This window comes from Nocardia spongicola (assembly GCF_047200775.1).
Taxonomy (GTDB): domain Bacteria; phylum Actinomycetota; class Actinomycetes; order Mycobacteriales; family Mycobacteriaceae; genus Nocardia.
Map to the genome: position 1 here is coordinate 56,817 of NZ_JBJZOO010000010.1, position 57,332 is coordinate 114,148.

Genomic DNA, 57,332 nt, shown 5'->3' on the forward strand with positions numbered 1-57,332 from the left:
ATCCCCACCGTCGCCGAACGGCTCGGCGAGACAGGGGATGTGATGGCCAATGTCGCCCGCCGACTACCCGGGCGGTCGCACGCCTTCTTGGAATGTCTTCGAAAACTGGAAGATTACCGATATTTGGCGTATGTATCTGATACCTCAGAGCTGCATCGACTGGTACAAGGAGCAGATCCCCGGAGTCGTAGTAACCGAAATCGAACCTATAGATGAATACCCGGAAGGCGCGACAAGATTCGATTTTCCGGAAAACATAGACGAACTCCGCCACCCCCCAGCGCCGCAATACCCCGAATGGATCCCACCAAGGTAGCTGGAGCACGGTCATTTGCCGCCCGGTCCTGCATGACGGTAGATCAATGATGTTGCCGCCATGGGGTTCCGGAGGACGACGGTTCACGCGGTGTCGGTATTCGATCCGAGCCGGGGGAAGGGCTCGGTGGCGAACACCACTTCCACTGCGACCTCGAAGTAGGCGGCGATGCGCAGCGCCAGGTGCAGACTGGGGCTGTATTCGCCGCGTTCGAGGTAGCCGACCGTCTGATAGTGGACACCGAGTGCTTCGGCCAGTTCACGCCGCGAGATGCCGCGCTCTGCGCGCAGCATCGCGATGCGGTTGTAGATGACTTCAGAAGGCACGTTGCATCGCCTTCTCCCTTCGTGTTTGCATGCTCGATCCTGATTCGTTGCGTGCCATGCGCCGCAACACCATAGGCGCGATCAGCAAGCCTGCCACGGCCCAGGTGCCGAGTACCGCGGCGGTTTCGAGGTGCCGCCAGGACTGGCCTATTTCGATGGCGACCGCCTCGTCGGGCAGCAAGGCCGAGCGCATGCCGATCCCGGCCCAGTAGGTCGGGAACGCTTGAGCCAGGCCTTGGAGCCAGCCGGGCATGGCGGTGATCGGGTAGAAGATGCCGGAGATGGCGACCAGTCCCATCAGCGGTATGGTCAGCAGGAAGGTATCGCGCGGCTCGTCGAGAACGCTGCCGAGGATCGCGCCGATCGGCAGAGTGGCGAGCAGGCCGAGCAGCACGATCCAGGCGAAGGTCGCCCACGCGCCCGCCCCGTCGAGGGAGAACCCGCCGATGATCATCATGCCTACTGCCAGCACCACGACCACCTGCACGCACACCGATCCAGCTACGGTGATGATCTTGCCGATGAAGTAACTGATCATGCCGTTGGGTGCGGCCTTGGCTCGCAGCAGGGTGCCGTCCTCGCGGTCGAGCACCAGCGCGTTGGCGGTCCCGTACAACCCGTTGAACGCGATGATGCTGCCGATCAGGCCGGGTAGCGCGAGTTCGGCGACAGATAGGTCGCTGCCCGCGTAGTCGCGGTCGCGCAGCAGATAGAGCACTCCGAGTGCGATGGCGGGGGTGAGGAACTGACCGATCAGGTCGAGACCCGTGGTGAACAGCTGGCGAAGCTCGATCCATCCGCGGGCCACGCCGACCCGGATAGCGGTGCGGGTGGGATTCATCGGGCGACCTCCGTGAGAGTGCGGACCGGGGTCTCGCTCTCGCCTGATTCGTAGCGTTGGACCAGTTTCATATAGACCTCTTCCAGCGAGGCGCGACGCACTTCCAACTCGTCGATGTCCGCACCGTGCTGTTCGAACAGGTCGTGGACGAACTTCGGTGACTCGGCGGTGGTGTGCACGAAACGCTGATCATCGAGAGTCCAGTGCACTTCGGCCTCTCCGGTGATGGTGCGGGACAACTCCGTTGCCGAACCGTCGGCGATGATGCGCCCGCCCGCCAGGATCAGGATCCGATCGGCGATCTTCTCCGCTTCGTCCAAATCGTGGGTTGTCAGCAACACAGTCGTGTCCTCCAGATCGGTCAGACGGTGGACGAGGTCGTGGAAATCGCGGCGTGCGGCGGGATCGAAACCCGCGGTGGGTTCGTCCATGAACAGCAATTCCGGGCGGCCGATGATGCCGATGGCCACGTCCAGCCTGCGGCGCTGGCCTCCGGACAGGGTGGTGATCTTGGCGTTCGCGTGGTCGGTCAACCCCACCAGCTCCATGAGTTCATCGCTTTCCCATGGCTTCCTGGCCCCGTCGGTGCAATAGGGGCGGTACAGCGCGCCTATATGCTCGAGCAGTTCCCGCACCCGCCATTTGGCGTGATCACGCCAGGACTGCAGAACGACCCCGATCCGTGCGCGCCAGCGTTCATCACCGTGTTCGGGATCGGCCCCGAGGACGGTGACTCGACCCGCTGAACGCTTGCGGAACCCCTCCAGTATCTCCAGCGTCGTGGTCTTACCTGCTCCGTTGGGGCCGAGCATAGCCAGTACCTCCCCGCGCAACGCCTGGAATGTCACGTCGTGCAGGACATCGGTGGTGCCATACCGCATCCGTACGGCATCGACGTCGAGAACCACCCTGCTATTCGAGTCCATCAGCCCTCCTGTACTCAATCTCTGATCATTTGTAGCACATCTACTACATTTTTCAGCAGAAATACTCTGAGATGATCGACGTATTGTCTGTATCTCGTGGCGGACGAGGTGGTCGCCGCCGTACAGGAACCCACTGGAACCACGGCTGCCGTGGCGTTGTTCCGGATCGCCCGAATATCGCATGAGCGCCGAACGAGGGTACGTCTGGCCGAGGCGGATGCGGTTATCGCAGGTGGAGACCGTCGAGCAGCGCCAATCCCGCTTGCCGGTCCCCGCTGATGCTCATCCCGCGCTGCTCGGCCTCGTCGAGTGTGAGTCCGCCGTTGACCAGCAGTGCCATCGTCGCCGACGATGTCGTGATTGTTGCCACGGGGTCGGCGGATAGTTCCTCGGTCGCGACAACCGAGTTCACACTTACGCGCAGTCCGAACCGCTCGCCGTCGAACACCAGCCCGAACTCTCCTTCGATCTCCAGATGCTTGGCCTCGAGTAGGCGTGCGGTACACCGCAGTTGCCGCATCATCAACTCCGGTGCTGACTCGCGGTCGATGGTTTCCAGCATGCCTGCCCCGAACCGGCCGAGGGCGTTGAGCACGTCGAGGACACCGTCGCGGGCCGCCGTGGCGAGTGCGTACACATTCGCTGAGGACGGTGCGGGCAACTGATATCGAGTTACCAACCCGCGTGACTCCAGTTGTCGCAGTCGCATGGTGAGCAAATTCGACGACAGTCCTGGGTTGATCGCTTGCAGGTCGAGGAACCGCAGCGGCGCATGCGCGAGATCACGGAGAATCAGCAGCGTCCACCGGTCCCCGAGCGCATCGAGTGCGACCGCGATCGGGCAACCCTGGCCGTATGACTTCGTACTGTTGATCGACACGAACTCCATCGTCACCCCTGCCGTGCATCATTCCGAAACATACCGCTTGCGCTGCGCACTTCAAATAATATAGTGTCGACTTCATATTTTGAAGTTGCTTACTTCCAGTCTCTATCCGACACAGCACGCACCGATCACAATCGTCACGACCGAAACGGAGATTCGATATGTCCGGGCAATTCCTCTGGTTCGACCTGCTCACCGACGACGCGGGAGCCGCGTCCGGCTTCTATGCCGACCTGCTCGGCTGGCCGATCAGCCCAGATGACGGCGCCACCAAGTACGACAGCTGGATCGGCGGCGATGGCGGTCCGTGGGCCGCAATCGCCGGTAACCCCACCCAGAACGCCGCATGGGTGCCTTATGTCGCGGTCGACGATATAACCAACGCGCGAGATCGCGCGGAATCGCTGGGCGCCAAGATTATTCAAGAACCGACAGAGGGTCCGGGAGGAACCTCGGTTCTGCTCACCGATCCCAATGGCGCACTGTTCGCACTGTTCGTGCCAAGGGCTGCCTGACCACACGGATCTGTTACGGACGCCGTGCGATCAGGCAAGGTAATAGATTGCCACCGGCTGTGGACACCGAAGACAAGGGAATCCAACCGATGCACGATGAGCTCATCGGCTTCTTCTCCGATGTCAGTGCGGCAGTACTCGGCGCTCCTGGTGTCGAGCCAGGAACTATGATGGGCTTCCCTTGTCTACGCGTCGACGGCGCGTTCTTCGCCTCATGCGATAGGCACTCCGGTGATTTGATCGTCGAACTGCCCCGCGAACGCGTCCAGCAGTTGATCGACACCGGAATAGGTAAACCCTTCACCCCGGCCGGACGCACGTTCAGTGAATGGGTGGTGATCGACGACCGGGACGAAGCATGTTGGACCGCACTGCTTATCGAAGCACACAGATTCGTCGGCGGTCGGCGATAACCCTCGTCTTCGATTGCCGGTGCGCGTGAGAGGCGGATCAGTACCCAGCCGCCTCCCACGCGCACCGGGTCGTGCACCGGCGCGGTCGGCAGACGAGCGGAAACCTGAACTGTGTGGCTTCGGGGGTTAGGGTGACGGGTACCGGATATCTCCACCAACCGATCGGGAGGACGGCATGGGGCAGAAGGAGCTGTTGGGGCGCGCGGCAAGAGGATTCAATGCCGGAGTGGCCACGATCCTCGGGATGCCCGTGATCGGGTCTCTGATGGGCAAGAGTTTCGTGGTGATCACCTATGTGGGGCGGCGGTCGGGGCGAACCTTCAGCACGCCCGTGAATTACCGGCGTGCGGGAGACGAACTCGTCATACGGGTCGCCATGCCGGACAAGAAGAACTGGTGGCGGAACTTTCTCGGCGCGGGCGGTCCGATCACGCTGCATCTGAACGGGGCCGACAGCACCGGGCATGCGGTGGCTCGGCGTGATGCGCGTGGCCGGGTCACGGTAAGGGTACGGCTGGAGCAGGAGAGCTGACCTGAATCGTCGCCGGCACGGCGGCAGGCAGCAACGGCAATCGGACGTTCGCAGTCGATATCCGGCCCTGAGCGTGGAGAACAGCTTTGATCACCGTGGGGTTGGGTTCGGACATGAGCGCGCCTGCCGGCTCGACGAGCCGGTGCCCCAGTGTCCGTGCCTGCACGGCTTTTCCGCTGTGCCACAACTGGAAAAGTTCGGCGAACTCGCGCGTGTAGATGTTCGCGGTCGCCAGGATCGCTCCTGCCGCACCCATCGCCAGCAATGGTGAGACCAGTGTGTCCTCCCCCGCGAGAACCGAGAACGAATCCACGGACTCGGCGAGCAGCCGCGCGGTGTCGGTGTCCACCGCACCGACCGCCTGCTTGATACCGACGATCCGTGGATGCTCCGCCAGGCGCGCGATGGACTCCCAGCCCATCTGTTGGCCGGTGCGATAGGGAACATTGTACAGAACCAGCGGGAGCGGACTGCGTGCCGCGATGTACTCGAAGTGCGCCACGACCCCTGCCTCTGAAGGCCGTATGTAGTACGGGACCACCACCAATACACCCGCGACACCGGCCTGCTCGCCCAGCTCCTCGACAGCGCGCACCGTGCTCGCTGTGTCGTTGGTGCCTGCCCCGACCAGCAAAGGAGCACCGTGCTCCCGGCATACCGTGCTGCAGATCCGCAGGACTTCTCGACGTTCCCGCCGACTCAGCGCGGCGGATTCCGCAGTGGTTCCCAACGCGACAATCCCGGCCGCCCCCTCCTCTAACACGGTGTGGGCGAGCCGTTCCAGATCGGTGGCCGCCAGGTCGCCGTTGTCGGCGAAGGGTGTGACGAGCGGGACGAATATTCCCGACGGGTGGAAGGTCATGCGTCCAGTCTCATCGGCAACATAAACAAGTTCCAGTTACTATTTTTACTGTTTTTCATAAGCTGAACTGATGCTCGATATTCGCAAGCTCAGACTTCTTCGCGAACTGGCGCATCGCGGCACTATCGCGGCGGTAGCGGAAGCGGTGTCGTACACGCCCTCAGCGGTATCGCAACAAATCGCGGCACTGGAACGTGAGGTCGGCCGCCCCCTGCTGACGCGAACGGGACGTCGGGTGCGTCTCACACCGGCCGGGGTTGTGCTCGTCGAACACGCCGAGGTGGTTCTTGCCGACCTGGAACGAGCCGAAGCCGCACTCGCCGCGAGCGCGACAAGCCTGTCGGGATCGGTGCGCTTGGGGGCATTTCCCACCGCGCTCCGGACGATTGTGCTGCCCGCACTACTGGAAATCGGCGCTACCGAAAAGGACTTGGAGTTGATGGTGACCGAGGTCGACCCCGCGGAGGCGCCGGATCTCCTGCGTGGCGGCCGGCTCGACATCGCACTGGTGCACGAATACGACAACGTCCCCTCCATCATGGGCTCGGGCATCGAGCTCGAACCACTTCTCGACGAGGTCGTGTACCTGGCCGCTGCCATGGCTTCGGAAGTGCCCGACGACGCGGTGATCCGCCACCACCGCGAGAGTCCCTGGATAGTCGGCAACCCTGGCACCCTCTGCCACGCCATGACCGTGCGTACTTGCCGGTCCCAGGGGTTCGAACCACGGATAGCCCACCGGATCGATGATTTCGCGACGGTTCTGCGGCTCGTCGCCGCTGGCGTTGGCGTGGCGTTGGTTCCGCAGCTCGGGGCGATCGATGTCCCGGAAGGAGTGGTGCTCACGCCGCTCTCGATCGGTAGATGTACCCGGATCGCCTATCGCCGTGGCAGTCGCGCTCAGCCGTCGTTCGTTCGTGTCAGCGACGAATTGCAGCGCGCGGTTCGATGTTTCCTCGATGTCCGTCAGAGGCGGAACAATTGCCCACGGGGTGGATGACCGGCCAATTCAGACGATCCTTCAGCCTGGAACCGGCATGCCTGAAAGCAGCCGAAATGATCATCGACAACTCGACATCATCGCTACAGCGCAGGGCTCAGGCACGTCTCTCCGATGCAGGAAGATCGACACCGACAAGAAGATTATCGGAAATAATAACGAGCAATTCTCCGATGATGTTCTGGTAAAGATATGGTGTTATTGCAATAATTGCGTTGTTCGACAGGCAATCATTCCGCTTACGTTTCGGTAAAAGAATGGCTTTGTTGTAATAATTGCGCTCGATGACGGGGTTGCTCGGAGGTGTCGCGCCGCGACCGATATCTCCGCCCTGAGCTGTATTTATGTGCGATATCGCGATACTCCGGGGGCGGGGTCGGATACATTACTTGATGGTTTCTTGTGTGCGTATGAAGTGGTCAGTGGGATATTCGGGTATTACTCTCTTGGGGGGAAGAAAAATTCTGTAAATATGCTGACAGAATCCGCTTCGAGGGTTGGCTCGGGAGGGGGCTTCGGAGATGGTGGTGCGGTGTGTTCATCGATCCGGGAGTCGTAGTGTCTGATATTGCTATCGTTGGTATCGGTTGCCGTTATGCCGGTGGTATCGAATCCCCCGAGACGTTCTGGGATCTCGTGGTCAACAAGCGTGACGGAGTGTGTGAGATCCCGGCGGAACGCTGGGATTGGCGGCGCTTCTACGATCCGGACAAGCGGGCTCCGGCGTATATGTATGTGAAGCGGGCGGCGTTTATGACCAGTGATCCGTGGGCGTTCGATCCGGACTTCTTCGGGATCTCGCCTCGGGAGGCGGCGGGGATGGATCCGCAGCAGCGGCTGGTCCTCGAAGTCGCGTGGGAGGCGTTCGACGACGCCGGGATCGCCGGCCGGGCCTCGGGCTCCTCGCTGGGGGTGTACATGGGCGCGTTCACCTTGGATCAGATGGGGACCATGTCTACTCCGCAGACGTTGCCGTTCGCTGATATGCATACGGCGGCGAGTGCGTCGTACACGATGATCTCCAACCGGCTGGCGTATGCGTTGAATCTGGTGGGTCCGGCGATCACAGTGGATACCGCGTGTTCGTCGTCGTTGGTGGCGTTCCATCTGGCCTGCCAGGGCATCGAGAACGGTGATTGCGAGATGGCCGTAGCCGGCGGGGTGACCGTGCTGGGCCGGCCGGAGCTATTCGTGTCGATGTGTAAGGGCGGGTTCTTGGCCACGGATGGGCGCAGTAAGGCGTTCGATGCTTCCGCGGACGGGTATGGCCGGGGTGAGGGGGTGGGGATGGTGGTGTTGAAGAAGCTCGATGCCGCGCAGCGGGACGGGGACCGGATTTATGCGGTGGTGAAGGCGACCGGGTCGAATCAGGACGGGCGTACCACCGCGATCACGGTGCCGAACGCCGATTTGCAGGAGCAACTCGCCAAGGAAGTCACCCGGCGGGCCGGGGTCTCCCCACACGAAATCACCTACGTCGAAGCGCACGGTACCGGTACCCCGGTGGGAGATCCGTTGGAGCTCAAGGCGATCGGACACGCCTACGGGGCGGTGGAAGGACGCACCACCCCATTGGGGGTCGGGTCGGTGAAAACCCAGCTCGGACACACCGAAGCCGCCTCGGGGATCGCGAGTTTGATCAAGTCGGCGCTGGCGATCTCGCATCGCACCCTGCCTCCGCAGTATTGGTTCGATACCCCGAATCCGGATATCGCGTTCGATGAGTGGAATATCCGGTTGCAGTTGGAGGCCGAGCCGGTGGCCCCTGAGGTGGATCAGGTCACGATCGCGGTCAACGGGTTCGGCTACGGCGGCACCAACGCCCATGCCATCCTGCAGGAATACCGGGCCCCCGAACATTCCGGCGGGAACGGCCACGTACGCACCCCCCGGCATTACGGGGTGTTGCCGTTGTCGGCACGCAGTGAACAAGCCGTGCGGGAGCTGGCGCGTGGGTTCGCCGAGCGGCTCGCCGAGGGCGCGGATCCGGGGTGGTTGGCCGAGGCGGCGTGGACCCGGCGTAACCATCACCCGTTCCGGGCCGGGATCACCTTCGCCGACGATATCGAGTTGGTGCAGGGGTTGGTTGAGTTCACCGAAGGGATCGGGCGGGTGAGCCGGACGATCACAAGTAAGGTGGCCGAGCCGGTGTTCGTGTTCACCGGGATGGGTCCGCAGTGGTGGGCAATGGGCCGAGGGTTGTTGCAGGCTGGAGGGGTGTTCGCCGCCGAGGCGGCTCGGGTGGATGAAGAGTTCCGGCAGATCTCCGGTTGGTCGATTCTCGAGGAGTTGTTGCGGCCGGAGAGTGAGTCGCGGGCGACGTCCACGGTGGTCGCGCAGGCGGGTAACTTCCTGGTGCAGGTGGCGTTGGTGGCCGAGCTGGAAGCGTTGGGTATCCGCCCCGCGGCGGTGGTCGGCCACAGTGTCGGTGAGGTCGCCGCCGCATATGTGGCCGGGGTGTTGTCACTACATGACGCACTGCTGGTGAGTTATCACCGGGCCCGGCTGCAAGCCACTACCGCCGGATCGGGCGGGATGCTCGCGGTCGGGCTCCCGCTGGAAGAGGCCCAAGAGCTCATCGCAGGGGACGCCCGGGTGGATATCGCGGCGGTCAACAGCCCCGCGGCGGTGACTTTGGCCGGAGACAGCACCCGCCTCGACGAGATCGCCGACACCCTCATCGGAGAAGGGGTGTTCGCCAAACGCCTACAGGTGGAGGTGCCCTACCACAGCCATCTGATGGACCCAATCCTCGACGAACTACGTACCGTGCTGGCCGAACTACAGCCTGCTCCGCCGCGGATCCCGCTGTATTCCACGGTCACCGGCACTCAGGTCACCGCGGAGGAGTGGGGTGCCGACTACTGGTGTGACAATGTGCGCCGACCGGTGCGTTTCGCCGACGCCACCCGCGAACTGGTCCGGGCGGGCAGCCGGGTGTTCCTCGAGGTCGGTCCGCACCCGGTACTGGGTGCCAATATCCGCGAGGTCCTACGCGAGGCAAGCGAGAACGGCACCAGTATCGCGACCCTCAATCGCAAACAGGGCGACCCGGACAGCATCCGGAAAACCATCGCCGGGCTGTACGCCGCTGGGGTGCTGGATATCGCGGCACGGTTCGCCGACCTGCCGTCGGCGACCCCGCATATCGACCTACCGGTCTACCCCTGGCAACACACCCACCTACGCAAAGAGATGCCGCTCGATCAGATCCTGCGGTTCGGTACCCCGGATGGATACACCCTGCTGGGCGATCAGGATCCGGATGTCACCACGGGCTGGTATAAGAAGCTGAACACCGTGGCGCTGCCGTGGCTGGCCGATCATGTGGTCGGCGGTACCAGGATCCTGCCCGGCGCGGGCTATCTGGATGCGGCGTTGAGCGCCGTGCTGGTACGCACCGGAGCTACGCAGGCGGGGGTGGAGGATGTGCGTTTCGTCGCTCCGCTGGTCGTCGAGGACGGTCAACCGCCGCTCATGCGTTTCGATCTGGAGGAATCGACCCGCCGCTTCACCATCCGCTCCCGCGGCCTGACCAGCACGGTGTGGACGGTGAACGCTACCGGGCGTCTGGTCGAAGGTGCTTTCGACCAGATCAAGGGCGAGGTTCCGGCTCTCGATGAGACGAACGAGATCGATCCGGCGGATTTCTATACCGAGTTGAACACGCTCGAGCTCGGCTACGGACCGGAATTCCAGCGAGTCACCTCGCTGCGCGCCGAGGACAAGACGGTGGTGGCCACCGTGAACGGCACTATCGCGCGGGAGGGCCGGTACGCCGCGCATCCGGCGGTCGTCGACTCTGCTTTGCAGAGCGTGGCCGCTTTGTTCGTCGGCATGGCCAATCCGAAGGATGGGGCTCCGGTCCCGGTGTCGGTCGACAAGGTCCGGTTGCTGGCGCCACTGCCGGAAGAGATCACCGTGGTGGGTCGGCTGCGGACCGCGCCGACCGACTCGTCCACCAGTCATATCGCGGATATCGAGCTGTTGGATGCCGATCACACCGTCTGTATGCAGGTCATCGGGTTGAGGACCGCGTCGATCACGCCGCGGCAGGCTCCGATGCAGCGGATGGTCGATTTCTTCTATGAAGAGGTCTGGCAGAAGCGTGATCCCATCGATCCCGAGACCCTGCCTTCGACGGAGGATCTGTCCACCCTGATCGTGGTGATGGACACCGCGACCACTCCTACCGCCGAACAGATCTTGCGTGTCACCACCTCCGGGTCGGCAGGTGCCGAATTGTTCGTGGTGGGTGATCCCGAGCGGGAGGATCTGGAAACCGCACTGTTCGAACGGTTACGTGCGGCCCACACCCGCGACGGTGCCGAACGCCTGCACATAGTGGTGGTCGCGAGCAACAGCTACAACGAGATGGACCAGCTGTGGGTCCTGCGCCGCATCGCGATTACCGCCGAGGGGTTTTTCGATGCCAGGAAGGAGGAACTCGGCATCGAGCAGGAGACTTTCGGCGGCATCGACATCTCTACCCTCGGTTACGGCGAGGATGACTATTACCTCTCGCTGATCACGGAGAACGCGTTCATGCCTCCAGGAGTGGATATCGCGCCGGACCCGAGCCAGACCGCGTTGGCGGGTGGCAGACGCGTGTTGCTCAATGAGCAGTCGCGGCTCAGGTGGCGGGTGATCGACCTCGACGGCCGGGTCGCTGATGCCGATCTCGCCGCGGAGTTGACGATTCCGGGTGCGTTCACCTTCGATCACGCCGATGAGGTCTGTCTGCGTGGTGGAACACGGTGGGGCACGGTGGTGCAACGCACGCTGCAGGATCGCCTCGATGTCCTCGACAAACCCGTCCCCCTGACCGATCCGGAGGTCAACTTCCAGTTGGAGTTGCCCCAGACCAGGGTCAGGTCCTTCGCTCAGCTGGGTTGGCGGCAGTGCGACCGCCGTGAGCCCGGCCCCGGCGAGGTCGAGGTGAAGATAGAGGCCATCGGTCTCGCGTACAAGGATTCGATGAAGGTCATAGGCGTGCTCGGCGAACGCGAACTCGCCGACACTTATTTCGGCCTCGGTCTGGGGATGGAGGGGGCAGGCACGGTCGCTCGCTGTGGCCCCGGCGTCACCGAATTCGAGGTCGGCGACAAGGCCCTCGTATTCCGCGAGGACATGATCCGCCGCTACAACACTCTCTCTGTGCGCAAAGTTTTTCATTTCCCAGCCGATACCGATCCAGCATGGATCAGTAGTTCCACCGCATTCCTGTCCGCAATCTACGCGTTGCGGGAGGTAGCCCGGGTGCAGCCGGGGGAGACGGTGTTGGTGCACGGCGCGGCCGGTGGGGTGGGCTCGTCCGCGATACAGCTCGCGAAACTCTACGGCGCCAGGGTGATCGGTGCCGCGAGTACCGAGGAGCGCCGCGCCTATGTGCTCGAGCAGGGGGCCGATTACACGGTGAACTCCCGATCACTGAACTTCGTCGACGAGGTGCTGGCACTTACCGACGGCCGAGGTGTGGATGTGGTGGTCAGTACCGCCCCCGGCGAGATTCTGATGCAGAACTTCGACGCGGTCGCGGAATTCGGGCGCATCCTCGAGCTCGGTAAAGCCGATATCTACTTCGGTGGTGCGCTCGAACTGAGACGCTTCACCAAGAACGTGACGTACTCCTCGATCGACCTCGACCGGACACTGAAGCATCGGTTCGAACAGATGACTGAAATGGCACTCGAGGTTATACGTGGGTTCAGCGAGGGCTCGTATCGGCCGTTGCCCTACGAAAAATACGGCACCGCGGAGGTCGGGCAGGCTTTCGAGGAGGTCGCGCGCTCGTCCCGGATCGGGCGGGTGGTGCTGGATATGACAGAGACGGCGCCACTGGTACGGCCTCGGATCCCGGAAGTGGTCATCGATGCCGACGCGCAATACCTGATCACCGGTGGGTTCGGTGGGTTCGGCCTGGCTGTCGGTCGCTGGCTGGTCGCCAAAGGCGCCCGCAGGCTGACCCTGCTCGGCCGTAGCGGCGCTACCACAGCCGCCGCCCGCGACCAGCTCACCATATGGGAGAAACGAGATATCGAGGTGGTCACCGAAACGGTCGATGTATCCGATGCCGACGCGGTCGCCGCGGTGATCGCCAGGGCGCACACTCCAGAGCACCCCTTGAAGGGCATCTTCCACACCGCAGGGGTACTGGACGACAGACGTCTCGCCGATATGGACCGGGCAGGTTTGGCCAAAGTGTTCCGGCCCAAGCTCGATGGGGCGCGTGCGTTATGGGATGGCGTCGTGGCGGCCGGGGCGCGGCTGGACCATTTCGTCTTGTTCTCTTCCGGCGCTGTTCTCTTCGGCGCTGTCGGCCAGTACTCCTATATCGCGGCCAATCTCGCGGTGGAAGCCTATGCGGAGGCGCTGGCCCGGCAGGGTGTACCGGCGCAGGCGGTCGGCTGGGGGCATATGGTCGGTGCGGGCATGCTGGCAGATAACACCGAGCTCAATCGCCATCTGGCCAACCTGGGATTCGATCCGATGGAGATGGAGGAGGGACCGCAGTATCTGGAACAAGGGTTGCGGTTGGATTCCACCCGCTTCGTCTTATTTCCGATCAGTTGGAACCGGCTCGCGCTCAACAAAGGAATACGGGCGGATGCGACCGGTCGGCTCGAGGGTATGGTCGCGGCCGAGGCGCAGCGCGATTCGGCGGCTGCCCGGTTGCGGGCCGAGCTGGTCGCTCTCGACGAGGCAAAGCGTAAGGATGTGGTCGCGCATATGCTCGCCGGTCAGCTGGCGATAGTGATGGGGGTGTCGGCCGAGTCGATCGATCTGACGGTACCGGTGCCGGAATTGGGTCTGGACTCGATCATGGCCGTCGAATTCGGCGCGGCGGTCCAGCAGAACCTGGATATCGATATGTCGAGGGTGAAGCTCGGGCGCTCGTTCAGCCTGGAACAGGCCGGTGCCACAGTGGCCGAGATTATCGTCGAAGGTCCCGGTTCAGCAGCTCCGTCGACGGTACCGGCAGCCACCGCGGAGGAGGTAGCCGACAGCCCGGAGAAGGCGGAGATTCCGGTGTGATCGATATCGCGCGTCGTTTCCGGAATCCGATGGGCCCGGATTCATACGTAGCGGTGTAATTCGGCATCCGGGTTGTGTGCGGGGAAGTCGGACACAACCCGGATGCCGAATTCGGGCAGTCGTCTTCGGCTAAGCTCGTGCGCGCTCGATGAGCATCTGGCTGAAGAATTCGTAGATCAGCGCGGCATGGAAGGCCGATTGTTTGTTGTCGGCGGCGCCGCCGTGGCCGCCTTCGATGTTCTCGTGGTACCAGCACTGGTGGCCGTTGGCCTCCAGTAGCGCGGTCATTTTGCGGGCATGGCCGGGGTGTACCCGGTCGTCTCTGGTCGAGGTAGTGAGCAGGATCGGCGGGTAGGCGCGGTCGGCGCGCACATTCTGGTAGGGCGAGTACTTGCTGATGTACTCCCATTCCTCCGGTTTGTCCGGGTCGCCGTATTCGGCGACCCAGGAGGCGCCCGCGAGCAGCAGATGGTAGCGCCGCATGTCCAGCAGCGGCACCTGGCAGACGATCGCGCCGAACAGGTGGGGATAACGGGTGAGCATGACACCCATGAGCAGTCCGCCGTTGCTGCCGCCGACCGCGCCGAGTTGATCGGGGGTGGTGATGCCGCGTGCGACGAGGTCGGTGGCGATCGCGGCGAAGTCCTCGTACACCTTGTGCCGGTTGGCTTTTTGCACCGCGGTGTGCCACTGCGGTCCGTATTCACCGCCGCCGCGGATATTGGTTGCCACCCAGGTGCCGCCGCGCTCCAGCCAGCCCATGCCGACTCCGCCGCTGTAGGCCGGGGTACGGGAGACTTCGAAGCCGCCGTAACCGGACATCACCGTCGGGCCGGGGGAATCCTTGTGATCGCGGTGCCGGAGTACGAAGTACGGCACCAGAGTGCCGTCATCGGACTCGGCGAAGAACTGTTCGGTTTCGATTCCGTCGGTGTCGAAGAAACCGGGTTCCTGCGCCAGCGGTTCGATGGGGCCGCCGATGCTCCCGGACAGCAGTGTTGCCGGGGTGGTGAAACCACTGGTGGCCAGCATGAACTCGTCACCGCCCTCCAGTGGGTCGAGGTTCAGCAGGCTGGTGGTCGCCATGGGCGGGGTGTCGGCCAGCGGCTCGCGCCGCCAGCCCGTCGCGCTCGGGGTGAGCACGAAGAGCTTGGTCTGCACATCTTCGAGGGTGACCAGGAGCAGATGGTTCTCTGTCCAGCTGTATCCGTGCAGTGCGGTATGCGCGTCGGGGGTGAAGATCACCTCGAATTCCCTGGCACCGGAAAGGAATTTCTCGAAGTTCGTGGCCAGCAGCGCACCGGCCGGATAGCAGGCGCCGCCGACTTCCCACGGCGACTTCAACCGGATCAGCAGCCAGTCCTTGTACCAGGATTCAGCGGCGTCGCTGGGGATATCGAGATGCCGCCTGGTGCCGTCGGCTTCGAGTAGGTAGACCTCTTCGTTGAAGAAATCGGTGGCGCGGCCGACGAAGTGCCGTTCGTAGCCGGGCGTCCGGTCATACCCTGCCGAGACCGCGACATCATCGGTCTCACCTTCGAAAACCGTTGTCGCCTCGGCCAGTGTGGTGCCACGACGCCACAGCTTCGCGATCCGTGGATATCCAGAATCGGTCAGCGATCCGGGGCAGAAATCGGTTCCGACATATACCGAATCGCGGTCGATCCAGCGCATTTCCGATTTCGCCTCCGGCAGGAAATAGCCGCCATCGGCCGGAGCGAGGAATACGCGCCGTTCGATATCGAATTCGCGGATCACCTTCGCATCGGCTCCACCGCGCGACAGGCTGATCAGGGCGCGGGATTGCTCCGGGCGCAGCACTGCGGCCCCGCCCCATACCCAGTTCTCCTCCTCGGCGGTGGCCAGCGCGTCCAGATCGATCAGCACATCCCACTCCGGCGCGTCCTTGGCGTACTCGGTGAAGGTGGTGCGCCGCCAGAGACCGCGTGGGTGCTCGTCGTCGCGCCAGAAGTTGTAGAGCCAGTGGCCGCGACGGCTGGGATAGGCGATCCTGGTATCCGTATCGAGCATATCGAGGATGCGGCGCTCCAGCTCCAGGAAACGAGCCGAGCCCGCGAACCGTTCGACGACGACAGCATTGTGCGCGCGAGCCCACTCCAGGGCCCCTTCGCTGGTCACTTCTTCGAGCCAGAGATAAGGGTCGGTCACATTCCGCTCAACGCCGCTCATGCTGTCATTGTCGCCGAACGGTGCGCGAGGAGTTCACCAGGAGTGCGCCACATCGACGACAACGCGTGATCCGGCGCCGGGACCAGGGAGTGTGAAGACCTGGAACGGCAACCGGGCGCGCACGCCGAGCCCGATCGTGGTTTGCCCCTCGAAGGTGCCCGCCCAGGCCACCTGACGGAAGGTGCGGTAGTTGCCTACGTTGGTGAGTTCGGTCCGGTCGGCGGGTGTATAGGTGGGGTCGCCGGCGCCGTCGAGGGCGGGCGCGTTGACGATGATGTTCAGCGACGCCCCGCCGCGCAGCGGGACGAGTGCGCCGGATCCGTCCCAGACGACGCGCTCGACATAACCGACGTGATATCCGGTGATCGGGCCCGCGAGGTCGAACACCACGCGGTCGAAGCATGCGTGCCGACCGGTCCGCACTCCGGTCAGTGCCGCGATCGACCACGTCGAGTTCGTTTTGTACAGCGAACCCCAGACCGAGTCGCAATTCGGGCTCGCTGCTGCCTGGCTCGGTGTGAACCAGAGACCGGCGAGGGTGAGGGAGAAGAACAGGAGAAGTAAGCGACGCATGGCCGCACCGCCTTCGAAAGCACAGGGATGACTTACTGGACGAATCGGACGTCTCGTGCTCTATGTTACGCGCTCGAAAATATCGGGCAGAATGGAAGATTCGGCTGACAGGCTTCGCCACCAGTACAGTTACTATGTATTCGCTATTCGCTGAGAATTCTCGCTCGGCTATCGCGGTTCATCGAGTTCCGGTGCGGTAGCCGATTCCGCAGGGAGGTTTGTGATTGTCGCCGTTTCTCTGGGAACAGCACTGTGCCCTGCCACTGTCGCCCGCAGCACGGATCGGTGACCTCGCGCGTTATCCGGCCGGATCGTTCGTATCGGTGAACGTCGGTTACTCTCCGCAATCGACAGCGGACTCCTTCGCCTTACTACGTCGATTCCGCGGGGACGCGCTGGCGGACAGTCGATTCGAGCTCGTCAGCACAGTCGATGACATCGACAGCGGCGAGACCATCGCGTTGGCATTCGATCTCGAAGATGCCGGGCCACTCGGTGGTGATCTGGACAATGTCGCGCGATTCCATGATCTCGGCGTGCGGTCGCTGCAGCTCGTCTACAACCATGCCAACGCAGCGGGCGGCGGTTGCCTCGACCGCGAGGACACCGGGCTCACCGGATACGGGCGCGATGTGGTCGCCAGGCTCAATGAAGCGGGGATGTTCGCCGACGGGTCGCACTGTTCTCGGCGGACCGGGCTGGAGCTGGCGGAACGGAGTACCGCGCCGATGATCTACAGCCACTCCAATTTCGCCGCGCTCTGGGACCATCCGCGCAATATCACCGACGAGCAGGCGCGGGCCTGTGCCGCGACGGGTGGCGTGATCGGGATCAACGGTGTGGGGATATTCCTCGGGCACAACGCGATCGATGCGCGGGCCGAACGGATCGAGGCGATGGCAAGGCATATCGAATACGGTGCCGAGCTGGTGGGGATCGAGCACATCGGGATCGGGTCGGATTACTCTTTCGACGCGGCGGACTTCAACACCGAGCTGCGGCAGAATCCTGATGCCTTTTCCGAGGCGTACACCAAGTGGGGGCCGGTGTGCTGGGTTGAGCCGGAAGACTTACTCGGAGCCGCCGATGTGCCTGGTTTGGACGAGGTGCTGGCTGGACGCGGGTTCAGTGCGGCGGATAGGGCGGCGGTGTTCGGCGAGAACTTCCGACGGGTCGCTGGGCAGGTGTGGCGAGGATGATCACTCGCGCGGCATTCTAGTCCTGGATCCAGTCGCATATCTGTTTCGTCCTTCCCGTTCACGGGAATTTTTCCGGGGGTTGTGGCCAGTGCGTCGATGACGCGGGGGAGGGTGGGGGAACTCCCGTCGACGGAGTTAGGCTCGGACTCGTGACTTCCCATTACGATGTTGTCGTTCTCGGTGCCGGTCCAGGCGGTTATGTCGCCGCCATCCGGGCGGCACAATTAGGTCTCCGTACCGCGATCGTCGAGCAGAAGTATTGGGGTGGGGTGTGCCTCAATGTCGGCTGCATCCCGTCCAAGGCATTGCTGCGGAATGCGGAGCTGGCCCACCTCTTCACCAAGGAAGCGAAGACCTTCGGTATCTCCGGAGATGTGAGCTTCGACTTCGGCGTCGCTTTCGACCGCAGCCGTAAAGTCGCCGACGGCCGGGTCAAGGGCGTGCACTTCCTGATGAAGAAGAACAAGATCGACGAATTCGACGGCAAGGGCACCTTCACCGGCCCGAACTCGATGTCGGTCGAACTCGGCAAGGGCGGCACCGAGACGATCACGTTCGACAACGCGATCGTCGCGGCGGGTACCGTGACCAAGCTGCTGCCCGGCACCCAGCTGAGCGCGAACGTGGTCACCTACGAGGAGCAGATCCTCACCAGGGAGCTGCCCGATTCGATTCTTATCGTCGGCGCGGGCGCGATCGGTATGGAGTTCGGCTACGTCCTGAAGAACTACGGCGTCGATGTGCGCATCGTCGAGTTCCTCGACCGAGCCCTGCCGAACGAGGACGCGGATATCTCCAAGGAGATCACCAAGCAGTACAAGAAGCTCGGCATCACCATCACCACCGGTGCCGCAGTGCAGTCCATCGACGACGACGGCACCAAGGTCACCGTCTCGATCAAGGACAACAAGACCGGCGAACTGGAGACCGTCACCGTCGGCAAGGTGCTGCAGGCGGTCGGCTTCGCGCCGCGGGTCGAGGGCTACGGTCTGGAGAGCACCGGCGTGCGGCTCGAACGCGGCGCCATCGCGATCGACGACTACATGCGCACCAGCGTGCCGCATATCTACGCCATCGGCGACGTCACCGGGAAGCTGCAACTCGCGCATGTCGCCGAGGCCCAGGGTGTGGTCGCGGCCGAGACCATCGCGGGCGCGGAGACCGTCCCGCTCGGCGACTACCGGATGATGCCGCGCGCCACCTTCTGCCAGCCGCAGGTCGCCAGCTTCGGCCTGACCGAGCAGCAGGCCCGTGACGAGGGCTACGACGTGCAGGTCGCCTCCTTCCCGTTCATGGCCAACGGCAAAGCGCACGGCCTCGGCGATCCGACCGGTTTCGTCAAGCTGATCTCCGATGCCGAGTACGGTGAGCTGCTCGGTGGCCATCTCATCGGCCCTGATGTCTCGGAGCTGCTGCCCGAACTCACCCTCGCGCAGAAGTGGGATCTCACGGTCAACGAGCTGACCCGCAATGTGCACACCCATCCGACGCTCAGCGAGGCACTGCAGGAGGCCTTCCACGGTCTGGCCGGCCATATGATCAACTTCTGATCCGGTGGGAAGGGGCGTGCGGCCGATGATCGCGTGCCCCTTTTCGCTTGCCGGGCAGTTATTTCCGTGTCGTAGTCGCGTTCGGGCTCGTCGTCGGTGCGGCGGATCTGTTAGACACGACGTATGCTCCGCAAGTGGTTGATCGCAACTGTGCCTGCGCTCGTCGTCGTGCTGCTGCTGGCCACAGGCACCTACTATGTGATGAACGCTCGGACGTTCCAGCTTGCCGGTCAGTTAGTGAACCGAGTGGACACCCAGGCAAAAGTGGTCGCGCTGACCTTGGACGACGGGCCGTCCGATCGCGCGCCCGAAGTGCTGCGGATTCTTGCCGAAGCTCAGGTTCCGGCCACCTTCTATCTGAACGGCCGTGATCTCGCCGCGCACCCGGAATACGGGAAGGCGATCGCAGCAGCGGGCCATGAGATCGGCAACCACACCTACTCGCATCGCCGGATGGTCTTCGTCGCTCCCGGTACTGTCCGTGACGAAGTGGAGGGCACCGACGCCGAGATCAGGAAAACCGGTTACGCCGGCCCGATCACCTTCCGCCCACCCTACGGCAAGAAACTGTGGACGCTTCCCCGCTACCTCGCCGACCATGATCGCGTCACCGTGATGTGGGACGTCGAGCCCGATTCCGGGCAGGCGCGGGCTACCGCGGACGACATCGTGACCGACACGGTGGGTGCGGTCCGGCCCGGCTCGATCATCTTGCTGCACGTCATGTTCGGGCCCGACCGCGCACTGGCCGCAATACCCCGGATCATCACCGAATTACGCTCCGCAGGATACCGATTCGTCACGGTTTCCGACCTGCTGTCCCGGTGAGCGGGCGGTCCGGGATCGGCTTCCGGCGGATCAGAGCATGCCGTAAGCGTAGGTCGGCGTGAGCAGGACCAGGGCGCGGCGGTCGGCGACCATCGTGGTGCGGTATTCGTTCCAGTTCGGGTGTTCCCCGACGGCGGCGCGGTAATAGTCGACGAGCGCGTCGGTTGTGGGGTCGTCGGTGGTGGCGGCGACAGGGGTGAGTTCCACCGTGCCTTCGATCACCGCGTAGGCGAAGAAGTCGTCGCGGGTCATATGTAACGCCGCCCATGGATCGCGGACCAGGTTGTGGTATTTCGCGCGGTCGGCGGTGACGGAGATTCGGATGCGGTCGTCGGCGCCGACGACATGCAGCACATTGGACAGCTGCGGGCGTCCGTTACGGCGAATCGTGGTGAGCACGGATTGGCGGCGCCCGCGTGCGAAGTCGACTGCGGTGGAGAGGTCCATATCGGTATAACCCGTGCCTGCGATGGTCTCTTCCTGCTCGAAGCTGTGCGCTGACCGTGGCACCTGTCCCCGCGGTGGCCGAGCCCGTTGTATCGCTGTGGCTCCGCTGGGCTGTGTGGCGATAGGAGGCCGATGCTTACGTCGTGATACCGAATATGAGGTCGGTGGGGCTGGTGGCGACCGCGGTGGGGGTGTCGGTGCCGGTGATCGGCGCCGACATCACCTGGTCGGTAGCCGAGTTGGTGATGAACAGGGTGCTACCGGAGGCGGTGATATCCGTAGGGGCTGCCAGCCCGGTCACCAGCGGGGTCGGTGTGCCGCCGACGACCGGCACCGTCGACACCCGATTGAGCCCGTTCTCGCAGATGTAGATGAGGTCACCGATCCGGACGAGACCTGTGGGAAAGCTCAAGCCGGTCGCCAGCACGGTCGGTGTACCGCCGGCTCGCGGCACCGAGTACACAGTGCCTGGATTGGCGACATCGGTGAAGAACAGCAGGGTGAGCCCCGATCGAGTCGGCGATCCATCGGTGATTCCGAAGACGTTGGTGGGGCTGGTGGTGATCACGGTGGGGGTGTCGGTGCCGGTGATCGGCGCCGACACCACCTGATCGGTGACTTCGTTGGTGATGAACAGGGTATCGCCGGAGGCGGTGATATCTATCGGGCTCGCCAGCCCGGTTATCAGTGGAGTCGGCGTGCCGCCGGTGATCGGCACTGCCGATACCCGATTGGCCCCGTTCTCGCAGATGTAGAGGAGGTCACCGACCCGGACGAGACCGGAGGGAGCGATCAGGTCGGCTGTGGGCATGGTTGGTGTGCCGCCGGTTTGCGGCACCGAGTACACAGTGCCGGGTAAATCGTTATCGGTGAAGAACAGCAGGCCGGAGCAGTTGTAGGTGTAGGGCAGTGGATTGCTGGTGCCGTCGAGCAGGGCGGCGACGGTGACCTCGACGGTATCGGTGCCGGGTGGGGCGATGGCGGTGATCCTGGTGTCGGAGACGAGAGTGAACGTGGTCGCCGTCGACCCGAACATCACGGTCAACGGGCCGGTGAACCCGCTGCCGATGATCTGTACCGTGTTGCCGCCTGTCAGGGGGCCGAAACTGGGGTCGAGCGAGGTGAGCACCGGCGCCATCGAGGGTCTCCGAACGGGGAAAGTGGTTGTTCTGCAACGAGTATCAAGTTATTTTCGTCACCACTGTATCCAGAGTCCACCATCGGTGCTTGTTCCTTTACGCGAGCGGCACGATTCCCGCCGGGAACCGTGCCGCTCGCGGGCGTATGTGCCTACACCCATTGCAGTAGTTGGATGGTGATCCCGTTCGGGTCGCTCATCTGGAAGTACCGTTCGCCCCATTCTTCGGTCTCGATCGGCGTCACGATCGGTACTCCCTCGTCGCGCAACCGGGCGTACTCGGCATCGATGTCATCGACAACGAAGGCGACGAGCACGCCTTCACCCGAGCTTCCCGCCACGCTCTTCGGTTTGAAGCTCGCCAGCCCGGTACGCAGATAGATGACATTCATCCCGGCGTCAGGCCGCTGCAGTGAGACGAAGCCGTCGGCCGACACCTCCACCGTGAACCCGAGGTGGTCGATCAGGAATTTCGCGGAGCTGTCCGGATCGGGGACATTGAGCGAGATAGCGGAAGCGGTGATGTTCATCGGTTCTCCCTGTGTTCGGCCGGGGGTGTCGGCATAGGCGATTTACTCTGTACTTAGTACTATGTACTTTGTACAGAAATATTACGCCGCATGGGCTGTGATCTGGAACACGTCGATATCATCGGGGTTCGGTCGGGTCAGGAGGCGATGGTGGGACAGCAGAAGGAGCGCAGCGGCTCGGGTGATCCGGTGCGCACGTTGGAGTTGCTCTGGCGAGTTCCGCAGGCTTCCGGCGCGGTTCGCGGCCCGAAACAGCGCAGCAGTGTCGAGGCGGTCGTCGACGCGGCACTGCAGATCGCCGATGCGGAAGGCATCAGCGCTCTCACGATGCGCGCGGTCGCCGCCAGGCTCGGTGTGACCCCGATGGCTACCTACACCTATGTGCCGGGAAAGGCGGAGTTGATCGATCTCATGCTCGACACGGTGTACGCGCGTATGGAGCGTGCCGAGCTGAGTGGACTGTCTTGGCGCGAACGGGTCGCCCGTATCGCCGCCGAGAATCGCGCCATGCTGGCACGTCATCCGTGGGTGGCCTATCTGCCGACCACCCGCCCGCCGCTCGGCCCTGGTCTCGCCGCGAAATACGACCATGAGCTCCGGGCATTCGATGGACTCGGGCTCGATGATGTCGCCATGGATGCCGCACTGACGTTCGTGCTCGGCTTCGTCACATCCGTCGCCCGCATCGCTATCGACACCGAGCGCGCGGCGGCCGACAGCGCCATGTCCGATCGGCAATGGTGGGAGCTGGCCGCGCCGGTGCTGGCGGGAGTTTTCGATGAGCAGCGCTATCCGTTCGCCGCAAGGGTCGGTGCGGCCGCTGGTCAGGCGTATGACAGTGCCTACAGCGCCGATCATGCCTATGAGTTCGGCTTGGCTCTGGTGTTGGACGGTTTGGCTCGCCGCTTCGAGGGGGCGCGAGCCGAGGATTAGGCGCGTGCTGCCGAAACGGAGCGAGGCGGGTCCGGTCGGATGATCCGGACCCGCCTCGGAGAGGGGAATGTGTTGTTTCCGATGGAGCTGTGGCACATGGTTCCGCACTACCGGCATCTGCAACGGCTGGTGGTAGTGCGAGGTACAGATCGTGCCGGGTGCTGTCATATGCCGAGGCCGCGGTAATAACAGCACCGCTGTCTGCGAAGTTTCTTGCCGAATGCTCGGGTACGGGCATCACCTCGCTCTCGGGATAATTTCTCTGGTGTGGTGTGCCGGACGCGGCAGCGCCGGTCCGGGGCACTCAGGCGTTGATGGCCTCGCGCCTGGAGCTGTGTTCGACTTCGATCTTGCGCGGTTTGGCTTTTTCCGCGACCGGGATCACCAAGCGCAGTACGCCATCGGTGTAATCGGCGCGAATGCGATTGGTGTCCAGCCCCTCGCCGAGGAAGAGTTGCCTGCTGAATACGCCACGGGAACGCTCGGCGGCGATCATCTCCCGGTTGGAGTCCAATGTCGGGCGCGAGGCCCGCACGGTCACCACATTGCGTTCGATATCGAGGTCAAGCGACTTCGGGTCGATCCCAGGTAAATCGAGTTCGACCAAGAACTCGTCACCCTCCCGCCATGCGTCCATCGGCATCAGGGCAGGGCGGGCAGCGGTCCCGAGAACCTGCTGAGCGAAGCGGTCCAGGTCGCGGAACGGATCGGTACGCATCAGCATTGTCGCCATCTCCAACTCCATTCTTCGTGTGGTTGTCAGATAACCTCTGCTATCTGACATAGATTTTTTATAGCACTGCAAACTAGTAAGAGCAAGGGTTTAAGATAGAAAATCTCGAAGCCAGAGCAGGAGTGAGCAAGGTTATGCCCCCAGGCAAGCGCGAACACCGCCCCCCTGGCCCTGACCAGGCGGTTTACGCGATCTCAGTGGCCGCCGAACTGTCCGGAATCGGGGTCCAGACTTTGCGACTGTACGAACAGCACGGACTGATCACACCGGCCCGCAGCAAGGGCGGCACCCGCCGCTATAGCGGTGCCGATCTCGTCCACCTGCACCGCATCACCAGCTTGGCCGCACAAGGTGTCAACCTCGCAGGCATCGCCCGCATCCTCTATCTCGAGGACGTCATCGCTGAACTGAGCGCTGATAACGACCGCTTGCGCGCCGAGCGCCGCGCGGAGCGGGAGTAGCGGCAGCCGAGCCTCAGAGGCCGTCGCGCTGGATCCGCAGGGCGGTGATCGTGGTTGCCAGTCCGTCGTATTGATTGATCAGTAAGACGATTTCGATCAGACTGCGTTCGTCATAGTATTTCGCCAGTTCGGCCCAGGTGTCATCGTCCAGGTCGCGGGTGTTTACCAGACGATCCACCGCGTTCAGCAGCGCGCGGTGTTTATCCGACCAGCCTGCCGCGGTCGGCCCGGTGCGCAGCCGATCGAGAATCTCGCCGGTTACGCCCGCGCGTCTGCTGAGCCGGATGTGATGGTCCATCTCGTAGGCACAGTCACGCAACTGCGCGACGCGAATGATGACCAGCTCGGATTCGTAGCGGGGTAGCCGCCCACCGGGCATGAGCTTGCCCGAGTAATGCAGCCAGCCACGGAACAGCCCGCGGGTGCGACCGAGGGTGCTGAACAGGTGGGCATCGCTGGTGCCGGTGGCGCGAGAAACTATCTGCCAGACAACCCAGTTCACCGGACCGAGTTCCCGGATCCGTCCTGGTGAGATGCGCGGTTGCGATGCTGAGACCATGCTGGTTGCCACCTCTTCGTGCGGTGTGCGGCCGGAGCCGATGCTGACCGAGTGCTGAGCCTACCGGCCGATATTTCGTGGCGTGCGACGGCGTTGTTTTCCTTTCCAGTGGTTTTCGGCGGGGTGCACCGGCATCATCAGTATCGGTGTGGGTCACTGTGGCCGCGGAGAGTTCACGACCCAAAGGGGTCGACAACAGGTCGGCAGGGGAATGGATGCTGGTGAGAACATGTTGGTGAGAATCGGGCCAGGAGCAGAGCTTTCCGGTGCCGAGCGAGAATTCGTCGAGTGCCTGCGGTCGTACCCGACAACCGGCTTCGCCGCGATCGAGATCGAGGCGGACAGCCGGAGAGTCGACGCGGTGGTCTGGACACCGCGCGGGCTGACCGTTCTGGAGGTGCACGGATTCCGGCGCAAGCAGAGCGGCATCTTGAGCACACCGGCAGGCGAACCATGGAAGCTCAGCGATGCGCGGGTGGAGCTGGACGATCAGGATTCCGGGAATCCCGCCGATCGGGTAGAGCACGGTATCTATGCCGTCAAACGCATGTTGGAGCGGGCACTGCGGGATCCGGGGCATATCAGTGGCGCCGTTGTGCTCGTCCCGTTTCGCGGCGCTGTGGTCCGTCCGGCGCGCACCACACTGCGTCCCGGTCTGGACGTCATCGTCGGTAATCGGGTCGATGCGACCGAATTGCGCATCTATTTGGAAGGATTCTCCGCCGGCCCGCCTAACTGGACTGCGGACCGGGTGCTCAGTGCGTGCGATGCGCTCGGTCTAGCGCAGCTCGCCCCGTCCCGCACCGAACTGCTCGACGCCGGATTCGCGGAGAATGCGCCGGAGCAGGCGAAAACAATCGCGCGCAAGCCCAAACCACGCCATGAGCCGACACCAGGCACCGCGACCAAAGGCCAGACCTACGCGGGCTGGTCTGTCGTGGCGATCGCGATGATCGGCCTCTTGTTCGTATTCGCTGTGATCGTCACCGCACTGGTGCGTGATTCGACGCGGCAAGACCAGGAAACCGGTGCGGCGACGCCGAGCGAGGTACCGACATCGAGCTCGGTGCCCGAGCGTCCCAGCGAATGCTGGCCGTTCCAATCGGACTGCTGATCGTCAATTCCGCACGGCTCCGGCCAGTTTGGTCAGCAACAGCGCGTGCTCGGCGCGGGCTCGCACATGAGTGCGGGAGGTATCGATATGAGCGATGAGGGTATTCGACGCGGTGCCTACCGCGCCCGCGAGCAGGAGTTCGGCGATGGCGATGTGCTCGGCGGACATGGTGGCGATCCGTTCCGGGGTCGGCACGTCCAAGGTGCGCACCGGGCGCACCCGGACGTACACCGCGCTGAGCGCGTCGGCGAGCGCGGCATTGCCTGCGGCGGCCAGCAGGGTGGTGTGGAACTTTTCGTCGGCGGCCACCAAGGCGGGCCCTGGTTCGGGTGGATTATCGCGTAACGCGCGCCAGGTATCGAGTTCTACCCGTACCGGATCCAGGTTGTGCGTTGGTTCGTGTGTCTGGAGCCGCTGCATTCCCCTCGCCTCCAACACGATCCGTAATTCGTAGAGTTGATCGAGTTCATCGAGCCTCGGCCGGTACGGATACAGGCCGTCCGGTTGTCGCTCGACCAGCCCATCGGCCTGTAACCGGGCCAAGGCCTCGCGCACCGGGGTGCGCGAGACCCCATAGCTCTCGGCGAGGCGTTCTTCACCGAGCCGCTGGGTCGGCGCGATGGCTCCGGTAGCCAGATCCCGGCGCAACGACTCGTATACGAGCTCACGCAACGGGATCCGGTCCCTGTCGCGGGTCATGGCGGAACTCAGATCGCCATCGCCGAGCGGACTGCGCTCTCGGCCGCGGCGCCACCCTCGCCGGTAGCGGTCACCCGCCCCGACTCCAGCACGTAATAGCGCTGCGCCGCCTGTAATGCGAACCCGATGTGCTGTTCGACCAGCAGCACACTCAATCCGCCGCGCTGGGTGAGATCGATGATGGTGCGCTCGATCTCGGCCACCACCGATGGCTGGATACCTTCGGTCGGCTCGTCCAGAATGAGCAGTTTCGGTTCGGTGATCAACGCCCTGGCGATAGCCAGTTGCTGACGCTGGCCACCGGACAGCAGCCCCGCTTTCCTGGTGAGTAGCTCGCGCAGCGCGGGGAACAGATCGAGCGATTCGTCGATCAGCGCCTTGCCCCGTTTACGCCCGTCCGCGACCACCTGTAAGTTCTCCGCGGTGGTCAGCTGCGGGAAACTCTGCTGCCCTTGCGGCACGTACGCGATCCCATGGCGTACTCGTCGTGACGGGGACAAGGTGGTGATGGTCTTGCCGTCGAACTCGATCCGGCCCGATTTCGTGCCGACCAGACCGACGGCGGTGCGCAACAATGTGGTTTTCCCCGCACCGTTATGGCCCATGATGGCCACCACACTGTCCTCGGGGACGGTTACCGAAACACCGTGGATCACCTCGGTGCGGCCGTAGCCGGAGTGGATATCGATGAGTTCGAGCATCCTTATCCCCTTTCCTCTTCCGGCTGCGACGCCGCGACCGCGGCGGTGCCGAGGTAGACCTCTTGGACCTTCGGGTCCGCCTGCACCTGCTCCACGGTGCCCTCGCTGAGTACCGTGCCGCCCGCGAGGACAGTCACCGAACTGGCGAAGTTGCGCATGAAGTCCATATCGTGCTCGACCACAACCACCACTCGTTCGGCGCCGATACGATGCAGTAGCTCGCCGGTCTGGTCGCGTTCTTCCGCGCTCATCCCGGCGACCGGCTCATCGAGCAGCAGCACGGAGGCGTTCTGCACCAGCAGCATGCCGATCTCCAGCCATTGCTTCTGCCCGTGTGCCAGCACACCCGCTGGTTTATCGCGCAGATCCGCCAGACCGGTGGTCTCCAGTGCCTCCTCGATGCTCGGCAGCACCGAGGTGCGGCGGCGCAACATGGTCAGTGCCGAGCGGCCCGCGCCCGCCGCGATATCGAGGTTCTGCAGCACGCTGAGTTCTTCGAATACGCTCGCGGTCTGGAATGTTCGCCCCACCCCGAGCCTGGCGATCTGGTGCACCTTTTTGCCGAGCAGTTCGACGCCGGTTTTCTGCGCCGATCCGGTGGCGGGAACCAATCCGGTGATCGCGTCGATGAGCGTGGTCTTGCCCGCGCCGTTGGGGCCGATGAGGAAGCGGACATCGCCTTGTAATACCGTCAGGTCGACCTCGGTGACGGCCTTGAAGCCGTCGAAACTTACGGACAGACCCCGAACTTCGAGGTACTCACTGGACATCCCGGCATTGCCGCCGAGCTTGGGTTGGGGTGTGGTCTCGGTCATCGGGAGTCTGCTTTCTGCGAGGCTGAGTTCTGCGTGGCAGGGGTCTGCGTCGCTGGTTCCTCCGGTGTCCCGGCCGCCGTGGCTGGGGCGGGTGAACGCCGGAACCGGTCGTTCCATACGCCCTTGACCATCGGCCATAGTCCGGCGAGTCCGGCCGGTATGAAACCGACCACCACGATGAACAGCACACCTTGCAGATAGGTCCACCCGGACGGGAACTGCTCCGAGAAGGAGGTCTGTGCCCATGCCACCCCGATCGCGCCGAGCACCGGCCCGAGCAATGTGGTCCGGCCGCCGATCGCCACGCCGATGAGGAAAGCGATGGACGGTACGACGCCGATATCGGCGGGGGAGATGATGCCGACGATCGGAGTGAACAGCGCGCCGGCGATACCCGCGAAGAACGCGGCGACCACGTAGGCGACGATCTTCACATTCGCCGGGTCGTAGCCGAGGAAACGCACGCGTTCCTCTTGGTCGCGCACCGCGACGAGCAGTTCGCCGTACCTGCTGTGCATCAACTGCCGGACCAGTGCCACCACCACAAGCAGCGTGCCTGCGGCGATGAAGAACAGCATGCGGCGGTTGACCGGATCGGTCAGCCGGAAGCCGAAGAAGGCACGGAAATCCGATAGACCGGTGAACCCGCCGATGGCCTGCTGGCCGGTCAGGAAGATGGCCATCGCGGCGGCCAGCGCCTGGCTGAGAATGGCGAAGTAGGCGCCTTTCACCCGGCGCTTGAACACACCGTAGCCGAGTACCGCGGCGACCAGCCCAGGCAGCAGCAGAATGCCGAGCAGCGCCACCGGTGCCGAGGCGAATGGCCGCCAGAACGAAGGCAATTCGCGAATACCCGCGATATCCATGAATCCAGGCACGTCATTGCCGAGCCGGGCGGCATCGGCCATTTGCAGATGCATGGCCATGATGTAGGCGCCGATACCGAAGAACACGCCTTGCCCGAGCGTGAGCATGCCGCCACGGCCCCAGGCCAATCCGATGCCTGCCGCGACGATCGCGAAGCACAGGAATTTCGCGAGCAGGTTGAGCCGGAAATCGCTGAGCACAGCAGGGGCGACCGCGAACAGCAGGATCGCGGCGATCGCGAATCCGGTCGACGTGGTGAGCCAGGAGTGCGTGCGCCACCGTTGTACGAGTGTGGTCATCAGGCCAAACTCCTTGTCCGGACGGTGAACAGACCCTGCGGGCGAACCTGCAGGAAGATCACGATGATGACGAAGACGATGACCTTCGCGATGGACGCGGTGGTCGAGTATTCGATATAGGAATTGAGCAGCCCGAGCGCGAACGCCGCGATCACCGTGCCCTTGATCTGACCGAGCCCGCCGATGACCACAACGAGGAACGCGTCGATCAAATAGCTCTGGCCGATGGTCGGACTGGTTGAACCGATCAGCGTGAGCGCGACACCGGCGACCCCGGCCAGCCCCGAGCCGATGAAGAAAGTGCTGATATCGGTGAAACGGCTGGATACACCGGATGTTTCGGCCAAGCCACGGTTTTGCACCACGGCGCGAATCCGCCGCCCCAGCGGTGTGGTCTTGAGTGCTGTCGCCAGTGCGATCACCGCGATGATCGCGAGAGCGAGGATGAAGATACGCGATTTCGGTACTACCGCACCAAGGATCGTGACGCCGCCACTGAGCCATTCCGGCGCGACGACATTCTTGGCGGGCGCGCCGAAGATATCGCGGGCCAGCTGCTGTAACACCAGCCCGACACCGAAGGTGACCAGCAGGGTGTCCAGCGGCCGGTCGTACATCCAGCGGATCAGGCCCATCTCCAATGCGGCGCCGAGCAGGCCACCGACCAGGAAACCGGCCAGCAGCGAGATGATGAGCGATACTCCTGCCGAGGAAACCACCTTCTGCACAACGTAGGTGGTGTAGCAACCGGCCATGATGAACTCACCGTGCGCCATATTGATCACTCCCATCTGACCGAAGGTCAGGGAGAGTCCGAGCGCGGCGAGCAAGAGAATCGATCCCAGGCTCAGCCCGGTGAAGAGCTGGCCGATAAGAACGTCCATGGGAGGAGACTCCTGTTGTCTGTCACGTTCGAGTGACCGCCGAAAGCGGTTGCGCGGATGCGGCGGTCACTCGAACGCGATTCGGGCCACGGAGGCAGCGGATTATTACAGGCCCTCGGCCCAGTCGTAGGACTTCAGGTACGGGTCCGGAGTGATCGGCCCGTTCGACTCCCACACGGTGTAGATCAGTCCGTCGGGGCGGATTTCCCCGATACGGGCGGTTTTGGTGATGTGGTGGTTGGAGCCATCGATGGTGACCAGGCCCTCCGGCGCTTCGAAGCTGACGCCGTCGGCGGCGGCCTGGACATCTTGCACTGCGAACGACTTCGCCTTCTCGACGGTGTTCTTCCACAGGTAGACCGACGTGTAGGCGGCTTCCATCGGGTCCGAGGTCGGCTTATCAGCGCCGAACGCGGCCTTGTAGTCGGCGACGAACTTCTTGTTCACCGGGTTGTCGATGGTCTGGTAGTAATTCCACGAGGTGAGCTGTCCGGCGATGTTCTGCACACCGATACCGGCGACCTCTTCTTCGGCGATGGACACCGAGACCACCGGCATCTCCGCGGCCGTGAGGCCAGCATTGGTGTACTCACGGAAGAACGCGACATTGGAATCGCCGTTGAGGGTGTTGAACACCGCGCCTGCTCCGGCGGCACGGACCTTGTTCACGATGGTGGAGAAGTCGGTGGAACCGAGCGGTGTGTAGTCCTCGCCCTTGATCTCGATACCGTTGGCCTCGGCATAGGCCTTGATCTCGCGGTTGGCGGTCTGCGGGAAGACATAGTCGCTACCGACCAGGTAGAGCGAGGTGATGCCCTTTTCCTTCAGATAGTCCAGCGCCGGGACGATCTGTTGGTTGGTGGTCGCACCGGTGTAGAAGATGTTCTTGCTGGCCTCTAGGCCCTCGTACTGCACAGGGTAGTAGAGCAGCGAGTTCAGGCTCTCGAACTTCGGCAGCATGGCCTTGCGGCTGGAGGAAGTCCAGCCACCGAACACCGCGGCGACGCAGTCGGAGCTGATCAGCTTCTCCGCCTTCTCCGCGAAGGTCTTCGGGTCCGAGGCGCCGTCCTCCAGCACCAGTTCGATCTGCTTGCCGAGGACACCTCCAGCGGCATTGATCTGGTCGACAGCCAATTTGGTCGAGTTGGCGACAGTGACCTCGGAGATAGCCATCGTGCCGGACAGGGAGTGCAGTGAACCGACCTTGATCGTGTCCTGCGACGTGTCGACACAGGATTCGGCGTTCGATCCGGTAGCCGAAGCATCATCCTTGGCGCCGCAGGCGGTCAGCAACAGCCCGGCGAGCGCGACTGCGGTCGGTACCGCCATCGCCTTGGCTATGCGCCGAGAGCGAGGAATGGTACGGGAATCTGACATGGGTGGACCCTTCTCCTCATCAGGTGGTGCGGCGACGCTGGTTTGCGCCGCGGCGGATACCTCCGTCGCGATCCCGGTCACGGCTGTAGACCGAGATGTATACAACGTCTGTATCCGTGATGCGAACGGTAGCCAGGAGTTGTTGCGCCGGTATATCTCTCAATGACGAGTCCGTTTCGACTGTTTCGTCCGTGTGAAGCTTTGCAGCTACTGGCTGGCGAATGAATGTGAGATTCAGTCGAACTTCCCGGTCGGGGCGTTGCGCCGATGCTCTTGCATGGTGTCGGGTGTCTGGTTGCCACATCTGGGCTGCGATACCCGCTGCCGGGCAATCATTGTCATTTCCGCGAGGCTTGGCCTCGGGGATGTGGGGTTGGGATGAGAGTCCTGTCGTGGGGATTCGTTGTGTAACTGCGATCGGGGAGGCGTTGCGGAACTGCTAACGCCGAAGGCTTACTGGATACAGCGGTATCGCGATCACGCTGATATCCGTTGCGGAACAATCTCTTCCCAGTTGGGAGGCTTTCTGATGGCGCCGGTGCTGACTTCGCTGAATCCCAGTTCCGGTCCTCCGGCCGGCGGCAATACGGTGGAGATCGTCGGTAGCGGGTTCGCCGGTGTCGGTCCGTTGTCCGTGCGGTTCGGAGCGACGGCGACTACGTTCACCATTGTTTCCGATACCCGGATCGATGCCATCGCCCCACCCGGCGCCGGTACGGTCGAAGTCACTGTCGCCGCCCTACTGGACGGTACGAGTAATGCACTGCCCTACACCTACGGTGGTTCCGGCCTGTTGTTCTTCACCGATGCCATCAGCACCGTGTATTCGGTGCCGCAGACCGGTGGCATACCCACTGTGTTGGTGACCGGCCTGAGCTCTCCCCGAGGTCTCATCCGGGTCGGTGACCTCCTCTACATCTGTGAGACCGGGGCTGATCTGGTGTCGACGGTGCCGACAACCGGTGGCACGCCGACCCCGCTGGTGACCGGTCTGCTATCCCCTGCGGGTATCACCGTCTCCGGCAGCACCCTGTTCATTACCAACGTGAGCACCAGTCAGGTGGTGTCGGCGCCGATCACCGGCACCGCGACCCCCACGGTGATCGCCACCAGCCCTACCTCCGTATCCGGTATCACCAATGGTTCGCCGGCCCAACCGGGGGTCGTGCCGTTCGCGGCTGCCCTCCTGGCTGCGCCAGTGCTCACGTCGCTCAACCCGATTTTCGGTCCTCCGGACGGTGGAAACACGGTGCAGATCGTCGGGAGCGGATTCTCCGGCGCCGGTCCGCTGTCCGTGATGTTCGGTACGACGGCAACCACGTTCACCATCGTCTCCGACACCCAGATCAACGCCATCGCCCCGCCCGGCGCCGGCACCGTCGATGTCACCGTCACCGCCCTGCTACACGGTACGAGCAATCCACTGCCTTATACCTACGGCGGCCTGCTGTTCTTCACCGATACCGGCAACACTGTGTATTCGGTGCCGCGGACCGGGGGGACGCCGATACCGCTGACGAACGGCCTGGTTATCCCCGAGGGTCTCGTACGGGTCGGTGACCTCCTCTACATCTGTGAGGCCGGGCTCGGTCTGGTGTCAACAGTACCGGTCACCGGAGGTGCGCCGACCCCGCTGGTGACCGGTGTGGCAGACCCCAGGGGCATCACAGTCTCCGGCAGCACTCTGTTCATCGCTGCCCGGGGCACCAGTCAGGTGGTATCGGCGCCGATCACCGGCACCGCAACCCCCACAGTGATCGCTACCAGCCCTACCATTGTGTCCAGTATCACGACGTGAGCGGCGACCCGACCATCGAAACCTGTGGCCCAGACTGCTGCACTGTGTGGCACGGGCGATGTAAGGCGGTCCGGGAAACGCGAAATCACCGTCATCTATCGCTGCGAGTCATTGCAGCGGCCCAGGTCGACTCGATCGGCGGAGTTGTGTGCTCATCGGTTACGGCAGCGCCTCCGCCGAGGACCAGAACCCGACTCGGCATCGGAGCGGTGAGGCAGCGTGATCCCGGACTATTTCAGGACATACGGCGATACCGAACTGCGGTGTTCGCTGATGTCGAGCACTCTGCCGAGCGGCGGGAACGCGCGCTGCGGGCAGTTGGCCCGCTCGCAGACCCGGCAGCCCGCGCCGATCGGTGTCGCCTGCACTTCGTCGAGATCGATGCCATCGGCGTAGATCACCCGGCCCGCATGCCGCAGTTCACAGCCGAGGCCGATGGCGAAGGTTTTACTCGGTTGGCCGTAGCGTGTGGCGCGACGTTCCACGGTGCGGGCCACCCACAGGTATTTACGGCCATCGGGCATCTGGGCGATCTGCGTCATGATCTTGCCGGGATAGGCGAAGGTCTCGTAGACGTTCCACAGCGGGCAGGTGCCACCGCTGGCGGAGAAATGGAAACCGGTGGCGGATTGACGTTTGGACATATTGCCCGCCCGGTCGACCCGTACGAACGAGAACGGGACGCCACGCAGCGATGGCCGTTGCAGGGTGGAAAGCCGATGGCAAATGGTCTCGTAGCTTTGGCCGAACAATGCGGAGAGTCGCTCGATATCGTAGCGAAAATCCTCGGCGACCTCGTGAAAGTGCGTGTACGGCAGGACGGTTGCCGCGGCGAAGTAGTTGGCGAGACCGAGCATGGCCAGTTTCCTGGCATCTTCGGAGGCGAAATTCCCTTCGTCAACCAGCTTTTCCAATAGCTGTCCGCATTCGAAGTAGGCAAGTTCGGCAGCGAGTTTGAAGGTGCGCTGTCCACCGGAGATATGCGGAGCGATCTCCAGGTTCCTGGTCTGCGGGTCGTAGCGGTGCAGCACCCCTTCCCCGAGATCGATACGATCGGTGATCCGCACATCGTGCGCGCGCAGCATCCTGGCGACCTCGGTGCTCACATCACCGCCGTGGAAACGGATCCGCGCGGTGAGATCTTCTGCGGCCGTATCCAACTCGTGGATATAGTTCTGGCGCTGATAGAAGTAGTCGCGCACCTCCTCGTGCGGCTTACTGATCGCTCCGCTGCCCGCGCCATCGGCGAACCGGTCCTCGGTCGCGGCGGCCAGCTGTGCGGAGGTATTGCGATACCGGTTGTGCATATTGACCAGCGCGCGGGCCATGCTCGGATGCGCGGAGACCATATCCGCGATCTCCTGGGCATCGGCCTCGATACCCAGTTCCTGGTCCATCACCACCTCATGGAGTTCGGCGACGAGCCGGGTGTCGTCCTGGGCGGAGAAGAAGGTCGCGTCGACGCCGAACACATCGTTGATCTTCAGCAGCACCGGGACCGTGAGCGGCCGCACATCGTGTTCGAGCTGATTGAGGTAGCTCGCCGAGATCTCCAGCTTCTGTGCGAGCGAGACCTGGCTCAGCCCGCGTTCGGTCCGCAGCTGTCGTAGCCGGGCGCCGCCGTAAGTCTTGGCCATGCGTCCAGCTTATGGGCGTTTTCGGATCGGGATGCCGCTCGGTGTCCGGTAACGGGGTCGTGTGCGATCATCTACCGGACTCGATGCCAGGTGGTCGTCGATAGGGGTCGCTGCCACCTTCTGGTTTGTTCGTTTCTATCGTCGGCACCCCGAGCTGCGTGAGGAACTTGCGGATCATCGTGTCATCGACCGCATCGAATCGGGAGGTCTTCTCGATCCGGACGATCCGCAGGTGCGCATGGATCTGCGGGCGATGTGACGGTCGTGAACATGATGTGGACGTCAATCCGGGATCTGCGTGAGTGCGCGGTCCGATATCGTCAGTGTTCGAGTACCAGGCCGACGATGACGATCGGTTTCTTGCGATAGTCGCGGTCCGGCTCGTCGCCGGTCCGGCACAGTACGAGGAGCGCGCCATTGACTGGTTGTACCCCAACCGTATCCCGGGTTCTGCCGCAGTCTGACAGTATGTCTTCGCGGACAAATGAACCGTCGACCCGGCTCCACGCGCGGATCGGGCGCGTATGTGAGTCTGGATGGGGCCAATCGTCGAGTTCGATCAGCTGGTCGTTGAGGAAGGCGCGATTTGCCCGAGCTGCAGGGCGGTACCGCTCGGGCATTTGATAGCGCGGTGACTGTGTGTCGGCGTCGAGGATCTGGCTGATGATTGTTCGGTCAACGTTCTCGGCGACCAGTAGATCGCTGCCGTCTGGGCTGATGTCCTCGGGATACGGGTATTCAGTGTAGGTGACCGCGGAATCGAGGTCGGATGGCTCGGTGATCAAGATGTATCTGTATCTGGGATTCTCTGTTGTCCGCCAAAATAACTGGAGAGTATTACCCCATAGTCTCATGTCTAGCTCTTGGTCGGTGTCTTCACCGGTCGGCCTGTGGGCGATCTCGTTGGATGTGACGATTTCGCCGGTCTCGGCATCGATGGCGAGGACGTGCCACCAGGTGAGGTCTGCTCGGCCGCATTGCATCGCTCGGTAGATCGTCGTGCCGACCACAGCGTCTTTGAGCGGGTGCGACCATGAATTTCGTTTGGCGACTCGGCAGGAGGCATGATCGGTGTCGGTGATCCATCGGCGGTCTCCGGTGCGGGGTTCGTAACCTGCGACCTGCGTCGGGTTGGCCCGGACCAGGACAGCGCCGTCTCCCTGGGGAGACCAGGACCAATCGGCAGCATCACCATCGCGCTCGTAGTCGGACTCGGTCCACAGCAGCTCACCGGTCGTGGCGTTGAACCCGCGATAGCCGACGTGATACCAGTATGCGCTGACCACATTGTCGCCGATATATCGCAGTGAGTCGGGTGCCAAGGGGAGCAGTTCTCCCGACTGTGTCGTACGCCGGTAATGCCAACGCTCTGCACCCGTGCGCCCGTCATAGGCTGTCAGACCGCGACGGTCGCCGACCACGAATCCAGTTCCAGCTGCCGCTATCTCGAACGATGAGCTGTCATATATCCCGCCGGGCATAATGGGGATTCGGTAGCGTTCTGTGCCGAGTCGATCCGGAACGGCCGCCACCGGGTCTTCGCCTGCGGTGGTGTGGTCGATGTTCCAGGTGTCATCGCCCGCCCGGATTGCCACCGCGGACACCACGATCGCTGGGATGAGGCCGGTTAGGGTGACTATCCGGCCCCAACTCCGAATGCTCGGTGAGGCCGGGGATTCGGTCATGATCATTGCTGCGAGGATGAGTACAGCGCCGGTCATGATCAGGACGAAGGCCGCTGCGGCCGTGGGCATCCGGGTGAAGTAGGGGTATTCGGCGCGGATCTCGAAGTACTTCGACCACCAGCTGTCGCCGACGGCTATTCCGATGCCCGCGAGGAAGGCCAGTGACACCACCCAGCCCAGGAAAGGGTCCTTGCGCAACACCCAGCCCAGGAAAGGGTCCTTGCGCAACGGCGGAGGGTCCGGTCGGAAACGGTCAGTTCCGGGGATCGCCACCAGAGCCGTCAGAATCACGGCTCCAAGGACTATCGCTGTCGTCGCGACGAGTTCGGGAATCCCCTCGATCCCGGTTTCTCCATATCTATAGCTCAGATCCCTTGTGTCGGCAAAGAATCGGCTGAAGAGACCGAGTATCAGTCCACCGGAGACCAGCCCGAACCCGCTACCGAACGCAATATCGGCTGCCGCAAACTTGGTCGCGTTACGCAACCCCTCGCCCCCTCGGAAACTGGTGGTTCTCGTTTCGTGAGTGTAGCGTCGGCTCCTGGTTGGGCGGAACCAACGCTTTCGCGCGCACCAACTCTCCATCTGCCGGTGTGAACGGCTTGGTGTGGTGTTGACGCGACGCTACTCACTCGAATCGCGGAGTCTTCGTGTTCACGGCTGGTCGCGTGGGCCGCTGAGATAGGGGAGGCGCCGTTGGCCTGTCGCGATTTCGCAGGCGAGGTCCTGGTAGCCGAGCGCGAGTTCGGCGAGCCGCTCCCATGCGTCGTGGGTGGCCCATGCCGGTATACCGGGAGGGGTTCCGTAGGCGGATACCGAGAACTGTGCGAGTCGATCGATCACCATGCCCATGGTTTCGGTGTGCATATGGGCGCCGCCGTGCGGTAGCGGTGTCTCGGTGGCGACCCAGCGGTCGATGGCGAGGACCAGTTGGGCGCGGTGCCGGTCGATATCGTGTGTGTTGGCAGGCTCCGCGCGCGGGCCGTGCTCGGGTGACTGCGCGTGTAAGCGGCGCTCGTGTAATTCGGCGAGCCGGTGGGCGGACGCCAGAATCGGGTGGTCCCGGCGTGGCGTACTGCGGCATGCGCGCAGGAGGAGTTCTTTGCTCGGCAGTGGTTCCATCGTGCTGACCCCCTTGGGTCGAATGGTGTTTGCTGGCGATAGGTCGAACGCGCGGATCAGCGGCGCGGCCACCTGCCCGGGCGGGGGAGCAGGGACCGATATCGGGTCGGTGTGATATCCCACGGCGCTTCGATGAGGACCAAGCCGAACAGTTCCAATCCGGTGAGTCCGATCCGGCCGGCCAAGTGCTGTAGCAGCGAAATCAGCTCCGCTGCTTGGATGGCCGCCGTCGCCTGCTCGGTGGTCACCGTCCGGCCACGTAGGTAGGACACCACCCACGCGTCGTCGTTTACCCGACGTGCCTGGTGTGGCGTCTGATCACTCACGATCCAGCCTTGGTCGATGACGTGTACGGACATCGGAACCCCCTCTAGCCCCGTTGTGCGGGTTCGGCGGGAAGCTTCCCGCTTACGCTGCGTGACGGTACGAGCGTAAGTAATGGTCAATCGATACGTCAAGTTGACCATTGCTTGTGGTGTGGCAGTCGCATCGGCGGAGTGCACCGTGGGTGCGGACCGCGCTGTGGGGGTGGGTACGGTTTTTGCACGAACAGCTGGAGCCGGAAGGACGTATCGGACGATGGCACCACTCTCGCCAACGGTCGCGCGCTGGGAGCTGATGCTCCGAATCAAGCGGCGCCGCACCGAGTTCCACGTCACCGGGTCTGTTATCGCCAAAGAGCTCGGCTTCACGCTGTCGTATTGGTCGAAGGTGGAGAAGGAACGGGTGCTTGCCGAGGACAAACTGCGCGCGTTGTTACGCCTGCTCGAATTCGTTCCGGAAGAACGTGAGGAGATGCTGCGGCTGCGCGATATCGCGAAGCGGCGCGGGTGGTGGTCGGAGTACGCGGGGCTGGTGCCGGATGAGGCGGCCCGGCTCTACGGGTTGGAGTACGGAGCACGCGATGTGCGCAGCTATACGAGCATTGTGCTTCCCGAGCTGTTGCAGACCGAGGACTACGCGCGGGCGGTGCTCGCCAATGATCGAGCCAGGGTCAGACAAGTCGATATCGACCGGTGGGTCCAGGTGCGGATGCGCCGCCAGGAGCGGCTGACCGGAGCGGAGCCGCTCCGGCTCACCGCGATCGTCCACCAGGCCGCGCTGACCCAGCGAACCGGCGGCGCCGATGTGGTGAAAGGGCAGCTGCGGCATATGCTCGCGGTTGCCGAGCACTATGCCGATGTGGTCGATATCCGCGTCATACCGTTCGACGCGCCTGGTGGTGTGTTGCTGGCAGGCGGGTCATTCCAGCTGATCGGATTCGATAGCGCGCTGCTACCTGATGTGGCGTGGACCGAGACACTGTTGCACGGTGATGTGGTCGAGGAGGCCGAGCCGGTCCGGCATCTCGCGATGATGTTCGATACCACTCTCGCCGAGCACGCGCTCTCGCGGGAGGATTCGATATCGCTGCTGGAACGCGCGCTCGATGCGCTGGAACCGTAACCGGTGTTGGATCAGGAGGAGATCTGCCCGGGCGGACTCTTCCGGGAAAACGATGGATCCAGTTCTTCGACGAGAACTGCCGGGGCGAGACGGGTCCGCAGCCCGCGGTCGATCTCACCCGCCACCGGAATGACCACAGCGGCCGCTGAGGTCGCCACCACATCGGTGAGCACGGCGGGCCAGTCCGGATCCGAGGCGGTCGCGAGGGCGGCGATCGTCGCGGCCACCGCGGAATCGCCCGCGCCGGTGGGATTCCCGGCGAGTGGTTCGGGGAGCGCGGCCGACCAGGTTCCTTCGGTGGTCACCGCGATTATCCCCTCGGGTCCGCATGTGGTGAGCACGGCGCGTACGCCGCGTTCGACAAGCGGGCGGGTGACGGTCACGATCGCCTCGGCCGTATCCACCGCGGCGCCGGTGAGGCGGCGTAGCTCGGCGCGGTTCGGCATGAGTACGACTCCGGGTACCCGAGCGGCCAGTCGCAGCGCCGCACCGTCGATATCGCAGATGGTCGGTACCCCTGCGGCGAGGGCGGTACGCGCGATCTCGGCGGGAAGCGAGGGTTCGATACCGCTCGGCAGCGAGCCGGAGATGATCAGCCCGTCCATATCGGGTAGTAGGCCTGCCACCCGGACGGCCAGCTGCTCGGCGGCATGCGGATTGGAGACGCGGGCGCCTGGCTCCCACAGCGCGGTGGCGGTACCGTCCTCGGATTCGCTGATCACCACGGTGCGCCGCACCCATGGCAGGGCGTGGACGAAGTCGACCGGCATCTCCAATTCGGCGGCGGCGGCGAATGCGTGGTCGGAGAAACCGGTAGCTCTGGCGTACTTGCCCAGCTGATTCAGCACCCGGGTCACGTTGATGCCCTTGCCGCCGATGCGTTGTTCCACTGAGCGCACCCGATGGGCTTGTCCGCGTTCGAAGCGTTCGACCCGATAGGTCATGTCGTACGCGGGATTCATTGTCACGGTGAGGATCACGACAACCACTGTCCACGTCTGAGTACCCGGCGCAACTGGAGATCGGCATCGACTGTCAGTAGATCGGCGAGCTGTCCCTGCCGCAGGTCACCGACCTCGGAGAGCCCTAGTGCGCCTGCCGGGGTCGCGGTGGCCGCCAGTACCGCCTCCCGTAGCGGGATACCGGATTCACGGACCGCGCGGACTACGCATTGCCATAGCGTGCTCGTCCCGCCCGCGATCGAGCCGTCGGCAGTCCGAGCCACTCCATCGCGCACTGTGACCGGCTGCGCGCCGAGCCGATAATCACCGTCCGCGCATCCTGCTGCCGCCATGGCATCACTGACCAGTGCGACCCGGCCGGGTGCTGCCGCAAATACCAGTGCGACGAAGCCGGGGTCGAGGTGTACGCCGTCGCTGATCAGTTCCACGGTCACGGCGCCTGCCGCGGTCGCGACCAGGGCCGCCGCGACCGGGCCCGCGTTGCGGTGGTGTAGTGGCGGCATCGCGTTCGCCAGATGGGTGACCATACTGCCGGAACCGCTGGGGCGCAGAGCGTTGTGGAATGTCGGGTAATCGGCGTCGGTGTGGCCGAGGGCGATCCGGACACCGCTTTCGGTCAGTCGCTGTACGACGGCCGGGTAGCCGGGTCGTTCCGGAGCCAGGGTCATCATGCGTATCTGCCCGCCGCCCGCGCAAAGCAATCGCTCGGTCAGTTCGGGATCAGGATCGCGGATGAACCGCGGATCCTGTGCGCCACAACGGGCCTCGGCCAGAAAAGGGCCTTCGAGATGGATGCCGCCGAGCGTGCCCTCTTCGACCAGCTCGCGCAGCATGGCGGTCTGCGCCACCAGCTGTGCGGCAGGTCCGGTGACCACACTCGCCACCACCGTGGTCGAGCCGCCCGCGTGGTGCGCGCGTGCCGCTGCTCGCGCATGCGCACCGGTGACGGTATCGAACCGGTAGCCGAACCCACCGTGATTGTGTATATCGACCAGCCCGGGGAGCACGGTTCCAGCGTGAGGTGGGTCGGACAGGTCCGGATATGCGGCCCGCCACTGCGCGATCGAGTACACCGCATCGATGCGTTCCCCGGATATCACCACCACCCCGTCGTCCACGGTGCGGTTCGCCGAAACGATCCGGCCACGGATCATCAGCGTGCGGTACCGCGTCATCTCGCCCCCGGCTGTTCGGTGCTCATGCCTGGCACAGTAGTTTGTGGCAGCGCGCACAGTAGATGCTGCCATGGTATGGATACCGGGGATGCGCCTGGTGCACAGCGCACCGTGCAGCTCGGCGAGGAACAGCGCAGGATGGATCCGCTGTACAAGAGCAGTGGCTGCGCACTGGCCGCGCGGTAGCATCGAGTGGTGACACGGCGGGGGCGCGAATCAAAAGACAGCCGCAGTTATCGTGGGCTGTCCAAGGAACAACGGGTGACCCAGCGGCAGACCCGGCTGATCGATGCCGCGCTCGACCTATTCGGCACCCAGGGCTACGCGGCCACATCCATCGAACGTCTCTGCACTGTGGCGAATGTTTCCACACGCAGCTTCTACGAGGATATGGGCAGCCGTGAGGCATTGCTCATCGCGTTGGCGAATCGCATTACCTCCTCCGCGTTGGAATGCGCTCTCGCCGCACTCGCGGAAACCGCGAACGAGCCGGTATCCGTCCGCATAACGGCGAGCTTTCGTGCCTATCTCGCGGTCAGCTGCGCTGATTCACGCTACGCGCGGGTCTGTTACGTCGAAGTGGTCGGTGTGAGTGCTGTAGTGGAGCAGTGGCGCAGGCAGCAGCGTCATCTGCTCTCGGCTCTATTGATCAGTATGGTCGGACGGCTGGTGAGCCGTGGTGCGGCAGTGCCGCAGCGGTTGGATCTGTTCGCCTTGGCCGTGATCGGGGTGGTCAATTCCCTCGCCCAGGAATTGGTGCTGAACAATCCATCGGATTCGGTGCTGGGTTTGGAGGACAGTCTCGAGGACATCTGTCAGGAAGTCGCGTATTTCATGAATTCTCGCCTCGAGCTGGCATGATCGGATTTCGCCCGCGTACGAGCGTCGTCGTCGGCGGTCTTGGTCCACACAAATGGTTTCGGGGTGGTGTCCCAGGCTTGGATGTCGGCTTTGAGTTCGGTGACGCTGTGGTGGGTTGATCGGCGGAGTTTGCGGCTGGTCGGCTCGGTGAACCAGCGTTCGACGAGGTTCGTCCAGGATGCCGATGTCGGGGTGAAATGCAGGTGGAATCGGGGGGTGACGCAGCAGCTATTTCTTGAGCTCTTGATCGAGCAGAATATCGCCGCGTTGCGCACCGTGGGCATCGATATCAAGGCCGAGCAGTTGTCCGATCTGTCCGTACTGCGCGAAGTGTATGCCGAGAGCCTTGATCTGAAGTAATCAGATCCACGACTCCACAGCGGGTTTCGCTGCTATCGAGGCGGTACCGCTGTGGGGGTGGGCCGGACGGGCGGCATCTTCGATCAGAAGTTCGGCTGCGATCGCGACCGCTACTTCAGGCGCGGTGCGCGCACCGATATCGATCCCCGCAGGCGAATGCAGCCGGGCGAGCGTCTCGTCGTCGAAACCGCCCGCGCGCAGATCGGCTATCCGCCGGATGTGCACCTGCCGTGACCCGGTGGCACCGAGATATCCGATTTCCGGTAGCCGCAGTGCCACGGTGAGTAGCGGAATCTCGAAGGCGGGGTCGTGCGCGACAACGACGATGGCTGTGCGGCTGTCGATCTCACCGGCCGCGGCGAGGGCGTTGAGATAGCGGTGTGGCCAGTCGACCACGACCTCGGCGCCGGGAAACAATTCCGGTCTGGCGAAATGCGGGTGTGCGTCACAGACTGTGACCCGGTAGCCGAGCAGGCCTGCTTGGACCGTGAGGGCGGCGGCGAAAGAGTTGGCGCCGAAGATGATCAGCCGTGGTGGCGGCGCGAACGAGGCCACGAACACGTCCGAATCCGGTAGCTCGACCAGTTCGGTGGCGTGCTTTTTCTCGGTGATCAGATGCTGGCCGATCAGATCGGTGTCGGGATGCCACACCACGGTGAAGACGGTGACTCTGTGGTGGGCTGCGATTTCGGCGGCCACATCGGGGAATTCCGGAAAATGGCGTTGGGAGAACGGCTCGATGAAGACATCCACCATCCCCTCACCGCCGCCCTCGAGGCCGGTTGGTATGGCGAAGCGGTACAGGGCGCGATGGCCGGTGCGCGCACTCCGGAATACCTCCTCGTACGCGATCTCCTCCAGTCCGTCCGCGGCGATCGCGCCGTAGACGCCTCCGTCTGGGTCGACCAGCATGGCTGAGCCCAGCGGCAACGAGGCGGATCCCATGGTGCGTACTACGGTCGCCAGCCCGCCGGTCCGCCCGGAATGCCATATCCGCAAGAGGTCATCGACGATGTCCCGCATCAGTCAGCTCCGATCACCGGGCGGTTGTGGCAGGGAAGTCGCGATCCATACCCGTCGCCAGGTCGTCACACGTGACGCACACCATATCCGATTTATCACGTAAATAGGTTCTGGCCCCGGAATCTCCTGTCGCGGAAGCGATGACCGCGTTCCAGTGCGCGGATGCGAGTACGACGGGATGTCCTGGTGTGTTGTGGAACACAGCACGAGCCAGGCCATGTGGTGCCGTGCGTGCGGCGGCGAGCACGCGGGCGACCACGTCGGCGCCGACATCGGGGGTGTCCACCGGCATGATCGCGGCGTAATGCGCGGGCGTGCGTGCCACTGCGCGGAGTCCGGCCCGCAAGGCGGCACTGAGCCCGGTGGCCCAGTCGGCTGCCCATACGTGCTCGGTGCCCGGTGGTAGATCGACGAGGTATGGCTTAGGTCCGGTCGCACCGAGTACGACGATCACCGGATCGCAGCCACCGTCGGCAAGCGCTCGCACCGCTGTGCGTAGCCATGCGCCTCCTTCGGCGAGCGCTTTGGGGCGCCCATACCGTGTGCCCGCACCTGCGGCGAGCACGATACCCGCGCAGGACGTTGCCGCGAGGTGGGCGGGGGCGACCATGATGTCACGGTAGTACCGCTCGGTATGTTCTGCACGGTGCGTGATCGGAGTCGGTGAACATGCCGCGGCGGCGGGGGAGGGTGATCCGTCCCGCTCCGGCTGGCGGACCGCACGGTCGTATTCGATGCTGGACTGATGACAGATCAGCTATCAGGGCTCGCGGCGTTCGACGCATTGCCGAGTGCCGCGGCATATGCGGCGGTGCTCGACTGCTGCTCATCGCCGGGCTTCGCGCGCGAGCTGATCGCGGGCCGTCCCTACGGGAACGTTGCCGCGCTGCTCGATGCGGCCGACGCGGCGTTGGCACTGCAGCCGGAGTCCGAAATCGAACTCGCTCTCGCGGGACATCCCCGGATCGGGGAGCGGCCGGATTCCGCCGCCTCGGCGCGGGAGCAAGCCGGAGTAGCCTCGGCTGCGGAGCCGGTCCGCGCCGCGCTCGCCGCGGGCAATCGAGCCTACGAACAGCGGTTCGGGCATATCTACCTGGTCTGCGCGACCGGTAAGTCGGCCGACGAGTTGCTCGAGCTGCTCACCGCCCGGCTGCGCAATGATGCCGAGACCGAGAGGCGAGTCATGCGGACAGAACTGGCAAAGATCAACCGCATCCGGCTGCGCGCACTGCTGGGGGTTCCGGCATGAGCGCGTCAGGCCCGGAGGTGGTAGCGCAGCGTGGCCACGGAGGGCTGCGCTCGTGCCGAGATGGGCAGAGCATGAGCGCGTCAGGCCCGGAGGTGGTAGCGCAGCGTGGCCATGCGGTTACCGCATGAGCACGCTGAGCACGCATGTACTGGACGCGGTGCTCGGGATGCCTGCCGTCGGCGTCGCTGTGACGCTGTACCGGCAGGCCGAACGGCTCGGTTCGGGGCAGACCGATACCGATGGCCGGATCGGGTCGCTCGGTGAAGCGCTCGAACCGGGAACGTATCGATTGGTGTTCGACACCGGCGCTTATTTCGCCCGGCTCGAGGTCGAAGCCTTCTACCCGGAGGTCGCCATCACGTTTGTCATCACCGAACAGCGGCATTACCACGTTCCGGTGCTGCTGTCGCCATTCGCTTTTTCCACCTATCGAGGGAGCTGACCACAACTATGGAATTGACCGGCCCGATCGTCCTATCGGATCACCGATACGGCAAGGCCGAGAATCGGATCGTCCGGATATATCGGGAGACGGCGCGGCACGAGATCCGCGATCTGAACGTCTCCACGGTGCTGCGCGGTGATTTCGACGATGCCTACATCACAGGCGACCAGACCAATGTGCTGCCAACCGATACACAGAAACAGACTGCCTACGCATTCGCCAAAGATCCGCTGCTGCGCACGATCGAGGATTACGGGCTCGCGCTGGCCGACCATTTCGTCACCACGGTCGAGCCGGTGGCCAGTGCGCGGGTCGAGATCGACGAGTACGCCTGGCAGCGGGTCTCGGTCGATGGGGTGGAGCACGACCATACCTGGGTGCGTCAGGGCCCTGAGGTGCGTACCGCGGCGATCACCGTAACCGGTACGGGTGCGCAACGGCAGGCCTGGGTGCTCGGCGGAGTCAAGGACCTGACCATTCTCAAGTCCACCGGTTCCGAATTCACCGATTTCCTGACCGATGATTTCACCGTGCTCACCCCGACCCGTGATCGGATGCTGGCCACTTCGCTGGTCGCCGAGTGGCGCTTCGCGGCCACCGAGGGGATCGCCTGGGACGAGGTCTACGCGGGAGTGCGAGCGCGGTTGGTCGAGACCTTCGCGACCTGGCATTCCAAGGCGTTGCAGGAGACGCTGTTCGAGATGGGTAAGGCAGCACTGGAGGCATATCCGGTACTGGCCGAAATCCGGCTCACGGCGCCGAACAAGCACCATTTCGATTACGAGCTGGCCCGATTCGGCATCGAGAACCATGGCGAGGTCTATCACGCCGATGACCGCCCTTACGGCTTGATCCACGCCACCGTGGCCCGTGCCGACGCACCGGAAGCGGGGCAGGCATGGACCAGGTAACCGTTATCACGGGCTGTGCCATCGCCACCGTCGACAGCCGTGGCACCGAGTATCGGGAAGGCTACGTCGTTATCCGCGGCAACCGGATCGATGCGGTCGGCGCGGGCGAACCGCCAGAGCCGGTGGCCGGCGCGCAAGGTATCAGACGTATCGATGGAAGCGGCTGCCTGCTGACTCCAGGATTGGTGAACACCCACCACCATCTCTATCAGTGGATAACCCGTGGTCTGGCCGCGGACAATACGTTGTTCGAGTGGTTGACCACGCTCTATCCCATCTGGGCTGGTATCGACGAGGACGCGGTGCGGGTCGCGGCTACCGGCGCGCTCGCCGCGCTCGCGCGTACCGGGTGCACCACCACCACCGATCATCACTATGTGTTCCCACGCGAGGGTGGTGATCTGCTCGGCGCCGAGATCACCGCGGCGGCCGAGGTGGGCCTGCGATTCCATCCCTGCCGTGGCTCGATGGACTTGGGGGCGAGCGCGGGTGGGTTGCCGCCCGATCATGTGGTCGAGAGTCTCGATGCCATCCTCGCCGCGAGCGCGGAGGCTGTGGCGCGCTGGCATGATCCGTCGTTCGATGCGATGGTGCGGATCGCTCTGGCGCCGTGTTCGCCGTTCTCGGTGACGCCGGAACTATTGCGGGAATCGGCGGCGCTGGCCCGCGAAGTCGGGGTCCGGCTGCACACTCATCTGGCCGAGACCATCGATGAGCAAGATTATTGTGCGCAGACCTTCGGCTGTACGCCCGCGCAGTATATGGAGCAGCTCGGCTGGCTCGGTCCTGATGTCTGGTACGCACATGCCGTCCACCTCGACGATGCCGCGATCGAGACCATGGCAGGCACCGGCACCGGTGTGGCGCATTGCCCTACCTCGAATGCGCGGCTCGGGGCAGGTGTCGCGCGGATCGCCGACCTGGTGCGGGCAGGTGTTCCGGTAGGGCTCGGTGTCGACGGGGCGGCGAGCAATGAGGCGAGTTCGATGATCGAGGAGCCGCGTAACGCGCTGCTGTGGGCGCGTAACCGGGGTGGGCCCCGCGCGATGACGGTGCGTACCGCGCTGGAGCTGGCCACCATGGGCGGTGCGCGAGTGCTCGGCCGTGCTGCCGAGATCGGCTCGATCGAGGTGGGCAAGCTGGCGGATCTGGCACTGTGGCGCCTGGATACGGCCGCGCATGCCGGGATCGAGGATCCGGTGGTCGCGCTGCTCCTCGGTTCGCCGCCACCACTGGCCGCGCTGCTGGTGAACGGGCGCGAGGTGGTGCGGGAAGGTGAGGTGCGCACTGTCGCCATGGATACCGTCGCTACCGAGGTAGCCCAAGCGCAGGTGGCGTTGCGCGCGAAGGCGGGGTGAGCACTCGGCCGGGTATGCCACGGGTGGTTGTCTCACGACCGGGTAACAGTCACGCAATCTGAGGCATCCATGCGCAATATCGCGGCAACCAACTGGTTCTACCGTGGCGAGGACTCAGGAACGAGGTGATACGTGGACCTGGACACGATCCGCGAGATAGTGGTCGCTCGGGAGCGAGCGGACCTGGGATTACTCGATCCATCGGCCGCAGTGCTTTCCGGGGGGACCTTCTTGTTCTCCGAGCCACAGGATCAGCTGGTACGACTGGTCGACATCACGAGTATGGGCTGGCCCGCGTTGCGCGCGGTGGACGATGGCCTGGAGATCGCGGCGACGTGCACCTTGGCCGAGTTCTCTGGAGCGATGCCAGGCCATGAGCTGGGGGTGCCGGTACTGCGCGAGCTGTGGCCTGGCACCGCGCTGTTCGCACAGTCCTGCCGGGCGCTGCTGGCTTCGCACAAGATCTGGCGCACCGCCACCGTCGGGGGCAATGTCTGCCTCGCGTTGCCAGCGGGCGCGGTGCTCGGCGCACTGGTCGCACTCGATGGGGTGGCGCTGGTGTGGGCAGCGGACGGGAGCGATCGAGTCGTTCCGATGCGGGACTTCGTCCTCGGTCCTGGGCGGACCGTGCTGCGGCAGGGGGAAGTGTTGCGCTCGGTGTTTCTGCCACCGGCGAGCCTGCTGGCGCACACCAGCTTCCGGAAGATCGCGTTCGCCCCGCTCGGTCGCTCCGGTGCCGTGGTGATGGGGCGTCGGGAACCGGATGGCCGCAGCGCGATCACCATTACCGCCGCCACGACCAGACCGGTCGTTCTGGACTTCAGTGCGCCGCCGAGCGAGTCGACGGTACAACGCGCGCTCGATGCCATCGAGCCGGGCCTCTGGTTCGCCGACCCGCACGGGTCGCCGGAGTGGCGGCAGCATGTCGCCGGGCTGCTCGCCCGCGAGGCCGCCGGGGAACTGAGGGGAGCATGATGCGATTCGAAGTGGACGGCACCGCCGTCGAGATCGAGGTACGGCCAGGGCAGTGTCTGCGCACCGCATTGCGGGAGAGCGGCCACTCAGCGGTGAAGAAAGGGTGTGACGCGGGCGATTGCGGGGCCTGTTCGGTGTTGGTCGACGGAATGACGGTGCACTCCTGCATATTTCCCGCCTATCGTGCCGCCGGACGGTCGGTCACCACAGCCGCTGGGCTGGGGACACCAGAGCATCCGCACCCGGTGCAGCGCCGGTTTGTCGACCGCGCCGGATTCCAATGCGGGTTCTGCACCGCGGGCATGGTCGTCACCGCGGCAGGCCTCGGTTGTGGCGAGGCGAACCGGGACCGAACCGAGCCCGAACTCGACGAATTGATGAAGGGAAACCTGTGCCGTTGTACGGGCTACCGGGCGATCAAGGCGGCATTGGGCGCGCAGACCACTCCGGCCGAGCTCCCAACCACGGCGGAACACACCGCGACCGGTACCGGGGGCGTCGGTGCCGGAGTCGGCGCCCCAGCCGGTCTGCGCATCGTCACCGGTAGGGAACCGTTCACTCTCGATCTGCCCGCTGTCGCCGCGGCGGAGGCGCCGACTGTCGAGAGCGGGCAAGGCACCGGCGGTACCGCGAGCGGGCCGTCGACCGCACCACTGCACCTCGAGGTGCTGCGCAGTCCGCATCCGCATGCGCGGATCCGATCCATCGACACCGCGGCCGCCGAGGCGTTGCCGGGGGTGCACGCGGTGCTCACCTACGCCGATGCCCCTGAGGTGGCGTTTTCGACGGCACGGCACGAGCTGCGGACCGATGATCCCGACGACACCTATGTGCTCGACCGGACCGTCCGATTCGTCGGGCAACGGGTGGCCGCGGTAGTGGCCGATAGCGTCGCGACCGCCCGTGCGGCCACTCAGCTACTGCAGGTCGATTACGAGATCTTGCCCGCGGTATTCGAGCCGGAAGAGGCGCTGCGGGCCGATGCGCCGAAACTGCATGGGGACAAACCGGAATCGGCTCGAATCGCAGATCCCGACCGTAATGTGATCGCGGAACTGCATGGCGAGGTCGGCGATATGGCGGCGGGGTCGGCCGCGGCGGCCCATGTGGTGCGTGGGGTGTGGCATACCCCCCGCGGGCAGCACGTGCACCTGGAAACACACGGTGGGGTCGGATGGCTGGACGATACGGGCAGGCTCGTCCTCCGGTGCAGCACCCAGACGCCGTATCTGGTGCGTGATGAGCTGTGTCATATTTTCGGATTGCGGCCGGAGCGGGTGCGCGTATTCGCGGCAAGGGTCGGCGGCGGATTCGGCGCGAAACAGGAGATGCTCGCCGAGGACCTGATCGCGCTGGCGGTCCTGCGTACCGGCAGACCGGTGCAGTACGAGTTCACCCGTTCCGATGAGTTCACCGCCGCGATTTCTCGGCATCCGATGCGGATCGCGGTAACGGTGGGGGCCGACGCGCACGGCGCGCTGACCGCATTGGCCATCGAGGTACTCGCCGACGCGGGAGCCTACGGCAACCACAGTGTGGGCGTGCTGTTCCACAGCGTCGGCGAGACGATGGGGCTCTACCGCTGTGCCAATAAGCGGGTGGACGCACAAACGGTGTACACCAACAACCTCCCCTCCGGGGCGTTCCGCGGCTATGGCCTCGGACAGGTGCTGTTCGGGCTGGAGTCGGCGCTGGACGATCTCGCGCGCGAGCTCGATATGGATCCGTTCGAATTCCGGCGCCGCAATGTCGTGGTTCCCGGTGAGCCGTTCGTCGGCGCCGAGGTGTTCGACGACGACCTGATGTTCGGCAGTTACGGTTTGGACCAGTGTCTCGATCTCACCGAGCGGGCATTGCTGCGCGGTAACGAGGTGCGCCCGCCTGGCCCGGAGTGGCGGGTCGGCACCGGTATGGCGGTCGCGATGATCGCGACCATCCCACCGAACGGCCACCGGTCGGCGGCGACCGCGTCGCTATTGTCCGACGGCCGCTACGAGATACGGGTAGGCACCGCGGAATTCGGCAATGGTGCCACCACATCGCATGTACAGCTCGTGGCCACCGCGCTGAACACGGAGGTGTCCCGGGTGGTGATCCGGCATGCCGATACCGACTCGGCGGGGCACGACACCGGCGCTTTCGGCTCCACCGGTGTAGTGGTTGCGGGCAAGGCGGTCTACGCGGCCGCATGCGCTCTGCGCGATCTCCTGTTGGCCAGGGCAGCGGAACTGTCGGGAGTTCCGGAGCGGGACTGCGTACTGCAGGCGGATGGTGTGCGTTGCGGTGAGCGGTTACTCGGCGCGGCCGAGTTGCTGGCAGGCGGCGAGCTCATCGCGCACGGTGAGCACGGGGGCAGTCCCCGATCGGTGAGTTTCAATGTGCACGCTTTCCGGGTCGCCGTGCATCCCGACACCGGCTCGGTCCGCATCCTGCAGTCGATCCAGGCCGTCGACGCGGGCACCGTACTCAATCCGGTGCAGTGCCTCGGGCAGGTGGAAGGTGGTATCGCACAGGCGATCGGTACCTCGCTGTACGAGGATATGCGCAGCGAGGACGGTGTGGTGCTCACCCGAGGCTTGCGGCAATACCATGTGCCGCAATTCGCCGATATCCCGCGCACCGAGGTGTACTTCGCCGAAACGTTCGACACTCTGGGGCCATTGGGTGCCAAGTCGATGGGTGAGTCGCCGTACAATCCGGTCGCGCCTGCCCTGGCCAATGCGATCCGTGACGCGGTCGGCGTCCGACTGGTCCGATTGCCGATGTCCGCGGACCGGATCTGGGCGGCGCTGCGAGAGCAAGAGAAGCCGGGAGAGCGGGAAGGGCCGGGGGAGCAGCAGGCGTTGCGAGAGCGGGAGATGCGATGAGCAGGATGCCCGAGCACGTCCGTGCGCGGATCGAAGCGATGCTCGACAAAGTGGACGCGGAGTTGCGGCACCATTATCCCGGGCCGGGTAACCGGACCCAGCCGATTCACACCGTCTACGTCCCCGCTGATCGGGTTGCCGAGGAAACCCCCGCCGAATGGGGCATGGCCGCGGTCGAACTGCTCGACCGCCACCACGATCTGCTGACCACGCTCGATCGGACCGATGCGTTGCCCGAGGTACGGCGGCGGCTGCACCATGACCCGGTCCAGGACCTGCGCATCGACTTCGAGGACAGTTATGGCTTGCGCGCCGATGCCGAAGAGGACCGGGCGGCGACGGCGGCGGGTGCCGTGCTCGCGGCCTGGTCTCGCCGCGGTGATGGCCCGGTGAGCAGCGGGATCAGGATAAAGGGCCTGGCGAGCGGTGAGCGTCGGCGAGCGCTGCGCACCCTCGAGTTGGTGCTGGAAGGCGCGGGCGGGGTGCCCAGCGGATTTGTCTTCACCGTGCCGAAAATTCGTTCCGCGCAGCAGGTTCCGGCACTGGTGCAACTGTGCGCCGGATTGGAACGCGGCTATGGCGTCGCCGATGGCAGTCTGCGCTTCGAGCTACAGATCGAGAGTCCGCAGGCGATTCTCGCGGCAGATGGCTCCGTACCGGTCGCCGCCATGCCCGCGCTGGCCGAAGGGCGTTGCGCTGCCCTGCACTTCGGCACATATGACTACACCGCGGCATGTGGTGTCGCCGCGGCGGATCAGGCGCTGGATCATCCGGCTGCCGATTACGCGAAGGCGGTTATGCAGATCGCGACCGCGCAGACCGGGGTATGGGTATGCGACGGTTCCACGCAGATCGTGCCGGATACCGATGCGGAGGCCGCGCTGCGCAACCACCACCGGCTGGTCACCCGAGCCCTGCGGCGCGGCTACTACCAGGGCTGGGATATGCATCCCGGGCACCTGATCACGCGCTGGCTGGCCACCTACGACTTCTTCCGTCAGGCGATCGATGTGGCGGTGCCGCGCCTGCGGAACTATCTGGCCCGGCGTAGCGATGACATCATCGACGAGCCCGCCACCGCGGAAGCATTGGCAGCTACCGTACTGCGCGGGATCGGCTGTGGCGCCCGCCGAGACGCGGGCGCGCCTGAGCTGTCCGAGGCGGTCCTGCGCGCACTCGTCGCGCGTGCGCCGCTCCCGGGAGAAGCGCGGTGATCTGCTATTCGCAGGGTGCGGTTGGCAGCGGCGTGTAGCGCCTGCGACTTGTAGTTTCAGCAATTTTCAGTGCCGGCAACTCGTAGTGCCGGCGAAGTATGGTTCCAGCGAAACAGGAGGCGTGATGCGCGACCAGACCGGGGACGAAGAGTTCACCCTGCTGCCGGATCTGGCTGTCCGTCCGCTCGGCGGTTCGGTGATCTGGGCCGATGACGAATTCTTCGCGGAGAAGGAGAATTTGATCAATCCAGGCCCTGCCGTGTATCAGCCGTCCAGCTTCGGGCACAAAGGCCAGATCTATGACGGCTGGGAGAGCCGCAGGCATCGTGGGCAGCCCGGTGACGACTCCGCGATCGTGCGGCTGGGCATACCTGGGGTGATCCGTGGACTCGTGGTCGATACCGCGTGGTTCACCGGTAACTACCCACCTGCGGTCTCGGTGTCGGCGCTGGAGCTGTCGGGCTATCCGCCCGCGACGGAGATCGCCGAGCGGACCGACTGGGTGACCCTGCTCGATCGCGCGCCGGTCACAGGGGATAGCCGCAACCTGTTCCCCGTCGAGAACGAACAGCGCTGGACCCACGTGAAGCTGACAATGCATCCGGACGGTGGCGTAGCCAGGCTGCGTGTGCACGGCGAGGCGCGGCCCGATCCCGAACTGCTCGGGCTCGGCCCGCTGGATCTGGCCGCACTGGAGAACGGCGCGCTGGTGCTGGACTGCTCCAACCGCTTCTACAGCGCACCCAATCAGCTGCTCTATCCAGGTCAGGCCCGGTCGATGGGGGAGGGCTGGGAGACCGCTCGCCGCAGGGACGAGGGCAACGACTGGGTACGAATCCGCCTGGCCGGACCTGGCCTGATTCGTCTCGCCGAGCTGGATACCTCCTACTTCCTCGGTAACAGCCCCGGTTCGGCCAGGCTAACCGGCCGCACCAGCGACGGCACCGAGGTGGAGTTGTTGCCGCGCACCGCACTGCAACCCGATACCAGGCACCGGTTCCCGATCGCGCCGATAGCCGCATCGGTGGAGGAGGTCCGTTTGGACATCTATCCCGACGGCGGGCTGGCGCGGCTGCGCCTTTACGGTGAGTTCGGCGCATGAACACGGGCGCTAGAGATTTCCTCGGTTACGGCCGGACCCCGCCGGACCCGCACTGGCCGGGTGACGCGCGGATCGCGGTGCAGTTCGTGCTCAATTACGAGGAGGGCGGCGAGAACAACGTTCTCGACGGCGATGAGCACTCCGAGACGTTTCTCTCGGAGATCACTCCGGCGGAAGCATTCCCGAACCGGCATATGAGCATGGAATCGCTCTACGAATATGGTTCCAGGGCCGGGTTGTGGCGGGTGCTGCGGGTTTTCCAGCGGCGCGGATTACCGTTGACGATCTTCGCGGTCGCCCGCGCGATGCAGCGTAATCCGGAGGCGGTAGCGGCTTTCCTCGAGCTCGGTCACGAGATCGCCTGCCACGGGTTGCGCTGGAAGTCTTATCAGCTGACCGACCGTGATACCGAACGCGCGCATATGGCCGAGGCGGTGCGTATCCTGACCGAGCTGACCGGCGCGGCGCCATTGGGCTGGTACACAGGCCGTGACTCGCCGCACACCAGGGAACTGGTGGTGGAACACGGCGGGTTCGTCTACGACGCGGATTCCTATGCCGACGATGTGCCGTACTGGGTGCGGGTGCGCGGCCGTGACCATCTGGTGGTGCCCTACACCCTCGACACCAATGACATGCGCTTCGCCTCACCCGCCGGTTTCCCGACCGGTGAGCAATTCTTCGCACATCTGCGCGATGCCTTCGACGTGCTCTATCGGGAGGGTGCGGAAGGCAGCCCGAAGATGCTGTCGATCGGGCTGCACTGCAGACTCGTCGGACGTCCTGCCCGCACCGCCGCGCTGGAGCGGTTCCTCGACCACGTGCAGTCACACGATCAGGTATGGATCACCCGGCGTATCGATATCGCCGAACACTGGCGTTCGGTGCATCCGCCGCACGCTTCGTCCTGAGCTCCGCGCCGGATCGAGAAGCGTTCGCTTCCGGAAGTGAATGCACAGGCTGTTCTCTGGATCGGCGCTGGGCCTGCGAGCGCTCGCGGGCCGCACTCGCACCGCTGGCGTGGCCGTTGGCATGGGTGTAGCCGACCTGCCTGGTGGCCGTACGACAACCGGGCTGTCAGCGACGCGATTCGAGGCGGTGCGCCTGGTATCGGAACTGCCCGAGCCGGCCGTCGATCATCAGGTGGTGCGGGACACAGTGAGATTGTGAATGTGCTCACAAGGGGGTGCCCGCGGGTGCGATATCGGTGGACCGCATGCCGATTGCTAACAGTACGAGCGTTACGCTGAAACCGCACGTCAGGACTACCGGCCAGTAGATTGCATCGGTGCAATTCGTTGGCAAATTTTACAAAGTTAGCAAATGGCGCTGGAAAACTAGCTCATATTCACAATAGCAACAGGTAGACGCCAATTTCCGTGTGTGCAATCGTGTTGAAGTACACCCCAAGGGCCTAGCAAGCCTGCAAAGTGCCGCTCCAGCAGTTCGAGTTGCTCATAGCTCGGCCGGGCGGTATAGACCGAACGAAGAAGTGGAGTCACAGATGTCGACCACCGGCACCCCGAGGACCGCCGCGGAAATCCAGCAGGATTGGGACACCAACCCCCGCTGGAAGGGCGTCACTCGTAACTACACCGCGGAGCAGGTGTCGAAGCTCCAGGGCACCGTCCTCGAGGAGTCCACCCTCGCCCGCCGCGGCTCGGAGATCCTGTGGGATCTCGTCAACAACGAGGACTACATCAACTCCCTCGGCGCCCTCACCGGCAACATGGCGGTCCAGCAGGTCCGGGCCGGCCTGAAGGCCATCTACCTGTCGGGCTGGCAGGTCGCCGGTGACGCGAACCTGTCCGGGCACACCTACCCCGACCAGTCGCTGTACCCGGCCAACTCGGTTCCGGCCGTGGTCCGTCGCATCAACAACGCGCTGCTGCGCGCCGACGAGATCGCCAAGGTCGAGGGCGACACCGCCGTGTCCAACTGGCTGGCGCCGATCGTCGCCGACGCCGAGGCCGGCTTCGGTGGCGCGCTGAACGCCTACGAGCTGCAGAAGGCCATGATCGCCGCGGGCGCGGCCGGTGTGCACTGGGAGGACCAGCTCGCTTCCGAGAAGAAGTGCGGCCACCTGGGCGGCAAGGTGCTGATCCCGACCCAGCAGCACATCCGCACCCTGACCTCCGCGCGTCTGGCCGCCGATGTCGCCGACGTCCCGTCGGTGATCATCGCCCGCACCGACGCCGAGGCCGCCACCCTGATCACCTCCGATGTGGACGAGCGCGACCGCGAGTTCCTGGACGGCACCCGCACCGCCGAGGGCTTCTACGGCGTCAAGAACGGCATCGAGCCCTGCATCGCGCGTGCCAAGGCCTACGCCCCCTACGCCGACCTGATCTGGATGGAGACCGGCACCCCGGACCTGGAGCTGGCCAAGAAGTTCTCCGAGGCCGTGCGCAGCGAGTTCCCCGACCAGCTGCTGGCCTACAACTGCTCGCCGTCGTTCAACTGGAAGGCGCACCTGGACGACGCGACCATCGCGAAGTTCCAGAAGGAACTGGGCGCGATGGGCTTCAAGTTCCAGTTCATCACCCTGGCCGGCTTCCACTCGCTCAACTACGGCATGTACGACCTGGCCTACGGCTACGCTCGCGAGGGCATGACCGCCTACGTCGACCTGCAGGAGCGCGAGTTCGCCGCCGAGGCGCGTGGCTACACCGCCACCAAGCACCAGCGTGAGGTCGGCGCCGGTTACTTCGACCTGATCGCCACCACCGTCGACCCGAACACCTCGACGGCCGCGCTCAAGGGCTCCACCGAAGAGGGGCAGTTCCACTGAGTTGGATTTGCAGCGCCTGCGGCGCTGCGTGTTCGCGGCCTCTCGAGGTTTGCGTCCGAGCGGCCGAGACTCGCGCCTTCGGCGCATGCGCTTCGGCCACTCGGACGCAAGCCGGCCGCGAACGGTGCTCGTAAGACTCGCACCCGGCGGGGCTGGGTGGGTGAGGATCGGGTACTTGCTTGATCGGCAGTGCGTAGCACTGCTTGTGCGATGGCCTCGGGTTTCGGTGGTTGCGGAAGTAACGAATCATCGACGACTCGGGGTCGCATACGGTGCTCGTTAGGGAAAAGGGGTTTCCCGACGTGAATACCGACAATCCTCTACTCCGGTAGGGGTGTACTGCCCTCCCCGCCGAACAGCCCCGGCGGGGAGGGCATCCCTATACCTTGGGCCCTTATAACTTGGACCGTCGAAGGGTTCGCTCGTACCGGATCGGCCCCTTCGCCACAAAGCCACCCGACAGCCAGACAAACTCAGCAGGAGCGGGACGTGAGCAGCGAAAAGATCCAACGCGTCGGTATCATCGGTGCCGGTCAGATGGGCGCCGGAATCGCGGAGGTGTGCGCGAGGGCGCATGTCGACGTGCTGGTGTACGAGCAGACCAGGGAACTGGCCGCGGCGGGTCGCGCCCGCATTCTGCGGTCGCTCGACCGTGGCGTGAGCAGCGGAAAGATCACCGAGCGGGAGCGCGAACAGGCCGCGTGGCGGCTGCGGTTCACCTCCGATCTCGGTGATTTCGCCGATCGCCAGCTTGTGGTCGAAGCGGTGCTGGAGGACGAGAAGGTGAAGACGAGTATCTTCG

52 protein-coding genes and 1 pseudogene (1 of these 53 only partly in view) are annotated in these 57,332 nt (G+C 64.2%); 26 read left to right on the forward strand and 27 right to left on the reverse strand.

Translation table 11 applies throughout. From position 1 onward, the window contains the following. Positions 1–399: 399 nt before the first annotated feature. The 4 genes from ACL02S_RS17810 to ACL02S_RS17825 all read right to left on the reverse strand — a co-directional run bounded on the left by ACL02S_RS17810 (position 400) and on the right by ACL02S_RS17825 (position 3,289). Complete coding sequence (locus ACL02S_RS17810) at positions 400–642, reverse strand: helix-turn-helix transcriptional regulator (RefSeq protein WP_412803564.1); 243 nt, start codon at positions 640–642, stop codon at positions 400–402. Further along, positions 632–1,483 (reverse strand): ABC transporter permease, encoded by an 852-nt coding sequence (locus tag ACL02S_RS17815; RefSeq protein WP_412803565.1) that lies wholly within the window; start codon positions 1,481–1,483, stop codon positions 632–634. The genes ACL02S_RS17810 and ACL02S_RS17815 overlap by 11 nt, the downstream gene beginning before the upstream one ends. Further along, positions 1,480–2,409 (reverse strand): ABC transporter ATP-binding protein, encoded by a 930-nt coding sequence (locus ACL02S_RS17820; RefSeq protein ID WP_412803566.1) that lies wholly within the window; start codon positions 2,407–2,409, stop codon positions 1,480–1,482. The genes ACL02S_RS17815 and ACL02S_RS17820 overlap by 4 nt, the downstream gene beginning before the upstream one ends. A 223-nt stretch (positions 2,410–2,632) precedes the next feature. After that, positions 2,633–3,289: a winged helix-turn-helix transcriptional regulator gene (locus tag ACL02S_RS17825; RefSeq protein ID WP_412803567.1), complete on the reverse strand. Its 657-nt coding sequence runs from the start codon at positions 3,287–3,289 to the stop codon at positions 2,633–2,635. Positions 3,290–3,456: 167 nt separating this feature from the next. Here ACL02S_RS17825 and ACL02S_RS17830 point away from each other — a divergent pair, with 167 nt between their 5' ends. From ACL02S_RS17830 to ACL02S_RS17840, 3 genes are all read left to right on the forward strand, one after another. Further along, complete coding sequence (locus tag ACL02S_RS17830; protein ID WP_412803568.1) at positions 3,457–3,810, forward strand: VOC family protein; 354 nt, start codon at positions 3,457–3,459, stop codon at positions 3,808–3,810. A 47-nt stretch (positions 3,811–3,857) separates the two neighbouring features. Then, complete coding sequence (locus ACL02S_RS17835) at positions 3,858–4,223, forward strand: hypothetical protein (protein ID WP_412803569.1); 366 nt, start codon at positions 3,858–3,860, stop codon at positions 4,221–4,223. 175 nt (positions 4,224–4,398) lie between these two features. Further along, a complete protein-coding gene (locus ACL02S_RS17840; protein ID WP_412803570.1) occupies positions 4,399–4,755 on the forward strand; it encodes a nitroreductase/quinone reductase family protein in 357 nt (118 codons plus the stop codon). Here ACL02S_RS17840 and dapA read toward each other — a convergent pair. Beyond that, positions 4,721–5,617 (reverse strand): 4-hydroxy-tetrahydrodipicolinate synthase, encoded by an 897-nt coding sequence (dapA, locus tag ACL02S_RS17845; protein ID WP_412803571.1) that lies wholly within the window; start codon positions 5,615–5,617, stop codon positions 4,721–4,723. The genes ACL02S_RS17840 and dapA overlap by 35 nt on opposite strands. Positions 5,618–5,687: 70 nt before the next feature. Here dapA and ACL02S_RS17850 point away from each other — a divergent pair, with 70 nt between their 5' ends. Beyond that, the gene (locus tag ACL02S_RS17850) at positions 5,688–6,617 is read left to right on the forward strand and encodes a LysR family transcriptional regulator (protein ID WP_412803572.1); all 930 of its coding nucleotides are present in this window, start codon (positions 5,688–5,690) and stop codon (positions 6,615–6,617) included. Positions 6,618–7,175: 558 nt separating this feature from the next. Next, positions 7,176–13,652: a type I polyketide synthase gene (locus ACL02S_RS17855; RefSeq protein ID WP_412803573.1), complete on the forward strand. Its 6,477-nt coding sequence runs from the start codon at positions 7,176–7,178 to the stop codon at positions 13,650–13,652. Between the two features lie 129 nt (positions 13,653–13,781). On the opposite strand, the gene ACL02S_RS17860 is transcribed toward ACL02S_RS17855, so the two are convergent. Both ACL02S_RS17860 and ACL02S_RS17865 read right to left on the reverse strand, forming a co-directional pair. Next, the gene (locus ACL02S_RS17860) at positions 13,782–15,842 is read right to left on the reverse strand and encodes a prolyl oligopeptidase family serine peptidase (protein ID WP_412803574.1); all 2,061 of its coding nucleotides are present in this window, start codon (positions 15,840–15,842) and stop codon (positions 13,782–13,784) included. 33 nt (positions 15,843–15,875) lie between these two features. Further along, positions 15,876–16,415, reverse strand: a complete 540-nt coding sequence (locus tag ACL02S_RS17865) for an AMIN-like domain-containing (lipo)protein (RefSeq protein ID WP_412803575.1) — start codon at positions 16,413–16,415, stop codon at positions 15,876–15,878. A 224-nt stretch (positions 16,416–16,639) separates the two neighbouring features. Between ACL02S_RS17865 and ACL02S_RS17870 the strand changes: the two genes are divergently transcribed. The 3 genes from ACL02S_RS17870 (at position 16,640) to ACL02S_RS17880 (ending at position 19,992) form a co-directional block, all read left to right on the forward strand. Continuing rightward, positions 16,640–17,614 carry a dipeptidase gene (locus tag ACL02S_RS17870; RefSeq protein WP_412803576.1) on the forward strand — a complete coding sequence of 325 codons (975 nt, stop codon included), beginning with the start codon at positions 16,640–16,642 and terminating at the stop codon, positions 17,612–17,614. A 149-nt stretch (positions 17,615–17,763) separates the two neighbouring features. After that, a complete protein-coding gene (gene lpdA, locus ACL02S_RS17875) occupies positions 17,764–19,164 on the forward strand; it encodes a dihydrolipoyl dehydrogenase (RefSeq protein ID WP_412803577.1) in 1,401 nt (466 codons plus the stop codon). 123 nt (positions 19,165–19,287) lie between these two features. After that, positions 19,288–19,992, forward strand: a complete 705-nt coding sequence (locus tag ACL02S_RS17880; protein ID WP_412803578.1) for a polysaccharide deacetylase family protein — start codon at positions 19,288–19,290, stop codon at positions 19,990–19,992. A 30-nt stretch (positions 19,993–20,022) separates the two neighbouring features. On the opposite strand, the gene ACL02S_RS17885 is transcribed toward ACL02S_RS17880, so the two are convergent. The 3 genes from ACL02S_RS17885 to ACL02S_RS17895 form a co-directional block, all read right to left on the reverse strand. Beyond that, positions 20,023–20,439 carry a PPOX class F420-dependent oxidoreductase gene (locus ACL02S_RS17885; protein WP_412803636.1) on the reverse strand — a complete coding sequence of 139 codons (417 nt, stop codon included), beginning with the start codon at positions 20,437–20,439 and terminating at the stop codon, positions 20,023–20,025. A 136-nt stretch (positions 20,440–20,575) separates the two neighbouring features. Continuing rightward, entirely contained in the window at positions 20,576–21,577 is a 1,002-nt protein-coding gene (locus ACL02S_RS17890) for an IPT/TIG domain-containing protein (RefSeq protein WP_412803579.1), read from the reverse strand. 152 nt (positions 21,578–21,729) lie between these two features. After that, complete coding sequence (locus tag ACL02S_RS17895) at positions 21,730–22,107, reverse strand: VOC family protein (RefSeq protein WP_412803580.1); 378 nt, start codon at positions 22,105–22,107, stop codon at positions 21,730–21,732. 150 nt (positions 22,108–22,257) lie between these two features. Here ACL02S_RS17895 and ACL02S_RS17900 point away from each other — a divergent pair, with 150 nt between their 5' ends. Then, positions 22,258–23,040, forward strand: a complete 783-nt coding sequence (locus tag ACL02S_RS17900) for a TetR/AcrR family transcriptional regulator (protein WP_412803581.1) — start codon at positions 22,258–22,260, stop codon at positions 23,038–23,040. 304 nt (positions 23,041–23,344) lie between these two features. Here ACL02S_RS17900 and ACL02S_RS17905 read toward each other — a convergent pair whose 3' ends face one another. Continuing rightward, positions 23,345–23,773: an Hsp20/alpha crystallin family protein gene (locus ACL02S_RS17905; RefSeq protein ID WP_412803637.1), complete on the reverse strand. Its 429-nt coding sequence runs from the start codon at positions 23,771–23,773 to the stop codon at positions 23,345–23,347. A gap of 134 nt (positions 23,774–23,907) precedes the next feature. On the opposite strand from ACL02S_RS17905, the gene ACL02S_RS17910 reads away from it, so the two are divergent. Beyond that, positions 23,908–24,234, forward strand: a complete 327-nt coding sequence (locus ACL02S_RS17910; protein WP_412803582.1) for a MerR family transcriptional regulator — start codon at positions 23,908–23,910, stop codon at positions 24,232–24,234. A gap of 13 nt (positions 24,235–24,247) precedes the next feature. Here ACL02S_RS17910 and ACL02S_RS17915 read toward each other — a convergent pair whose 3' ends face one another. Continuing rightward, complete coding sequence (locus ACL02S_RS17915) at positions 24,248–24,793, reverse strand: carboxymuconolactone decarboxylase family protein (protein ID WP_412803583.1); 546 nt, start codon at positions 24,791–24,793, stop codon at positions 24,248–24,250. A 229-nt stretch (positions 24,794–25,022) separates the two neighbouring features. Between ACL02S_RS17915 and ACL02S_RS17920 the strand changes: the two genes are divergently transcribed. Further along, positions 25,023–25,907: an NERD domain-containing protein gene (locus tag ACL02S_RS17920; protein ID WP_412803584.1), complete on the forward strand. Its 885-nt coding sequence runs from the start codon at positions 25,023–25,025 to the stop codon at positions 25,905–25,907. A gap of 3 nt (positions 25,908–25,910) precedes the next feature. Here the strand turns inward: ACL02S_RS17920 and ACL02S_RS17925 are convergent, their stop codons facing one another. From ACL02S_RS17925 to urtA, 6 genes are all read right to left on the reverse strand, one after another. After that, positions 25,911–26,606 (reverse strand): GntR family transcriptional regulator, encoded by a 696-nt coding sequence (locus ACL02S_RS17925; protein ID WP_412803585.1) that lies wholly within the window; start codon positions 26,604–26,606, stop codon positions 25,911–25,913. Positions 26,607–26,614: 8 nt separating this feature from the next. Beyond that, positions 26,615–27,307 carry an urea ABC transporter ATP-binding subunit UrtE gene (urtE, locus tag ACL02S_RS17930; protein WP_412803586.1) on the reverse strand — a complete coding sequence of 231 codons (693 nt, stop codon included), beginning with the start codon at positions 27,305–27,307 and terminating at the stop codon, positions 26,615–26,617. Between the two features lie 2 nt (positions 27,308–27,309). Next, positions 27,310–28,122: an urea ABC transporter ATP-binding protein UrtD gene (urtD, locus tag ACL02S_RS17935; protein ID WP_412803587.1), complete on the reverse strand. Its 813-nt coding sequence runs from the start codon at positions 28,120–28,122 to the stop codon at positions 27,310–27,312. Further along, the gene (gene urtC, locus ACL02S_RS17940; protein ID WP_412803588.1) at positions 28,119–29,288 is read right to left on the reverse strand and encodes an urea ABC transporter permease subunit UrtC; all 1,170 of its coding nucleotides are present in this window, start codon (positions 29,286–29,288) and stop codon (positions 28,119–28,121) included. Before urtC ends, urtD begins: the two co-directional genes overlap by 4 nt. Continuing rightward, positions 29,288–30,172, reverse strand: a complete 885-nt coding sequence (urtB, locus tag ACL02S_RS17945) for an urea ABC transporter permease subunit UrtB (RefSeq protein WP_412803589.1) — start codon at positions 30,170–30,172, stop codon at positions 29,288–29,290. Before urtB ends, urtC begins: the two co-directional genes overlap by 1 nt. 105 nt (positions 30,173–30,277) lie before the next feature. Continuing rightward, the gene (gene urtA / locus ACL02S_RS17950; protein WP_412803590.1) at positions 30,278–31,549 is read right to left on the reverse strand and encodes an urea ABC transporter substrate-binding protein; all 1,272 of its coding nucleotides are present in this window, start codon (positions 31,547–31,549) and stop codon (positions 30,278–30,280) included. A 529-nt stretch (positions 31,550–32,078) separates the two neighbouring features. Between urtA and ACL02S_RS17955 the strand changes: the two genes are divergently transcribed. Continuing rightward, on the forward strand, positions 32,079–33,347 hold the full coding sequence (locus ACL02S_RS17955; RefSeq protein WP_412803591.1) for an IPT/TIG domain-containing protein: 1,269 nt from the start codon (positions 32,079–32,081) through the stop codon (positions 33,345–33,347). Between the two features lie 230 nt (positions 33,348–33,577). Here the strand turns inward: ACL02S_RS17955 and ramB are convergent, their stop codons facing one another. The 4 genes from ramB to ACL02S_RS17975 all read right to left on the reverse strand — a co-directional run bounded on the left by ramB (position 33,578) and on the right by ACL02S_RS17975 (position 38,150). Next, positions 33,578–34,984, reverse strand: coding sequence for an acetate metabolism transcriptional regulator RamB (gene ramB / locus ACL02S_RS17960; RefSeq protein WP_412803592.1), 1,407 nt, complete (start codon positions 34,982–34,984; stop codon positions 33,578–33,580). 320 nt (positions 34,985–35,304) lie between these two features. After that, complete coding sequence (locus ACL02S_RS17965; RefSeq protein ID WP_412803593.1) at positions 35,305–37,155, reverse strand: outer membrane protein assembly factor BamB family protein; 1,851 nt, start codon at positions 37,153–37,155, stop codon at positions 35,305–35,307. Between the two features lie 168 nt (positions 37,156–37,323). Continuing rightward, positions 37,324–37,791, reverse strand: a complete 468-nt coding sequence (locus tag ACL02S_RS17970; protein ID WP_412803594.1) for a DUF4254 domain-containing protein — start codon at positions 37,789–37,791, stop codon at positions 37,324–37,326. Between the two features lie 56 nt (positions 37,792–37,847). Beyond that, complete coding sequence (locus tag ACL02S_RS17975; RefSeq protein ID WP_412803595.1) at positions 37,848–38,150, reverse strand: hypothetical protein; 303 nt, start codon at positions 38,148–38,150, stop codon at positions 37,848–37,850. 220 nt (positions 38,151–38,370) lie between these two features. Here ACL02S_RS17975 and ACL02S_RS17980 point away from each other — a divergent pair, with 220 nt between their 5' ends. Next, on the forward strand, positions 38,371–39,237 hold the full coding sequence (locus ACL02S_RS17980) for a DUF5753 domain-containing protein (RefSeq protein WP_412803596.1): 867 nt from the start codon (positions 38,371–38,373) through the stop codon (positions 39,235–39,237). Positions 39,238–39,248: 11 nt separating this feature from the next. Here the strand turns inward: ACL02S_RS17980 and ACL02S_RS17985 are convergent, their stop codons facing one another. Both ACL02S_RS17985 and nagA read right to left on the reverse strand, forming a co-directional pair. Further along, complete coding sequence (locus ACL02S_RS17985) at positions 39,249–40,217, reverse strand: hexose kinase (protein ID WP_412803597.1); 969 nt, start codon at positions 40,215–40,217, stop codon at positions 39,249–39,251. Further along, positions 40,214–41,374, reverse strand: a complete 1,161-nt coding sequence (gene nagA, locus ACL02S_RS17990) for an N-acetylglucosamine-6-phosphate deacetylase (RefSeq protein WP_412803598.1) — start codon at positions 41,372–41,374, stop codon at positions 40,214–40,216. Before nagA ends, ACL02S_RS17985 begins: the two co-directional genes overlap by 4 nt. A gap of 195 nt (positions 41,375–41,569) precedes the next feature. Between nagA and ACL02S_RS17995 the strand changes: the two genes are divergently transcribed. Further along, entirely contained in the window at positions 41,570–42,235 is a 666-nt protein-coding gene (locus ACL02S_RS17995; RefSeq protein WP_412803599.1) for a TetR/AcrR family transcriptional regulator, read from the forward strand. Here ACL02S_RS17995 and ACL02S_RS18000 read toward each other — a convergent pair. Then, positions 42,190–42,450: pseudogene (locus ACL02S_RS18000) on the reverse strand (hypothetical protein); the annotation flags it as partial. The gene ACL02S_RS17995 and the pseudogene ACL02S_RS18000 sit on opposite strands and share 46 nt — an antisense overlap. A gap of 1 nt (position 42,451) precedes the next feature. Between ACL02S_RS18000 and ACL02S_RS18005 the strand changes: the two are divergent. Then, positions 42,452–42,595, forward strand: a complete 144-nt coding sequence (locus ACL02S_RS18005) for a hypothetical protein (protein WP_412803639.1) — start codon at positions 42,452–42,454, stop codon at positions 42,593–42,595. Here ACL02S_RS18005 and ACL02S_RS18010 read toward each other — a convergent pair whose 3' ends face one another. Both ACL02S_RS18010 and ACL02S_RS18015 read right to left on the reverse strand, forming a co-directional pair. After that, entirely contained in the window at positions 42,596–43,618 is a 1,023-nt protein-coding gene (locus ACL02S_RS18010; protein WP_412803600.1) for an XdhC family protein, read from the reverse strand. It lies immediately after the preceding gene. 13 nt (positions 43,619–43,631) lie between these two features. Beyond that, entirely contained in the window at positions 43,632–44,228 is a 597-nt protein-coding gene (locus ACL02S_RS18015; protein ID WP_412803601.1) for a nucleotidyltransferase family protein, read from the reverse strand. Positions 44,229–44,363: 135 nt separating this feature from the next. Here ACL02S_RS18015 and uraD point away from each other — a divergent pair, with 135 nt between their 5' ends. From uraD to ACL02S_RS18070, 11 genes are all read left to right on the forward strand, one after another. Then, positions 44,364–44,867, forward strand: coding sequence for a 2-oxo-4-hydroxy-4-carboxy-5-ureidoimidazoline decarboxylase (uraD, locus tag ACL02S_RS18020; protein ID WP_412803602.1), 504 nt, complete (start codon positions 44,364–44,366; stop codon positions 44,865–44,867). 124 nt (positions 44,868–44,991) lie between these two features. After that, positions 44,992–45,309, forward strand: a complete 318-nt coding sequence (gene uraH / locus ACL02S_RS18025) for a hydroxyisourate hydrolase (protein ID WP_412803603.1) — start codon at positions 44,992–44,994, stop codon at positions 45,307–45,309. 8 nt (positions 45,310–45,317) lie between these two features. Next, positions 45,318–46,223 carry a factor-independent urate hydroxylase gene (gene pucL / locus ACL02S_RS18030; protein ID WP_412803604.1) on the forward strand — a complete coding sequence of 302 codons (906 nt, stop codon included), beginning with the start codon at positions 45,318–45,320 and terminating at the stop codon, positions 46,221–46,223. Then, complete coding sequence (locus ACL02S_RS18035) at positions 46,211–47,581, forward strand: 8-oxoguanine deaminase (RefSeq protein WP_412803605.1); 1,371 nt, start codon at positions 46,211–46,213, stop codon at positions 47,579–47,581. The genes pucL and ACL02S_RS18035 overlap by 13 nt, the downstream gene beginning before the upstream one ends. A gap of 132 nt (positions 47,582–47,713) precedes the next feature. Beyond that, positions 47,714–48,556 (forward strand): FAD binding domain-containing protein, encoded by an 843-nt coding sequence (locus ACL02S_RS18040; RefSeq protein WP_412803606.1) that lies wholly within the window; start codon positions 47,714–47,716, stop codon positions 48,554–48,556. Further along, positions 48,556–51,423 (forward strand): molybdopterin-dependent oxidoreductase, encoded by a 2,868-nt coding sequence (locus ACL02S_RS18045; protein WP_412803638.1) that lies wholly within the window; start codon positions 48,556–48,558, stop codon positions 51,421–51,423. Before ACL02S_RS18040 ends, ACL02S_RS18045 begins: the two co-directional genes overlap by 1 nt. Continuing rightward, complete coding sequence (locus tag ACL02S_RS18050; RefSeq protein ID WP_412803607.1) at positions 51,420–52,637, forward strand: DUF6986 family protein; 1,218 nt, start codon at positions 51,420–51,422, stop codon at positions 52,635–52,637. Before ACL02S_RS18045 ends, ACL02S_RS18050 begins: the two co-directional genes overlap by 4 nt. A 124-nt stretch (positions 52,638–52,761) precedes the next feature. After that, the gene (gene alc, locus ACL02S_RS18055) at positions 52,762–53,739 is read left to right on the forward strand and encodes an allantoicase (protein WP_412803608.1); all 978 of its coding nucleotides are present in this window, start codon (positions 52,762–52,764) and stop codon (positions 53,737–53,739) included. Continuing rightward, a complete protein-coding gene (gene puuE, locus ACL02S_RS18060; protein ID WP_412803609.1) occupies positions 53,736–54,650 on the forward strand; it encodes an allantoinase PuuE in 915 nt (304 codons plus the stop codon). Before alc ends, puuE begins: the two co-directional genes overlap by 4 nt. Positions 54,651–55,243: 593 nt before the next feature. Further along, complete coding sequence (gene aceA / locus ACL02S_RS18065; protein ID WP_412803610.1) at positions 55,244–56,530, forward strand: isocitrate lyase; 1,287 nt, start codon at positions 55,244–55,246, stop codon at positions 56,528–56,530. A 489-nt stretch (positions 56,531–57,019) separates the two neighbouring features. Next, a protein-coding gene (locus ACL02S_RS18070; protein WP_412803611.1) for a 3-hydroxybutyryl-CoA dehydrogenase crosses the window boundary here: on the forward strand, positions 57,020–57,332 show its 5' portion. The gene runs 560 nt beyond the window's last position; 313 of the gene's 873 nt are visible here — the first part of the coding sequence; it begins with the start codon at positions 57,020–57,022; the stop codon falls past the right edge of the window.

Bases quoted from the DNA above. Each gene is read 5' to 3' on its own strand.
- ACL02S_RS17815 (WP_412803565.1), bottom strand. From the start codon at position 1,483: ATGAATCCCACCCGCACCGCTATCCGGGTCGGCGTGGCCCGCGGATGG.
- ACL02S_RS17820 (WP_412803566.1), bottom strand. From the start codon at position 2,409: ATGGACTCGAATAGCAGGGTGGTTCTCGACGTCGATGCCGTACGGATG.
- ACL02S_RS17830 (WP_412803568.1), top strand. From the start codon at position 3,457: ATGTCCGGGCAATTCCTCTGGTTCGACCTGCTCACCGACGACGCGGGA.
- ACL02S_RS17840 (WP_412803570.1), top strand. From the start codon at position 4,399: ATGGGGCAGAAGGAGCTGTTGGGGCGCGCGGCAAGAGGATTCAATGCC.
- dapA (WP_412803571.1), bottom strand. From the start codon at position 5,617: ATGACCTTCCACCCGTCGGGAATATTCGTCCCGCTCGTCACACCCTTC.
- ACL02S_RS17850 (WP_412803572.1), top strand. From the start codon at position 5,688: ATGCTCGATATTCGCAAGCTCAGACTTCTTCGCGAACTGGCGCATCGC.
- ACL02S_RS17860 (WP_412803574.1), bottom strand. From the start codon at position 15,842: ATGAGCGGCGTTGAGCGGAATGTGACCGACCCTTATCTCTGGCTCGAA.
- ACL02S_RS17865 (WP_412803575.1), bottom strand. From the start codon at position 16,415: ATGCGTCGCTTACTTCTCCTGTTCTTCTCCCTCACCCTCGCCGGTCTC.
- ACL02S_RS17880 (WP_412803578.1), top strand. From the start codon at position 19,288: ATGCTCCGCAAGTGGTTGATCGCAACTGTGCCTGCGCTCGTCGTCGTG.
- ACL02S_RS17885 (WP_412803636.1), bottom strand. From the start codon at position 20,439: ATGGACCTCTCCACCGCAGTCGACTTCGCACGCGGGCGCCGCCAATCC.
- ACL02S_RS17890 (WP_412803579.1), bottom strand. From the start codon at position 21,577: ATGGCGCCGGTGCTCACCTCGCTCGACCCCAGTTTCGGCCCCCTGACA.
- ACL02S_RS17895 (WP_412803580.1), bottom strand. From the start codon at position 22,107: ATGAACATCACCGCTTCCGCTATCTCGCTCAATGTCCCCGATCCGGAC.
- ACL02S_RS17905 (WP_412803637.1), bottom strand. From the start codon at position 23,773: ATGGCGACAATGCTGATGCGTACCGATCCGTTCCGCGACCTGGACCGC.
- ACL02S_RS17910 (WP_412803582.1), top strand. From the start codon at position 23,908: ATGCCCCCAGGCAAGCGCGAACACCGCCCCCCTGGCCCTGACCAGGCG.
- ACL02S_RS17915 (WP_412803583.1), bottom strand. From the start codon at position 24,793: ATGGTCTCAGCATCGCAACCGCGCATCTCACCAGGACGGATCCGGGAA.
- ACL02S_RS17920 (WP_412803584.1), top strand. From the start codon at position 25,023: ATGTTGGTGAGAATCGGGCCAGGAGCAGAGCTTTCCGGTGCCGAGCGA.
- ACL02S_RS17925 (WP_412803585.1), bottom strand. From the start codon at position 26,606: ATGACCCGCGACAGGGACCGGATCCCGTTGCGTGAGCTCGTATACGAG.
- urtE (WP_412803586.1), bottom strand. From the start codon at position 27,307: ATGCTCGAACTCATCGATATCCACTCCGGCTACGGCCGCACCGAGGTG.
- urtD (WP_412803587.1), bottom strand. From the start codon at position 28,122: ATGACCGAGACCACACCCCAACCCAAGCTCGGCGGCAATGCCGGGATG.
- urtC (WP_412803588.1), bottom strand. From the start codon at position 29,288: ATGACCACACTCGTACAACGGTGGCGCACGCACTCCTGGCTCACCACG.
- urtB (WP_412803589.1), bottom strand. From the start codon at position 30,172: ATGGACGTTCTTATCGGCCAGCTCTTCACCGGGCTGAGCCTGGGATCG.
- urtA (WP_412803590.1), bottom strand. From the start codon at position 31,549: ATGTCAGATTCCCGTACCATTCCTCGCTCTCGGCGCATAGCCAAGGCG.
- ACL02S_RS17955 (WP_412803591.1), top strand. From the start codon at position 32,079: ATGGCGCCGGTGCTGACTTCGCTGAATCCCAGTTCCGGTCCTCCGGCC.
- ramB (WP_412803592.1), bottom strand. From the start codon at position 34,984: ATGGCCAAGACTTACGGCGGCGCCCGGCTACGACAGCTGCGGACCGAA.
- ACL02S_RS17970 (WP_412803594.1), bottom strand. From the start codon at position 37,791: ATGGAACCACTGCCGAGCAAAGAACTCCTCCTGCGCGCATGCCGCAGT.
- ACL02S_RS17975 (WP_412803595.1), bottom strand. From the start codon at position 38,150: ATGTCCGTACACGTCATCGACCAAGGCTGGATCGTGAGTGATCAGACG.
- ACL02S_RS17980 (WP_412803596.1), top strand. From the start codon at position 38,371: ATGGCACCACTCTCGCCAACGGTCGCGCGCTGGGAGCTGATGCTCCGA.
- nagA (WP_412803598.1), bottom strand. From the start codon at position 41,374: ATGACGCGGTACCGCACGCTGATGATCCGTGGCCGGATCGTTTCGGCG.
- ACL02S_RS18010 (WP_412803600.1), bottom strand. From the start codon at position 43,618: ATGCGGGACATCGTCGATGACCTCTTGCGGATATGGCATTCCGGGCGG.
- ACL02S_RS18015 (WP_412803601.1), bottom strand. From the start codon at position 44,228: ATGGTCGCCCCCGCCCACCTCGCGGCAACGTCCTGCGCGGGTATCGTG.
- uraD (WP_412803602.1), top strand. From the start codon at position 44,364: ATGACAGATCAGCTATCAGGGCTCGCGGCGTTCGACGCATTGCCGAGT.
- uraH (WP_412803603.1), top strand. From the start codon at position 44,992: ATGAGCACGCTGAGCACGCATGTACTGGACGCGGTGCTCGGGATGCCT.
- pucL (WP_412803604.1), top strand. From the start codon at position 45,318: ATGGAATTGACCGGCCCGATCGTCCTATCGGATCACCGATACGGCAAG.
- ACL02S_RS18035 (WP_412803605.1), top strand. From the start codon at position 46,211: ATGGACCAGGTAACCGTTATCACGGGCTGTGCCATCGCCACCGTCGAC.
- ACL02S_RS18045 (WP_412803638.1), top strand. From the start codon at position 48,556: ATGCGATTCGAAGTGGACGGCACCGCCGTCGAGATCGAGGTACGGCCA.
- ACL02S_RS18050 (WP_412803607.1), top strand. From the start codon at position 51,420: ATGAGCAGGATGCCCGAGCACGTCCGTGCGCGGATCGAAGCGATGCTC.
- alc (WP_412803608.1), top strand. From the start codon at position 52,762: ATGCGCGACCAGACCGGGGACGAAGAGTTCACCCTGCTGCCGGATCTG.
- puuE (WP_412803609.1), top strand. From the start codon at position 53,736: ATGAACACGGGCGCTAGAGATTTCCTCGGTTACGGCCGGACCCCGCCG.
- aceA (WP_412803610.1), top strand. From the start codon at position 55,244: ATGTCGACCACCGGCACCCCGAGGACCGCCGCGGAAATCCAGCAGGAT.